A 49541-nucleotide genomic window follows, 5' to 3' on the forward strand; every position below is an offset into this window, starting at 1 on the left:
AAAAAAAAGGATTATTTTTATGCAAAGTTACTAATAATTAACCACTTTCAAGTTAAAAAATGCCAAAAATTCATGTTTATTTTATGCCAGGAATGGCTGCAAGTTCAAGTATTTTTGAACGAATTCAGTTACCGACAGAAACTTTTGAAATGCATTTACTGGAATGGGTTTTACCAAAAGAAAATGAATCGTTAAATGAATACGCCAAGCGAATGGCAGAAAATATAAAGCATGAAAATATTATCCTGGTTGGTGTTTCTTTTGGTGGGATTTTGGTTCAGGAAATGAAACCATTTGTAAATACAAAAAAGGTAATTATCATTTCGAGTGTAAAATCAAATGTTGAAATGCCAAGACGAATGAAAATTGCAAAAACCACAAAAGCTTACAAACTTATACCAACCAAACTCGTTGAAAACATTGAGCTTTTAACCAAATTCACTTTTGGTTCATCCATTTTAAAACAAAGGCTAAAACTGTATGAAAAGTTTCTTTCCGTTCGTGACAAGATATATTTAGATTGGGCAATTGAGCAAATAATCAATTGGGACCGAACAGAAATTGACAATGAAATTATCCATATTCATGGAGAAGCTGATGAAGTTTTTCCGATAAAACATATCGGGAAAAGCATCAGTGTTAAAGGCGGAACACATATTATGATCATAACAAAATACCGCTGGCTTAATGAAAATTTACCTAAAATTATGTTAGATAGTAGGTAATGTTGTATTGATTTTTGTAGTTTTACCAATATAAATAAGAATATTATGAAAACGAATAAAGCCCTATTATCGACATTCGTAATAATTTTGATTTCCGGAATACTAGTATATGGGATATCAGGAGACAACAAAGAAAAATTATTACGTGAAGGCACTCCAATGTATTTTCCAACTGCTGTTGACTTTGCAGGTGAGACTACTCCACTACAAATAAGCGATGTTAAAGAGCGTTTAGACAGAGAATTACTTATAAATGCTAATCTTGATGCAACGACAGTTTTAATAATACGAAGAGCCAACAGAGTTTTCCCTATTATTGAACCAATCCTGCAAAAATATGGTGTGCCGGATGATTTTAAATATCTTGCCGTTATCGAAAGCGCACTGGTGAATGCCAGTTCTCCTTCGGGAGCTAAAGGTGTTTGGCAATTTATGCCGGATACAGCGAGAGAAAGAGGAATGGAAGTAAACGAACTTGTTGATGAGCGTTACCATTTAGAGAAATCTACCGAAGCGGCTTGTAAATATTTATTAGCTGCCAAAGAAAAATTTGGCTCATGGACAATGGCCGCTGCTTCATACAATGGCGGTATGAGTGGCTTAGGAAAAAAAATAGACGAACAGAAAGTTTCTAATTACTACGATTTAGGTTTGACAGAAGAAACTTCACGGTATGTGTTCCGAATTTTAGCACTTAAAGAAATCATGAAGCAACCAGAATTGTACGGATTTAGTATTTATCCAACCGATTTATACCCAACAATTCCAACAAAAAGCGTTGAAGTAGATAGTACAATTACCGACTTAACCGGATTTGCAATCTCTCAGGGAATTAATTACAAGGTTTTGAAAATCCATAATCCTTGGCTGAGAGATAAAAAATTATTGAATCCAAGTAAGAAGAAATACGAAATTAAAATTCCGTTATCTGGATATTAATTTAGATTAGTTAGACTTCTTAGATTAGAATCTAAAATAAAAACCGCTTTCATTTTTCTTGAAAGCGGTTTTTATTTCTAAGTTGTCTAAGTCAGTCTAAGAAGTCTCCTTAAATTTTCTTCATTTGCTCTTTCATCATCTTGATTTGATCATTCAGCATGTTTTGTTTGTCAAGCTTTTTAGCTTCGTTTAACAACGTTGTAGCTTCTAGTTTACGTCTTCTTGACATTGCAATCCCGGCTAAGTTTAATTTGGTAACAGCCATATCCATATCCATGCTCAAGCCTAATTCAACTGCTTTTTTAAAGAATTTCTCCGATTGGTGTAAATTCGTTTGCGACATCATCAATCCGTGAAGGTAATTGTAATATCCTTGTTGCTTTCTAACCAAAGCCGTTTCAGGATTTTTGATTTTATCCAGCCAAACTTTTGCACCTGCAAAGTCTTGTTTTCTCAATTTTAAAAAGGCCAAAAGGATAAATTCGTTTTTGTAATAAAGAAAAATAGGAATAGCCGTCAATAGAATTAAAAAAATTCCGTTTCCAACATTTCCTTCTGTAAACTGCCAAATGGCTGTTGCTACTAATAATGCAGCTATAATTAATTTGATAAATCTGTGAAACATGTGATATATTTTTTGTGGTTGCAAAGGTAATAAAATGAAATGAAAATATTTTTATAAAACTACTTGCCAGAAAAAAAAAGGTTTGTATATTTGCACTCGGTTTTAAAAGAGCCGTATACTATAGAAATTAATACAAGATTTTAAAGATACACAGCAATGAGCAAAAGAACGTTTCAACCATCGAAAAGAAAGAGAAGAAATAAACACGGATTTATGGACAGAATGGCTTCTGCTAATGGAAGAAAAGTCCTTGCGCGTCGTAGAGCAAAAGGAAGACATAAATTGACTGTATCTTCTGAACCAAGACACAAAAAATAATGATTAGCAATAATCAATATAGAGCCGTTACTTTTATTAGTAGCGGCTTTTTTTATACTATGTTCATAAATATTGATAATTTTCAGGAGCTATTTCCCGCTATCCGTTCCAATCTTTTTATTTTTAAAGAAAAATAAAAAGGATTTCCACTGCTATCGGGGCTAAAAAACAAAACCACAACCACAACACACAACAAGTACAGACAAGGCAATGCCTTGTCTCTAACAAAAACAACACACAAAAAATGCCCAAAGACAATTCAATTAAATCGGTTTTAATCATAGGTTCAGGCCCAATAGTAATCGGGCAGGCATGCGAATTTGATTATGCCGGTTCACAATCGGCTCGTTCTATCCGCGAAGAAGGAATTGAAGTTATTCTTATCAACTCCAATCCGGCAACGATTATGACAGATCCAAGTATGGCGGATCACGTTTACTTATTGCCATTAACAACCAAATCAATCATCCAGATCCTGAAAGAACATCCGCAAATCGATGCTGTTTTGCCAACCATGGGCGGACAAACAGCATTAAATTTATGCTTGGAAGCTGACGAAAAAGGAATTTGGGACGATTTTAATGTTCGATTAATTGGCGTAGATGTAAACGCAATCAATGTTACCGAAGACAGAGAACAATTCAAACAATTGTTAGAAAGAATCGGTGTGCCAACAGCACCAGCCAAAACCGCGACTTCATTCCTGCAGGGAAAAGAAATTGCACAGGAATTTGGTTTTCCATTAGTCATCCGACCATCGTTTACGCTTGGCGGAACCGGAGCAGCATTCGTACACAGCAAAGAAGAATTTGACGAAAAACTAAGTTATGGTTTAGAAATGTCACCAATCCACGAAGTCTTGATTGACAAAGCTTTGCTTGGTTGGAAAGAATATGAATTAGAATTACTCCGCGATAAAAATGACAACGTTGTAATCATCTGTTCTATCGAAAATATGGATCCAATGGGAATTCACACCGGAGATTCAATCACTGTTGCGCCAGCAATGACCTTATCGGACACCACTTTCCAGAAAATGCGTGATATGGCGATTCTGATGATGCGTTCTATCGGGAATTTTGCCGGAGGTTGCAACGTGCAATTCGCAGTTTCACCAGATGAAAAAGAAGACATCGTTGCGATTGAAATCAATCCAAGAGTTTCTCGTTCTTCTGCATTAGCATCAAAAGCAACTGGTTATCCAATTGCGAAGATTGCATCGAAATTAGCCTTAGGTTACCATTTGGATGAATTACAAAACCAAATCACAAAATCAACTTCAGCCTTATTCGAACCAACTTTGGATTATGTAATTGTGAAAATTCCACGCTGGAATTTTGACAAATTTGAAGGCGCTGACAGAACGTTAGGACTTCAAATGAAATCGGTTGGAGAAGTAATGGGAATTGGACGTTCGTTCCAGGAAGCACTGCACAAAGCGACACAATCTTTGGAAATCAAAAGAAACGGTTTAGGCGCTGACGGAAAAGGATATAAAGATTACGAACAAATAATAGAGAAACTAACGTTTGCAAGTTGGGACAGGGTTTTTGTGATTTATGATGCGATTGCGTTAGGAATTCCATTGAGCAGAATCCACGAAATCACTAAGATTGACATGTGGTTTTTGAAGCAATACGAAGAATTATACACAATAGAAAAAGAAATTTCAAAATACAATATCGCCAATCTTCCCAAAGAATTATTATTGGAAGCAAAGCAAAAAGGTTACGGCGACAGACAAATTGCGCACATGCTGAAATGTTTGGAAAGTCAGGTTTATAAGTTGCGTGATGATATGAATATCAAACGTGTTTACAAACTGGTTGACACTTGTGCGGCCGAATTTAAAGCATTAACACCATATTATTATTCGACATTTGAAGCTGAAATTGAAACAGCAACAGGCGAACGATATGTTCACAATGAAAGCATTGTTTCTGATAAAAAGAAAGTAGTCGTTTTGGGTTCTGGACCAAATAGGATTGGGCAGGGAATCGAGTTTGATTATTCTTGTGTTCACGGAGTTTTAGCAGCTAAAGAATGTGGTTACGAAACCATCATGATTAACTGCAATCCGGAAACGGTTTCCACTGATTTTGACACAGCGGATAAATTATACTTTGAGCCGGTATTTTGGGAACATATTTATGACATCATTCGTCATGAAAAACCTGAAGGCGTAATCGTTCAGCTTGGCGGACAAACAGCATTGAAACTAGCAGAAAAATTATCTAAATACGGAATCAAAATTCTTGGAACTTCATTTGATGCTTTAGATTTAGCCGAAGATAGAGGAAGATTTTCTGAATTGTTGACCGAATTAAAAATTCCATTTCCACAATTTGGAATTGCTGAAAATGCTGATGATGCATCGAAATTGGCTGATGTTTTAGACTTTCCATTACTAGTTCGTCCTTCTTATGTTTTGGGCGGACAAGGAATGAAGATTGTCATCAACAAACAGGAATTAGAAGAACATGTTATCGATTTGCTGAAAAACATTCCGGGAAATAAATTGCTTTTAGACCATTATTTAGACGGAGCAATTGAAGCCGAAGCCGATGCGATTTGTGATGGTGAAAATGTCTACATCATCGGAATTATGGAGCACATCGAGCCATGCGGAATTCATTCAGGCGATAGTAATGCAACCTTGCCACCGTTTAATTTGGGTGAATTCATAATGCAGCAAATTAAAGATCATACAAAGAAAATAGCATTGGCATTGAGAACAGTTGGATTAATCAACATACAATTTGCGATAAAAGACGATACCGTTTATATTATTGAAGCCAATCCAAGAGCTTCGAGAACGGTGCCTTTTATTGCGAAAGCTTATGGTGAACCTTATGTAAATTATGCCACGAAAGTGATGCTAGGGCAGAATAAAGTAACCGATTTTACATTTACTCCGAAGCTTAAAGGCTTTGCAATTAAGCAACCTGTTTTCTCTTTTTCTAAGTTTCAGAATGTGAATAAGGCACTTGGGCCGGAAATGAAATCAACAGGTGAAAGTATCTTGTTTATTGATGATTTGAAAGACGACCAGTTCTATGAATTGTATTCGAGAAGAAAAATGTACCTAAGCAAGTAGATTTTACGAATTATATAGTTAGCGCCCTTAATAATTTAAGGGCGTTTCTATTTTAAATCCGTTGAATAATAATGATTTATATTTTTTTGGCACAATAAATGAGGTGAGTTTGGATAACTAAAAGCCAAACTTTATGAAAAAAATCATTTCCCTTATTTTCCTTACCAGTCTAGTGCTGAACGCCTGTTCCTCAGATTCGGACTCTCCTTTTACACCAGAAAATGATGCATTGGTAAAAAGGATTACCGTAACAGATGATGGAACCTTTTATACAGATTTCTTTTATAATGGAAAGAAAATTGTTAAGCAAATTCCGCAATCGAGTAATCCCAAATATTACACCTACACAGATGACTTTATTACAAGGATTGACACCTACGATTCTGACGGGATGGAAATAGTAGGATTTGAAACTTTTACCTATGATACCAGCGGACGATTATTGGTGTATTTACAAAACGTTGAGCCCGACAATCCTGTAACTTTCGAACATAAAATTGACTTTACTTACAATACCGACAATACGGTTTCATGTCTATGGCACGGCGGTTTTTCAGGGATTTTTACTGATATATTGGGGGCAGCTGTCATTCACCTGACGGATAATGAAATAAGTAGTGTTGATATTACACCTTATTCGGATGGAACAGATCCTGGTGAGCCCTATACGGTACTATACAATTATGACAACAATAACAATCCGTTTAAGAATATAATCGGTTTCAGCCAACTCAATTTAGTCGATGCAGCAGAAGGAGAAAGCTATGGAGAGGTATTCGGTGTGGATCATAATATTTTGACAAACGGTTGGTTTACTGCTGACTCAAGTGGCACATCCTCAACAACAACTTATACCTACAATAGTTTGAGTTTCCCGGAAACTTCTGTAAAAATAATGGAAGGTGGGCCTTATCCGAGCACTACGACAACGTATATCTATTACTGATTTTCTAATAACCCACCAAAGAACTCCCAAATAAAAGCTTGAGAGTTTTTTGGTTTCGACCTTTGGATATTTTAAAGTATAAAATAAAGTTGTGAAAAATTGTTTCAAAAATAATTCCAACATAAAAAATTGACACAAAACAGCAAGTAAACTATTCCTCAGAGAAAGGTTTATTTTGATTTCAAGTGATTATTTTTTTTCCTCTTCCATCAAATCACTCAAGTGCAAACGCAATGCTGTCACCGAAATGCTGATTTCCCAAAAAGAAATTCCTAGCGAAACCAGCAAAGTTAATAGACTTCCGCCAAAAAGGTAAATACCCATGGTATGTTGTTCAAGAAATAGAGCTAACATCGCAAACACCGAAAGAAACAAACACAACACGCCAAAGAGCTGCATATAACGTATCAGCGAAAGCCTCAGGTTAAGATTTTTGATTTGGAGTAAAATGCTTTTGGTATGATTTTCATCATAATGTTTTTTCAAACTTCGCACGATTTGAGCAATGGTTAAAAACCGATTGGTATATGCTAACAATATCAAAGATGTTGCTGAGAAAAGTAAGGCCGGAGTTTCGATGTGGAGAGTCATTGTAAATTACGAATTGTGAATTACGAAGTTAATGGGATTAATTTATTTTAAAACATTGAAAATTTCAGTTGATTTCTTATAGCTCAATTGAATGGTGTCTGCTGTTTTGTTTTCAATAAAATCAGTCTCAATAGTTGTTATGTCAAAGGTTACGCTCGTGAGCCATCTGTTAGATACATTTGAAAAATCGGATTCAATTTCCTGAGTGTCTGAATTCAGCTTGATTTCCATGTTTTCTCCCAAAAAAGTCAATTCACAACCGTTCATTGTTTTCATATTGCTTTGACCAATGATTATAGCATTTAAAAACTTAAACCCTGCGAGTTCTTGGTATTCTATCCAAATTCCGCCGCTCTTTGAAGAAGCTATTTGAGTTCCTCTCGCAGCAATCATTTTATTTTCTGTAAAAGTATCTACATGATTTTTTTCAGAAACATCAACACCTCCTAATTTTGTAACAATAGCTTTTAGAATTTTAATCATAAGTTTTTATTAAAACTCAAATTTACAAAAAAACCTGCAAGCTTTCACTCACAGGTCTTTTATCTATTCTTTATATTCATTTTCTTATTTGATTAGCTCAAAACTTCTTTTCACAAAAGCAGTCAGCTCTTCACCTTTTAATAATCCCTGAGAGATTTTGGCTAAATCTAATGCTTGTTTTACCAAACCTTCCTGAGCTGATTTATCAGAAGTGTTTAATATCGTTGTTGCCAATTCTGAATTGGTGTTCACAACCAAATTGTACATTTCCGGGAAATTCCCCATTCCGAACATTCCGCCGCCACCAGTTTGGCTCATTTCTTTCATACGACGCATGAATTCAGGTTGCGTGATGATGAATGGCGCAGCTGTACTGTCCATTGCTTGTAACTGAACCGAGTAATTTGTTTTTGGCACAATTTCTTCTAACACCGTTTTCAATTGCGTAGACTCGTCTTCTGATAATTTAGAAATTTGAGTTTCTTCTTTTTGAATTAACTTATCGATATGATCTGAATCTACACGTACAAAACTCATGTTCTCATTGTCACTTTCCAGTTTTTGAATCAAATGTGATACGATTGGAGAATCCAACAATACCACTTCATATCCTTTTTCCTTAGCGATTTCAACGTAACTGTGTTGTGAATCTTTGTTAGAAGCATATAACACTACCAATTTCCCGTTTTTATCGGTTTGGTTTGCGGTAATCGCTTCTTTTAATTCTGCTAAAGTGTAATACTTGTCATCAACGGTTGGATACAAAATAAAATCAGCTGATTTCTCATAGAATTTTGGTTCCGAAAGCATTCCGTATTCCAATACAATTTTGATATCGTTCCATTTTAGCTCGAAATCTTCACGGTTTTCAGTGAATAATGATTTCAATTTATCAGCTACTTTACGTGTGATGTAATTCGAGATTTTTTTCACATTGCTATCTGCCTGCAAACCAGAACGCGAAACATTCAACGGAATATCCGGAGAATCAATCACACCTTTCAACATGCCTAAAAATTCAGGAACAATCCCTTCGACATTATCGGTAACAAAAACCTGGTTTTGATACATTTGGATTTTGTCCTTTTGCATTTGCAAATCGCCGGACATTTTTGGGAAATATAAAATCCCTGTCAAGTTGAACGGATAATCCACATTCAAATGAATATTGAATAATGGATCTTCAAATTGCATTGGATACAATTCGCGATAGAAATCTTTATAATCTTCGTCAGTCAAATCAACCGGTTGCTTTGTCCAGGCCGGATTTGGATTGTTGATGATGTTATCGACTTCCACTTCAGTGAAAATATTGTCTTTGTCTGCTTCGGCAACAGATTCTCCTTTTTTCTGTTCGATTTTTTCTTTACGGGTTCCAAACTTAATTGGAATCGGCATGAACTTGTTGTACTTCGTCAACAATTCACGGATTTTAAATTCTTCCAAAAATTCTAAAGAATCTTCAGCAATATGAAGGATGATTTCGGTTCCTCTTTCGGTTTTGTCAGATGGCTCCAAAGTAAATTCCGGACTTCCATCACATGTCCAGTGCGCAGCTGGTTCGTCTTTGTATGATTTGGTGATAATCTCTACTTTGGAAGCTACCATAAATGCTGAATAAAAACCAAGTCCAAAATGACCAATAATTCCTGAGTCTTTGGCTGAATCTTTATATTTTTCCAGAAACTCTTCAGCACCTGAAAAAGCAATTTGGTTAATGTATTTTTCTACTTCTTCAGCAGTCATTCCCAATCCTTGATCGATGAGGTGCAGTTTTTTGCCTTCTTTGTCGATTTTTACCTCGATAATTGGATTGCCATATTCTACTTTGGCTTCACCAATGCTTGTTAGATGTTTTAATTTTAACGTTGCATCGGTGGCATTCGATACTAATTCACGCAAGAAAATTTCGTGGTCATTGTATAAAAACTTCTTTATCAGCGGAAAGATGTTCTCTACGGATACATTGATTTTTCCTGTTGTCATATTTATATTTTTTAGATTAAACGATTTTGAATTCTGACTAGTCAAAACTGAGACCAATTGCAACGCTTATGACAAATTGACGCAATAAGAATTTTACATTAATTCTGAAACAATTCTGCGATATAATGTAAAGTCAAATGTTAAAATCGTAGTATATTTGTACTAACTAATTTATAAAACTCAAATACGCATGAAAAAATTTATTTTATTTATTGCATTGTCAGTTTTGATTATATCATGTAAATCAAAATCGGCCACCGACACTAAGTTGGATTCTAAAACACAGGTAGCGATGAAAGGAAACTGGACCGTTACATCTGTGACTTATCCTAATTCGAGTGTGTTTAAAGTTAATTCTTTTGAATTGGCAGATTCACAATGTTTTGTTGGTAGTAAATGGAAATTCGTTTCTAACAACAACAAAGGTAATTTCTCGCTGAACAGCCCAAAATGTACAGCTTATAGTACGCCAATTACTTGGTTTGTCAATAAAGACGGGCAATTTGTTATGAAAGTTTTAGATGAATCTAAAGCAAGAAAAGTAAAAGACGGTTACGTTCTGAAAGTTGCCAATATAACAGATAATTCTTTTCAGCTTGTTGACCAAATTGATGTTGCCGGAAAAGCAACCGATGTAGTATACCAATTCAATAGAAATTAAATTTAACCATTATGAAAAATATAAAAACAGTTGCTTTAGCAAGTCTTTTCCTTTTAGGAAGTCTGTTCACAGGTTGTGATGCAGTAAAAAATTCAAATAAAACACAACGTGGAGCAGTAATTGGTGCTGCAGGAGGTGCCGTTATCGGTGGGGTTTTAGGTAATAATATTGGCAAAGGTGGAAATGGAGCACTTGGTGCTGTTCTTGGCGGAGTTATCGGTGGAGTTGCCGGTGGCGTAATTGGTAATAAAATGGATAAGCAAGCCCGTGAAATTGAGACCTCTGTACCTGGTGCAAAAGTTGAAAGAGTAGGAGAAGGGATAAAATTGACACTTGGAGAAAACGCTGTTCGTTTTGATACGGACAAGTCTTCATTGACTACTACAGCAAAAGCTAATTTGGATAAATTAGTTTCAGTATTCGGTCAATATCCAGATACTGATATCCAGATTTATGGATATACTGATAGCACAGGTACTGTGGCGCATAACTTAACATTATCAGAACAAAGAGCTGCTTCTGTTAAAAGTTATTTAAGTGGAAAAGGTATAAGTTCTTCACGTTTTAAAACTACAGGTTTAGGAATTGCTGACCCAATTGCATCAAATGATACTGCAGATGGAAGAAGTCAAAACCGTCGTGTAGAGTTTGCTATTACGGCTAACGAAAAAATGGTTCAGGATGCTCAAAAAGAAGCAGGAAAATAATCCTGTACTTTTAACATATTTAAGAGCGTCCATGTAAATGGGCGCTTTTTTTTGAAGAAAATTTAACAAAACTTTCTGTTTGATAATTTTTATAAACGGTTAAACAGCAGTAACTTTACATATACAAAGATGGCTATAAGAAATAGAGGTAAAAAGGTAAAAACCATCCGAGAAATTTAGGAATGTGGTTAAGTAAACCGAGCCCGTTTTCTCTGAAGGTTTTAGTCAAAGTTCTCGAATGTTAGAAGTCATTTAAAAATAAATATATTTCTTAATTGAAATAGATTTGTTATTGGTTAGGTTGGTAAGAGCGATTCTCAGTAATATGAGTTTCGCTCTTATTTTTTAGAATTATATAAACTATATTTTTTATTTCATTTTAGATTGCTCAATTTTGTATCTCAGGTAAAGTCATGCTAAAAATCGAAAACATTTCATTTTCCTATCAGGAAAAGCCAATCATAAATACTATTTCTTTCGAATTAAAAAAAGGAAGAAATATGGCTGTAATTGGCGAAAGCGGTTGCGGAAAAAGTACCTTACTCAAACTTATTTATGGATTATATGACTTAGATGAAGGGCAACTATTCTGGGATAACATTGAAATTTTGGGACCAAAATACAATCTAATTCCAGGAATGGATTTTATGAAATATCTGGCACAGGATTTTGATTTGATGCCATATATTACCGTTGCCGAAAATGTTGGAAAATACCTTTCAAACTTTTACCCGGAACAAAAAAATGAGCGCATTGCTGAATTATTGGAAATAGTTGAAATGACGGATTATGCCAATATAAAAGCAAAAAACTTAAGCGGCGGACAAATGCAGCGTGTTGCATTGGCAAGAGTTTTGGCACTTGAGCCTGAAGTTTTATTGTTGGATGAACCTTTTAGCCATATAGATAATTTTAGAAAGAACAGCTTACGCAGAAAACTCTTTGGCTATCTGAAAGAAAAACAAATCACAACCATTTTTGCTACACATGACAGTTCGGATGTGCTTTCATTTTCGGATGATGTTTTGGTGTTGAAAGATGGAAAAATCATTGAAGAAGGAAGTCCAAAAAATATCTACGATAATCCCAAAAGCAAATATATAGCTTCTCTTTTCGGTGATGTAAACGAAATAGAAATTGATGGAAAAACAGAACTGATTTATCCAAACCAATTGAGAATTGCTGAAAAATCAAAGCTAAAAGCCGTCGTGACAAATGCTTATTTTCTAGGAAACCATTATCTCATCGAAGCTAAGCATAAAAACAAAACTGTATTTTTTGAAAGTGAAAATGAAGTTTCCATTGGTTCTGAAATTCACTTAGAAAAGAAATCCTAAAATCAGTTGCCGCAATTTTTTAAATCTGAAATAAAATTGTTCCTTTTTAAAAATGTTTAACTTAGCCTTTCGCATATTGATAATTTAATAAACATACGTATGTACCAATCCAAAATATCAGGTTTAGGATTTTATGTTCCCGATAATGTAGTTACCAATGATGATTTATCAAAAATAATAGATACAAATGATGAATGGATTCAGGAACGAACCGGAATTCAGGAAAGAAGGCATATTGTTCGGGGTCAGGATACGACTACATCAATGGGCGTGAAAGCCGCTAAAATTGCCATTGAGCGTTCTGGTCTTTCTAATGATGACATCGATTTTATAGTCTTTGCGACTATTTCACCCGATTATTATTTTCCAGGACCAGGTGTTGCTTTGCAAAAAGAATTGGGCTTGAAAACTGTAGGCGCATTGGATGTCCGCAATCAATGTTCGGGTTTTATATATGCGCTTTCTGTTGCAGATCAATTTATCAAAACCGGAATGTATAAAAACATTTTGGTGGTAGCTTCCGAAGTGCAATCGTTAGGATTAGACATGTCAACACGTGGCCGTAGTGTCTCGGTAATTTTTGGAGATGGAGCAGGAGCAGCGCTTTTGACAAGAAGCGATGATGACAGCGGAATCCTTTCCACACATTTGCATTCAGAAGGTGAACACGCCAAAGAATTAGCCGTTTTAGCGCCAGGAATGGGCGGAAGATGGATAACAGATATTTTGGCAGAAAACAATCCGGATGATGAGAGTTATTTTCCTTATATGAACGGGCAATTTGTTTTCAAACATGCAGTAGTTCGTTTTAGCGAAGTAATTAACGAAGGTTTACAAGCCAATAATTTGCAGGTTTCTGATATTGATATGTTGATTCCACATCAGGCGAATTTGAGAATTTCACAGTTTATTCAAAAGAAATTTGGTTTGAGCGATGATCAGGTTTTTAATAACATTCAGAAATACGGAAATACAACGGCCGCTTCTATTCCAATTGCTTTGACAGAAGCCTGGGAGCAAGGAAAAATAAAGAAAGGCGATACTGTTGTCTTAGCCGCTTTTGGCAGTGGATTTACCTGGGCAAGTGCTATCATTAAATGGTAAAAGCTTAAACTTCAAAATAGAAAAAGCCATCTTTGCACAGACGGCTTTTTCAATAACAACTAACTCAAATTCAATAAAATCTACATCATTCCACCACTACCTTGGGTTTCGTTTTTATCACGCTGTTTTCTTTGCAGCGCAGCATTTTTGCCACCACCAAAGCGGTAATTAAATCCTAAATAAACGCTTCTGCTTTCCCAGTAAAATGCGCCTTCCTGATTATAAGGCAATGTTCCGTCAAAGCTGAAATTCATCGTGTTAAAAATGTCACTTGCTCTGGCGCTGATAGTTCCTTTTCCTTTCAACACATTGTAACTCGCTCCGATATCTGTTTTGTACATGCTTTTTCTTAAAAACTGTAGTCCTTGTTCTTGTCCACGATACATTCCGAAAAGTTGAAAACGCAGGTTTTTGGTAGCTTTGAAAGTATTATTAATCCTTCCATTGAAAACAGAAACATTTTTTTCAACGAATTGAGAAGTTACCGTTCCTCTTATTTTTTTGAAGTAAATATCGGTTCCAACATTCGCACTCCACCATTTGGTAAAATCTAAATTTGCTGAAATTTCAGCTCCATACGAATTATTATCTTTGAAGTTGGCATAAGACAAAATATTTCTGTTGCTGTCATTTGGATCAATCTCTACCAAACGCGTGATTTCATGAGTAATCATTCGGTAAAACACCACACTTGAGATAGAACCAATTTTTGTTTTTCTAGTGTAATTCAATTCAAATGAATTGGTAAACTGTGGTTTTAAATAGGGATTTCCAACCGAAGTAACTGTCGGTGTGCTCCATTCTCTGATTGGATTTACCTGTCCGATGCTTGGTCTGTCAACTCTTCGCGAATAATTGAAATTAAAGCTATTATTATCTGAAAGTTTATAAGACAAATAACCACTTGGATAAACAGTGTTTATTTTATCATCAAAAGTACCTGTGATGATTTCGGTAGTGTTTCCGTTTCCATTGCTATCTTCAGAATCAACCGCATTAAACTTAGCTTCAGCAGTATAATTTTCAAAACGCGCACCTACCTGGTAACCCCATTTTGTCCACTGTTTGCCATAAGTTGCATAAGCTGAATGTATTGTTCTTTTATAATGAAAATCAGAATTATAAGCTAAGTCTTTGTCGAAATCATTATTGGTGTCTTCTATTCGGGTTTCTAAACCTGTTTCTAATTTGGCGTCTTTTCCCAACGGATTGGTATAATCTAAATTAATTTTGGTATTGTTGTTTAGACTGCTAATATCATTTAAATAGTTAATATCACTAGTATTTGTCAAAGTTTCAAACCTTGAATGTTCAGTGCCTTTATTTCGGTTGTAATTGGCTTCTAATTCAATGTTTTCACCTTCTTTTTTGAATTTATGCTTAAAATCTAAATTGTAAGTTCCTGACGGATTTTTGTTATGGCTATTGTTTGTTTGAACAATATCAGAAATAGCATTTGATTGATAATCCACCATCGTAGTACTATTTCCACTTGATAGATAAAGATTTTGATTGGTATAAACAGATAGGGTATTAAAGTCATTCAAATAATAATCGATACCGATTTTATACAAATGGGAAATATTTTTATTGTTAAAATTAAAATCGACTGTTTTTTCAGCACCCGGTTGATGACTATTTACAAAACCATGATTATGTTGAAGACCATGATTGAATCCGTAATTGCCGTAAAAATTGAATTTTCCAACCTTGTAATTCATATCAAATGAGGAATTCACCTTTGGAGTTTTGGCAAATGTTACGCCGTTATTGATACTTCCATTAAACCCTTGGCTAGCATTTTTGTGTAAAACGATATTGATAATTCCGCTCATTCCTTCCGGGTTATATTTTGCTGACGGATTTGTAATCAATTCAATTTGCTTTATAGATGCTGATGGAATTTGTTTTAGCAATTGCGCAGGATCAATGTTTGTTGGCTTTCCGTCAATTAAAACTCTTACATTTTCATTTCCTCTTAAGCTTATAGCGTTGGTTTGTGCATCAACACTAACAGATGGAATGTTGTTTAAAATTTCTCCGGCAGTTGCACCAGCTGAGATTAAATCTTTACCAACATTTATAATTTTTCTGTCAATTTTTTGTTCGTAAGTAGATTTTTCTTTGACAATTTCTACACCTTCCAGTTGCACAGCATCTTCTGCTAATGAAATGGTATTTAGATTAACATTTTTGGTAGCATCATTTAAATCTACAGTAATGATTTGTTTTTTGTAACCCATAAATTGAAATTCAACAACATATTCTTTTAGTTCCAAATTTTTAATGCTGAAACTTCCATTTTCTTGTGTAATTCCTCCAGTTACAATTTTCCCTTCCAGTTTAACACTAACATTAACGTAGGCGAGAGGTTGTTTTGTGGTATTGTCAATTACTTTTCCTGAAATGCTTCCTAATGCGAATGGTGTTTTAGCTGAGGTTTGCGCTTGCAGAAAAGAAATGGTACTAAAAAAGCTAATTAGTAAAATTTTTAACTTCATGATATTTTGATGGTTTTTGTTTTTGATGTATAAGTAGACTTTAAAAGCTTTATTTTGTTACAAGTTTTAACAAAAATAACTCCTGATATTCTCAGGAGTTTTTGCAAACATATTTATTATGTTAGTTATCGTTTCATTGCGAAATGGGCTCTGAATTCCTGAGCAACTTGATTTTCATCAGTATACGAAACGCTAAACCAATAATCATCTGCAGGCATCAAATGGCCATTATACGTTCCGTCCCAACCCATATTGTTTGGTTTTATTTGTGTAAGCATTTTTCCAAAACGGTCATAAATTGCAATACTTGCACTTGGTTGACCTGATAAATCTTTAATGTTCCAGGAATCGTTATATCCGTCACCATTTGGTGTGAAATATTTAGGATAGTTTACAACTAAAGCCTGAATACTCACGCTTCCGCAACCATATTTATCTCTGACAGTTACAATATGAATTCCAGACATAACATGTTCAAAAACATTGCTGTCCTGAAACGGACCATTATCTAATTGATATTCAAAATTATTTCCCTGGCCAGTTGCCGTTACCGTAATTGATTGATTATCTGCAAAATCTTCACTCACTTCATAGGTTACTATAGCAGGCTCAGAAGGTGTAACAGTGACACTAACCGGTGCAGAAACACAACCCGTAGCGTTAGTTGTAGCTACTAAAGTAAATACTCCAGGTACAGTTGCCTGATAATTGCTTGATGTTCCCACAGTTGTCCCAGCTTCATTTCTCCAAACAAAAGAGTCTAAGGAAGAACTTAATCCACTATGCATAGTATAAGCATTTAAGAGTAATCCGGTTTCACTGTCTATACAAATTATTCCATCAACTGGTTTTGGTTCCGGAAGTTTATTCACAATGATTGTTATCGCTCTAACATCATAACAATTTGGTGCTAATGAATTACTAACTCTGGCATAAATGACATTTTGAGTCGATGATGTTACAGGGCTTGTTGCAGTGGTCGCATTTGCCATACTTTCATAATAAGTAACACTAAATTCACCACCTGTTTGAGTTCCCAAAATTGTGGCTGATAAGGTTGACAAATTAAAATTAACTATTCCGTCATTAGTACCATCCAAATCACATGTAGTTCTCATACCTGCAGGAACCGGATTTGCAACAGGCGTATCAATAATCGTTACTGTAAAAAAGCTTTCATCACTACACTTAGGAAGAAATGCTGATGAACCATAAATATAAACAGTCATTGATGTATTAATAACTGCACCAGAAGACAGCATTGTTCCTGTCCCAGCTGGGCCAGTGAAAAATCGGCCAGCAGTTAATGTTGGTAAAGTATAGTTTTCACAAGTAGTAACATTTGGCAAATCATCTACATTATATATGGTAACTGTAAAACGTCTTTCATTTGAACAATCAGGCGAAGTTGCAGTATGCGCATAGATATATAGTGATTGCGTCGAAGTCAAAACATCACCTGCATGCATCAAAGTTCCGGATGCATTTATACCCGTATAATAATCACCAATAGTCAATGCAGGCAAAGTATAAGAGTTACAAGCTGTGGCATTTGCAACAACAGGAATTGTTGGAGTATTATTGATCGTTACTGTAAATGAACTTTCATCAAGACAAGAAAAAGCAGTTCTTATTAATGATTCTTTGAATATATATATTGTCTGATTTGTGGTAATTACAGTACCGGCTAAAATTTCTGTTCCAGTTCCTGTTGATCCGCCTGTCGCAGTATAATAATGGTTGTTGGCTGTTAGAACTGGTAAAGTATAGCTATCACAAGCAGAAATATTTGGTGATGAATCAGCTGTTGTCGAAAATATATTTATCTGAAAACTATTTTGAATACTACAGGCTGGTGTTGTACTTGAAATGGCATAAATATAAATTAACTGAGATGTCGATATAACAGTATTTGGTGCAATCTGTGTTCCGGTTGCATTTGGACCTGTATAATAATCACCCACGGTTAAAGCTGTTAAAACATATTGGTCACAAATATCAATATCTGAACGGGAATCAATAGCCGGTAATGGATTAATCGTAACAGTAAAACTATTTTGATTAAAACAATTTGTATCTAATCTTTTGAAGATATATATAGTTTGTGTTGTAAGGATAACATCTCCAGGGAAAAGCATTGTTCCTGTTCCTTCAACATCAGTAAAATATTCCCCATTTGTTAATGCTGGTAATGTATAAGTTTCGCAAACACTAACATCAGCTATAACATCTATTTGCGGTTGAGCAAAAGTTAAAGTAAAATATAAATTGTCAGTACAATTGCTTGATCCACTTGCTGTTTGTGCATATATATAGATGATTGAATTATCATTTATTTCAGTTCCTGCAGGAATTAGAGTTCCAGTTCCGGCTGGGCCAGTATAATAGTTTCCTATAGGAAGCGCAGGCAAAGTATATCCGTTACATTGAGAGATATTTGGCGGTTGCGACATCCCAATAAAAACATCAAAAATATCTTCATCACTACATGGTGTTGTACCAGTTGTAGCTGCATATACATACACAGTTTGGCTTGTAGTAATACTAGTTCCTACTGCTAATTGAGCTCCAGTGCCACCAGGTCCGGTGAAATAGTTGCCTAAAGACAAAGCTGGCAATGAATAAGAAGTGCATTCAAAAATATCAGGTCTGGTTCCAACTTCAATATTCGGAACAATTGAAACACTGAAACTAGAATCTACAACGCAGATTGGAAGTGTTGTCGTAGTAAAATAATAGTAAACAGTCTGCGAAGCAGATATTACTGTTCCGAAAGGAATTTGTGTACCGGTTCCTCCAGGTGCTGTATAATATTTACCATATAATTGTGAAGGCAAAATATAATCCCCGCAGCTTGTTACATCTGGAGGTGTTAAACTACTTTCATCAACAATCGTAACTTTAAAAGAGCTATTTGCTCCACAAGTGCCTGGTCCATCAGGCTGATTGAATATGTATACGGTTAGGCTTTGTGTAATTGAAGTACCAGCAAATAAAGGCAATCCATTTCCATTTGGGCTTGTGAAATAATCTCCGTTAGTTAAAGGTTGTAAAACATAACTTGAACAAACAATAACATCTTCCAGGTCATCAACAACAGGAATAGGATTAATTATAAGATTAAAACTCGTAATGCTAAAGCAGGAAGGATCACTTACATTTTGTACTCTAACATATATAGTTTCACCAAAAGATTGAAATGAGTTGGTTCCACTTATAGGATTTGTTCCGGTATTCGCATTAGTAAGTGAAGTGTAATAAGTAACAATATTTATAGCCGGAGATTGACCGCTTAAAATTGTTGAGGTTTGTTGTCCTAAATTAAATCGGGCTCTATTTACAAATTGGCTAACTGCACATGATTCTAAATCTGGTACCGCATTAGCAACAGGTCCAGGTGAAACAAGCAACTGAAAAGATTTAACGATAAAACAAGTGCTATTTGGCAATTGAATTCTAACATAAATCGTTTGTCCACTTGGGCTATTATAAACTAAAGGAAGTGGGCTAATATTATTATCAGCATCATTTTGAGAAATATGGTAAGTAATACTAGTCAGCGGATCTAATCCATTTCTTAATACTGGCGTATTCAAATCTAAATTGTAAGCATAAGAAGCAGCGCCAGAATCACATTTATAGATGTTATTCGGATTTGGAGATGTTATTTGAGGATTATACTCTATTATAACTGAATCAACAACCGGCAGACATGAACTGAAAGTATTGACATAGGTAACTTCATAAGTCCCGGCTCCACTCACACTCAAACTTGGACCAGTTTCTCCAGTCATAACCACACCGTCTTTTCTCCAAACAAATGAATAAAGAGAAGGATCTAACCCTGTATCAAGCGTATGATTTGTACCATAACATAAGGCATTGCCACCAGCTATCGTTAAATCTAATCCCAATACATCCTGACCAACATTAAAACTGTTTGAAGAAAGAAAAATAGCTGAATCTGACTGTGGGTCAGATCTATCTGCAATTACTAATTTAATATGATAAGGAACACCAGCTGTTAATACAGATGCCGCAGTTAGGACTCTGGTTTGTCCATTAAAATTTGTAGCTGAATTTGCTGCTCCGGAACCACCATTAAAGCTACCAAAGTAGTTGGCATTTACAGATGGACAGGAAGAATTATATAAAAAATCTCTAATTGTTACTACCGATATAGGTGTAGTTGTACTAGGCACAACAGCCAAATTAGTAGTAACACCAGTCGACACATTAGTTAATAAAAAGGCAAAAGCATCAGAATATAAACATTGGAAATTTCCATATTCTTCAGAAGCAAAAATAAAATCAAAGCTGAAGTTCGGAGAAATTGGTGTAAAATCAAATTCTAAAACCGAAGCATTTTTTGATGCCATTGTGATTCCTGCTGCCGCCAATGTTGCTTCTAAATTTGCATCACCAGGCCAGGTTGCAGCGCCATCATTTAATATGGAAGTATTTGGTCCGGGAGCATTTAATGCGTTTCCGGTACTTAATACAACACCACTTTCCATTGGAAAACCTGGATTTGTGTTTTGAAAAAAACCAATTCCATTCGAAGAACCAAAGTTGGTTCCTGTGCTCCACGTCACATTGGTAGCATTGACGCATGGCGAATTAATTAACACATTGTTTACCAATTGTGGTACTGTGTAGCTCGTTGTACTTACAGAAATTGGCTGTGAAAAACCAATCGTAGTAAGCATGATTGAGGTTAAGAGTAATAACTTTTTCATAATCTGGGGATTTTGACAAGACAAATATTGATATAAATATCGTTTAAATGCAAATAATATCGATAAAAAGCACGATATTTATATTTTAACAAATAAAAAACTTACAAAATACATTTCTTACAAAATAATCAACTATGTTTTTTATAAATTGTTCTGACTATTAAAATTCTGTTGTAATGCTTATCTTTGCCAACTTAAAAGAAATTACCATGAAGCTTTCGCAAATTCTTACACTACCTATTCAAAAAGCAGTACAACAATTATTTGATGTTTCAATTGATAAAGTTGAATTTCAAATTACACGTAAAGAATTTGAAGGCGATATTACTATGGTTATTTTTCCGTTATTGAAGGTTATCAAAGGAAATCCTATAGAAATCGGAACTAAAATCGGTAATTACTTAGTTGAAAATATTGAAGAAGTTATCCGCTTTAATGTGGTTTCAGGTTTTTTGAATATCGTTGTTTCAGACGATTATTATCTTAACTTCTTTAACGAAATAAAAGATAATGAGCGTTTTGGTTTTGCTGCTGTTTCTCTAAATGATAAAGCAGTAATAGTAGAATATTCTTCACCAAATACCAACAAACCCTTACATCTTGGTCACGTTAGAAATAATCTTTTAGGATATGCTGTTGCCGAAATCATCAAAGCATCAGGTAAAAAAGTATACAAAACCCAAATCATTAACGACCGTGGAATTCACATTTGTAAATCGATGTTGGCCTGGCAGAAATTTGGCAAAGGCCAAACACCCGAAAGCGAGTGTTTGAAAGGCGATAAACTGGTTGGAAATTTCTATGTAAAATTTGACCAGGAATATAAAGCACAAATTGCAGAATTAATCGCTAAGGGAAAAACCGAAGACGAAGCAAAAAAACAAGCGCCAATAATTATCGAAGCACAACAAATGCTTTTGGATTGGGAAGCTGGAAAACCGGAAATTATGCAACTGTGGAAAACCATGAACCAATGGGTTTATGATGGTTTTGCGCAAACGTATAATAACCTCGGAGTTGATTTCGATAGTTATTATTATGAAAGCAATACCTATTTGTTAGGAAAAGAAGTCGTGCAATTCGGATTGGAAAAAGGCATTTTCGAAAAAGATGCTGATGGTTCGGTTTGGATTGATTTAACGCCTGATGGTCTGGATAGAAAAATTGTATTGCGTTCAGATGGAACTGCAGTTTATATGACTCAGGATATTGGAACCGCAATTCAGCGTGTGAAAGATTTTCCGGATGTTGGTGGAATGGTTTATACCGTTGGAAACGAACAGGATTACCATTTCAAAGTATTGTTTTTGATTCTGAAAAAACTCGGATTTGATTGGGCAGAAGACTTATACCACTTGTCATACGGAATGGTAGAATTGCCATCAGGGAAAATGAAATCCCGTGAAGGAACTGTCGTTGATGCTGATGATTTGATGGAAGAAATGACTGCAACTGCCGGGAAAATTGCTACCGATTTAGGGAAATTGGAAGGATATACATCAGAAGAAAAAGCCAAACTATTCAAAACGATTGGTCTTGGTGCTTTAAAATATTACATCCTAAAAGTGGATCCAAAGAAACAAATCCTTTTTAATCCTGAAGAATCGGTTGATTTTGCTGGAAATACTGGTCCATTTATTCAATATACTTATGCCCGTATTCAGTCCATTTTGCGAAAAGCAGATTTTGATTTGAATTTTATAGCTAAATTGGAATTGCATCCAAAAGAAAAAGAATTGTTGAAACAAATCGAACTTTTTCCTGAAGTAATACAAAATGCTGCCAACAATCATTCACCAGCTTTAGTTGCCAATTATACTTATGAATTGGTCAAAGAATACAATTCGTTTTATCAATCTGTTTCCATTTTGGGAGAAGAAGATATGACGAAGAAAGTTTTCAGAGTTCATCTTTCCAGAAAAGTTGCTGAAACTATAAAATCAGCATTCAAACTACTGGGAATTGAAGTTCCCGAAAGAATGTAATTAGAAACTCAATTTCACATTCACATTTGGAGTCAATTCAAGAGCATACGTATCGATACTCTCGACAGTATTGTCTGTTGAATTAATTCTGTAAAATTTATTAATGCTGTTTTTAGTGTTGAAAAGATTTAAAACCGAAATATTAGTTTGCAATGTTATTCCTTTATCAAGTTTCCAGTCTTTTGATGCAGAAAAATTGACCTGAAAAAAATCTTTAAGTCTGGCATTATTTGGCGAATTATACACAATCTGATTGTCAGAATCCAAAGTTGTGGATTGTGGTGTTGTTATAGGTTTCCCGGTATGCCATTTTGAACCCAATGCCAATTTGATAGTTTTCCATTCATAGATTCCAGCCCAGGAAATGCAGTGTTTTAATTCAAAATTATTAATAAACTCAGTTGGTTCAAGCGATTTAAAGAAATATTTATTGTCATTGTAACTATAACTTAGCCAAGAATAAAATTTTCCGAAATTCTTCTGAATTAAAAACTCTGAACCCAAAACCTGATATTCACCAGCGGTTTTCACAAACTCAAATTGGTTTTGGAATGCCTGACTACTTGTAGTTATTCCAGTGATTTTTTTGTAAAAATTGTCTAAAGAAATAAGCCAGTTATTGTTTTTAAAGATAAAACCAACAGAGATTTGATTGCTTTTCTGAATCGGATTTGTAGTATCATTTGCCAATGTCCATCTTCGTTTTTCGATTCCTAAAAAATCCTGCTGTAAATCGATTATCTGGGAAAGTGTCTGACTTTTTTGCTCGCCAAGGATTTCTAAACGAATTGATTTGCTCAACATCTGGCTAAATTGAACTCTGGGCTCAATTAAGAACGATTTGAATTTGGTAAAATAATTGGCGCGAATTCCGGTTTTTAAAAATGTTTTTTTATTATCTGTTTCAAATACACCTTCGGCAATTAAAGCATGAGTTCGTAATACTTCTTTAATTTTTCTGGAAAAAAGTGGAGAATTGATTTCGTCAAAATTAGTTACGCCGGTTTCATCAAATTGATAGCCATTGTTGAATGTTATCGTTTTTGAAAGCATGTGTGAGTTTTTGATTTGAAAACCTAAATCCAAGACTTTGTTTCCCTGATTCAAAACCTGGTTGTTAAGAATAGATTCGCTTTTTGAAACCAATGAATAATTAGAAATGTAAATTTGAAATTGGGTGGAATTTTTTAAATTCCAGTTTGTTTTCCAATTGATACTTGCGCCAAAACTTTCCTGGCCTAAATCACTGTTTTTGCTTGCATCATTAGTAAATTGATTTAGGAATAACGAATTTTTAATTACAATAGCATCAACAGCAAACTCATTTTTTAAGCCAATTTTTTGTTGGTATTGCGTCGTAAAATCATAAAAATAAAACTTCTCATTTGAATTAAAGTCAACAGTTTGATTGTTATTCAAATTGGTTACAACCGTATTTTGAAAAACTTTATTTCTGTAATTTTTATACGTTGGCGACTTAAAAAAATCGGTTAAAGAACGCCTGCCGGATATGGTAAAACTGGCTTTCCCAGAAGCTTTAATTTTGGTGTAAAATTCGGCACTAATCAAGTTACTGCTAATACTTGAGTTTGTATTTTCAATCGATTTGGAATGAGATGAGATATCAATTACACTGGAGACACTTTCGTCATAAAAAGCAGAACTTCCATTTTTAGTCACCGTAATAGTTTGTGCCAATGATGGATTAAAAGCGGATATTAAACCAAAAAAATGTCCCGTTTGGAACATTCGGATTCCATTCCAAAGAAATAAATTCTGATCGTGTGTTCCACCTCGGACATTGATATTGGAAACGGTTTCGTCTATTGAATTTATTCCGGGAATTTGCTGCAAAGTCTGAAGCACATCGGGTTCAATCAATCCTGGTAAGATTCCGAATTTGCGTGGTTTTATTTCAACTGCTCCGTCTTGTTTTATATAAATTCCGGTTGTCAAATAACGCTGCGTGATGACTTCATCTAATTTTTGGACTATAGGAAAAAGGCTAATTTTTGGGCAATCTGAAACATATAAGTCCTTTGGTTGGATTATTTTTTTTTCAAAATTCAAATGAGATATTTCAATGGGATCGGGAGAAACAAGAGGTAGTTCAAAATATCCCTTTTTATTAGAAAAAACGGTTATATTATTATTCTGGATTTTGATAGTTCCATTTTCTACAGGAAAGCCTGTTTCTGAATCAAACAAATAGCCACATAATGGTTTGTCAAGCTTCCGGTCATTATAAATGGAATAATAAACATCACTTATTTTTTTAAATTTTAATCCAGTCTGTAATTGGATAGCCTCTATTTGTTCAGTTAAGGTTAAATCAGGTTTTGGGGAAATTATTTTGTAGATGACTAATTCTTCATCAATATAATTGAATTTAATATTGTGTCTTGAACTGATTTCCTCCAAAACTATTTTCAATGGAATACCATCCTTATCCTGCTGCGCATAGCTTAGCATGAAAAAGAAAAAGGATATTACAGAAAAAAGATATTGCTTTGAAAACATTAAAAATCTACTAAGATAATTTTATCAGTATCTAATTTAGAGATTTTTAAATGAAATATAGAAGTAATTACTTCTAAAGCTGCTTTACGGTCATTTGATGGTAAAGTACCGCTAAAAAGCTGAGAATTTTCTCTGCAGTTTAAAACAATTTCAACAGTGTATTGTCTTTCTAACTCATCAACAATAGTTTGAAGTTTTTCTTTTGTGAAAACAATCTGATTGTCTGTCCATTCTGGCTTTGTAGTGGTAATATTTTTTCTTTCGAAGTAGTTTTTATCAAAAGTTACCAAAGTTCCTTTGGTTATAATTACTTCTGTATTGTTATAGTTTACTTTAACTCTTCCTTCGTAGCAAGTCACATCAAACCTATTTTTTCTGGCTTTAACATTGAATTGCGTTCCTAAAACTGTTACAGTTCCAAGATTTGTATTGACTTGAAATTTCTTTCCGTGCGCTACTTTAAAATAGGCTTCACCATCTAAATCTAATTTCCGGTTGTTATCCCAATTCCATTTTTTGTATTGAATTTGAGAGCCACTATTCAAAACAATTTGCGAATCATCAGGCAAAACAAAATTTGTTTTTTGACCGTTTTGCGCAACTTCTGTTGAAGTAATTGTAGTTCTAAAGAAAAAAGTTAAAGATAACAGCACAACAAAAATGGCCGCAATTTTCATCCATTTGGATTGATAAAACGGAATAACTTTAGGTGTAGCTTTTTTATGATTTATAGTGTTTCGGTATAATAAATCAGCATCAAAATCGGGTGCTTTCAATTGACTTGAATAAGCAGCAATTTTGGCGTAAGTAGCATATTCGGGAATTTTTTGAAAAGTTTGTTGTTCCTTTTCAGTCATTTCTCCAGCCAACCATTTGGCTAATTCGTAATTTTCTTCCTTTGCATCCATTTAATTAAAAACATTTTAAATTTAAAAAACCCTACTTGAACTGTTCAATTTCTGTTCGTAGAGAAACTAATGCGCCATGAATTCTTTTTTCTACAGCCTTAACGCTGATATCGAGCATAATTGCAATTTCGTGATATTTTTTGCCTTCAATTCTATTTAAAAGAAAAGCAGTTCTTTGTGCTTCGGTAAGTTTCGCTATTGCTTTTTCCAGTTTTTGTTTGAATTGTTTTTCTTCCAATAAATATTCCGGATTCAAATTAGTTCTATCATTACCGGTATTGCTTTGAACATATTTTAAAACGACTTTTTGATGTGCTATTTCATTTAATGAATTGTTATTAGCAATAGTATATAAGTAGGATTTGGCTTTTTCTAAAGGTACTTTTTTGCAATTTTCCCATAGCTTTATAAATGAATCCTGAGTAACATCATTTGCTTTTTCCTCATTTCCAAATTTGAAATACAAGTAATTTCGTAAAGATTTTACGTTAGCTTTAAAAAAACTTGAAAAAATTAATTCTTCACAAATGCCATTAGAATTGGTTTCTTCCATTTAATTTTCTGAATTATTCGAGAGTTTAAATTTAATTTTTTTTTCTTTAGTAGGGTTTTTTATTGCAACTTTGTTTTGAATATATCAAATCGCACATGATATTATGAAAAATTGTTGCTTATTATTGCTTTATCTGTTTATGTTAGTGTTTTTTTCGTGTCAGGACGAAACGGAAACTATTGCGCTTAATACTCAGAACAGTTTTGCTAAAACTTCACCAATATCGTCATTAATAAGCAGAGTGTCCCAATATGAAACTACAGCCGACAACGTTTTAGACGGAACCAGTAACTGTAGTATAAAACTGCCTGCTCATGTAACAATAGATGGTCAATATGTTTATGTAGTTTCGGAAGCTGATTTTCAAACGGTCCAGGATGTAAAAAATCAAAGCACTACTGACGATGATAAAGTTCACTTTGCTTTTCCTATTACAATGGTATATCCTAATTATTATGAGCATATTGTAGCAACCGAAGCAGAATTTGAAACTATAATGGCAGGTTATGGTGATGATAGCCCTTATCATGACATTTCTTGTATCGATTTTAATTATCCAGTTTCAATTAATATTTATAATACAAACAATCAGATAGCTAGTTCAATAGCAATTCAAAATGATAATCAGCTGTACAATTTTGTAAATAACCTTACAACTGATGAAATAGTTGGTTTTGTATTCCCGATAACATTAACAAATTCAAACAGCGAAACTATTAACATTACTAACAATTCACAACTCGAGTCAGCTATAGAGAATGTTATTGATGATTGTGACAGTACGAGCTCTGGAACTTTGGTCTTATCCGATGTTTTGACCAGTGGTTCTTGGTATGTTTCCTATTTTTATGGAGATGGTTATGACGAAACGAATTATTACAACGGTTATAATTTTAACTTCAATTCTGGCGGTTTTTGTACTGCAATAAAATACAGCGTTACCACTAATGGTGATTGGGACTTACATGATGAAAGTGGCTATCAAAGATTAGACTTACATTATGACGGTTCAGCTTTAGATGAAATGGAAGAAGGCTGGAAAGTGCTTGAGTACACAGAAACCTTTATAAGGTTAAAACATGAAAGTGGCGGTGGAACGGATAATCACTACTTGAATTTCACCAAAAACTAAATCTAGACTAATAATGAAATTCTTTCATAAGAAGTTTTTAAATCAAGAAGAAAACGCTACCGATAACTCAGAAAGCATCACGTCAAACAACAAAACAAAAATTAATTATTTTGTAAATCAGTTTTTGATATGGAGTTTGATAGTTTCAGTAGCACTCTTTATTTTAAAATTTGTTTTATAAGTCGGTAATAATTTTAAAAAACTTTTAAACCAGTCATTGTGCTGGTTTTTTTATGTCTAAAATTTAGCTAATTAATTATTTTTTGTGTTTTTAAGTAGGGTTTTAATATCTCAATTTGTTTAGTTGTTATAAATCAAAAAATAACAATTTCAAATTAACCGCCATGCCAATCAAAATATTTAAAACCCTAGGAATATCAATTGTTATTATCGTCATTTCTTTTTTTTCGGTACGCTATTATATATACAATGCGGGTAAAAGAGACATCCAATCTGAAGATACAGCATTCGCAGTTTCCTCTAAAGCAATTGTAACTGAATTCACTTCAAACACTGCAGCTTCAAACAAAAAATATCTTGAAAAACCTATAGCCGTTTCCGGAATTGTAACTTCAGTAAGTGACAAAGAAGTGATTTTAGATAATTCGGTAAACTGTAATTTTTTAACTGCTTCTAATTCGCTTAAAAAAGATCAAAAAGTAACTATCAAAGGAAGAGTAGTAGGCTATGATGACCTTTTGGGCGAAGTAAGGCTTGACCAATGTAACCTATTCAAATAATCAATAAATTTTAAAATGAAGTTAATCAAAATTGCGCTTTCAGCTTTATTGCTGTTCGCCTTTACCACAGTAAATGCACAAGATGAATTGATGAAAGAACTCGATTCTGTTCCAAAAGGAAATGAAGCAGCATCGGCCGCTTTCAAAGGATTACAGATTTGTAATATGCAGTCAACTAAATTAGCAGCCAAAGGGGAATTTTATTTTTTGGTTTCTCACCGTTTTGGAGACTTAAAAAATGGCATCAATAATTTCTTTGGTTTAGATAATGCCTTAACCAAAATTGGCGGAATTTATGGTGTTACCAATTGGCTCTCAATTGGCGCATCAAGACACACTTATCAAAAAACATATGAACTTGCCATAAAATACAGATTGGCAAACCAACAAGTTGATGGTTTTCCTGTGACTATTGTTGGATATAACACCATGGATATCAATAGCGAATTAGATAAAAAATTATATCCGGGATTAAAATTCAATAACCGTTTAGCATTTACATCTCAAGTATTGGTCTCAAGAAAATTTTCTAATTCCTTTTCTGGTGAATTAGCAGGAATCTTTGTCCACAAAAACTTATACGATGGATTGTTAGACCAGAAAAATATTTATTTAGTTGGTGCAGGAACACGCTATAAAGTAGCAAAAAGATTGAGTGTTAATCTTGAATATGCAGCCCGATTAAATTTGCCGGAAGGTAGCAGTTCGCCATATAAAAACCCGCTAACAGTAGGTTTAGATATTGAAACCGGTGGTCACGTGTTTCAATTGGTTTTCTCAAACAGCCAACCAATGAACGATGTTGCCATATTCTCGAATGCTGGTGGAGATTGGGGAAAAGGAAGTCTTTATTTTGGATTTAATATGTATAGAGTATTTTAATTAAAAAGTTATGAAAAAAATAAAAATAATATTGGTAGCGTTAGTCGGAGTTTTAATAGTTTCCTGCGATTCAACCACGGTACAAGAAATTCAACCTGTAGTTACAAACCCAACATATAACTCAAACATTAAAGCAATAATGAGTGCAAAATGTGTGTCTTGCCATAGTTCAAATGGACAAAATCCAGCGTTGACTAATTATGCCGAAGTTAAAGACGCCATTGAAAACGGAAGTCTGGAATGCAGAATTCAAAATGATTGTGGAGCAATAATGCCACCAAGCGGTAAAATGCCACAAGTATTTATTGATATGATTAACAATTGGAAAGTGCAGGGATATGTTGAATAATAAATTTAAAAATATGAAAAGAATAACCGTTTTATTTGTAGCACTTCTTATAGGAAGTACCGTTTTTTCACAAAAGATGATTACCCGCTCAGGAGAAATCAAATTTGATGCAACAGTACCCGGAGCAATGGATGAAGTTATTGGAACTAACAAAACTGTTTCTGCCATTTTTGATAAATCAACAACCGAATTGGTCATCTTAGGATTGGTAAAATCGTTTAAGTTTAAATCAGCTTTAATGGAAGAACATTTCAATGAAAACTATATGGAAAGCGATAAACTTCCTAAAGCGACTTTTAAAGGAAAAATTTTAAATTATGATGCTAAAGCCGGAAGCTACGATGTAGAAGGCGACTTAACAATTCATGGAATTACCAATAAAGTCAAAACCAAAATAACAACAGTTAATGATTCTGGAAAAATGGTTCTTTCCGGAGTATTCAATATAAAACTTTCTGATTATAAACTTGATGTGCCTTCATTGGCTAAGAAAACTTTGTCAGAAAATGCAAAAATATCATTGAAATTAGCATTGGAAAATAAATAAATTAAGAATATAATTAATTAAAACATGAAAAAAGGATTAGCAATAAACATAGCCATAGCCATTCTATTACTATTTGTGTCACATTCGTATGCACAAACGGCAGGAACTTTAACAATGACTTATAATCAGCCGCAACCAACGTCTCCATCATTAAACCAAGGTGTTAAAAATGTGTATGCAGTTTGGATTGAAAATAGTACAGGAACATTTATCAAAACGAAATACCGTTTTACATCAACATCAACAGATGATCACTTACCCACTTGGGCAAGTAAATGTGGTTGCACAAGTACTTCAGTTGCTACAGGAACAGCATGCAATACTACTGATGCTGTAAGTGCAGCAACCAGAACAGCTACCACTTCACCAACAGCTTTTGGCTCTAAAAATGTTACTTGGGATGGGAAAAATGTTGTTGGTGCCACTAACGGAACAAATGTCGTTGATGGAAGTTATAAGGTTTGGGTAGAAAGTTCATGGAATGATGGTTCCAATAATATCCATAATGAAATCAACAGTTTTGCCTTTACAAAAAGTAATGTTATAACCCATATTACCTATAACGGTGATACTTATTTGAATACAATTGTCATTGATTGGGTTCCAACAGCGTTAGGATTGAACGACATTATTAACAGCGAACCGGCTGTAACTATTTATCCGGTTCCGTCAACTGGAATTTTCAATATCGATTTGAAAAATGAAGTAAATGATATTAAAGTTTATAATTTATTGGGGCAAACAGTTTATTCAAAGAAATTTGAAAACAATAATGCCACAACTACAAAACAAATAGATCTTTCGGGTTTATCTGATGGGAATTATGTATTTAGCTTAACAAATGAGAATGGAATTTCAAATTATGAAGTTATATTGAAGAAATAATGTTTGGTTTTTTTTGAGATGAAAGCATCTGCAGGCAAGCTTGTGGATGCTTTTTTTATTCGGCTTCTTTCAAAATAGATTTTAATCCATTGGTTTCATATTCCTGATAGTTTCCTTTTTCATCAGAATAAATTAAATAGGCTTGTAGTTCTGGATGCGAAGCTAAAAACAGCTTTGCTTTTTCTAAGCCCATAACTAAAACTCCGGTTGCATTAGCATCAGACGAAATACATTCTTTAGCAAATATCGAGGCACTTAATAAATTATTTTTTGTTGGATAACCTGTTTTTGGATCAATATGATGTGCATATTTTACACCGTTTTCAATGATGAACCTTCGATAATTGCCGGAAGTGGCAATCGCTAAATTCTCTAATGAAACCAATGCTTTTAAGTCATTTGTGGTTTCTTTATTGTCAATTGGTTTTTCTATTCCAACAGTCCAATTACTGCCATCCAATTTTTTGCCTTTGGCATAAACTTCACCACCAATTTCAACAATGTAAGCAGTAATTCCTTTTGAATTCAAAAACTCTGAAACAACATCAACCGAATAACCTTGAGCAAAAGCATTAAAATCCAATTGCACTCTTGAATCTTTTTTTACAATATGTTTGCCTTTCAGTTTGATTAAATCAAAACCAACAAATTTTAAAATGCTGTCGATTTTTTTAGGTTCAATTTTTTGTTTTTTTCCTGGGCCAAATCCCCAAGCATTTACCAATGGATAAACTGTTGGGTCAAAAGCACCATTTGTATTTTTCCAAACTTCTTTTGCTTTTTTGAAACAGGCAATAAAGTATTTGTCAACTTCAACATTTTTTTGATTCGAATTTATTCTCGAAATAATCGAATTTTGAATATAAGTAGAAACCGATAAGTCAAAATCTTTTAGAATTTGAACTATTTCTGGTTTGAAATCTCTATTGGCTTTATCAAAATAAATGATGTGATAGGTTGTTCCTTGAGCTTCACCTTCAATTTTCACAGGCTCTTTTTGAGAATATGCAATACAGGAAAGAAGTAAAAAAATAAGGGTTGGTTTGATTTTATTCATTAGTGATAGATTACTTTAATTAGTAAAACAGTCATTTGATAGAAAACCCTATTAACTCTTTTTTTAAAATTGAAGTAGGGTATTCTTATTGTTTTTTGTTTTAATAAAAGAGCTCGCACTCAAACAAAATTTAAAAAACTAAAACCTTAAACGCTATGAAAAAACTAATTTTAATTCCAGCCCTTTTTTGCCTCTTTATGTTAAATGTAGCTTCAATGTGCAGTTCGGATGATAGTTCATCTTCTTCAGCAGATCCAACTCCGGTAATTAATACAGCCACCAGCGGCACATGGAAAGTTACCAGTTATGTAAGTTCAGGAACAGATGAAACTAATCATTTTACAGGCTACAATTTTACATTTGCTTCTGGAAATGTATTGACTGCAACAAATGGAACGAACACTTACACAGGAAATTGGTCAGTAACTTCAGATGATAGCAATGATGATAATCCAAGCAGCGATTTAGATTTTAATATTGCGTTTGCTACTCCAACTGATTTTGCTGATTTAACAGATGATTGGGATGTAGTTAGTCATACTGCTACAACAATTTCTCTAATAGATGTAAGCGGTGGAAATGGAGGTACAGATATTTTGGTCTTTACCAAGAACTAATGAGAACATGAAAAAGAAATAATGTTAAGTTTGTTTCTTTAAGCCATTCCGATATACTGGAATGGCTTTTTTTATTAGTTCAATCATAAAAGTTCGAAATCAAATCCTTAAATTTGCACTTCATTAAAACAAGCTTGCCATTATGTTCAATAATTTAAGTGATAAACTAGATAAAGCTTTCCACATCCTAAAAGGGCACGGAAAAATTACAGAAGTCAACGTAGCAGAAACTTTGAAAGAAGTTCGCCGTGCTTTACTTGACGCCGATGTTAATTTTAAAATCGCCAAAGATTTTACCACAAAAGTTAAAGAAAAAGCTATTGGTGAAAATGTACTAACAACATTACAACCAGGACAGTTATTGGTTAAAATCGTAAAAGACGAATTAACCGAATTAATGGGTGGAGATGCAACTGGAATTAACCTTGGTGGAAATCCAACCGTGATTTTGATGTCGGGTTTACAAGGTTCAGGGAAAACAACTTTCTCCGGAAAATTAGCCAATTATCTTAAAACCAAAAAGAATAAGAAACCACTTTTAGTAGCTTGTGATATTTACCGTCCAGCGGCGATTAATCAGTTGCACATTGTTGGAGAACAAGTTGGTGTTGAAGTGTATTCTGAACCGGAAAATAAAAATCCAGTTGATATTTCGCTTAAAGCAATCGCTTACGCAAAAGCAAATGGTTTCAATGTGGTGATTGTCGATACGGCTGGTCGTTTAGCTATTGATGAGCTGATGATGAACGAAATTGCCAATGTTCATGCTGCGATAAAACCGCAGGAAACTTTGTTTGTGGTGGATGCTATGACTGGGCAGGATGCGGTAAATACGGCTAAAGCGTTCAACGACAGATTGAATTTTGACGGAGTTGTTTTAACAAAATTAGATGGTGATACACGTGGTGGAGCTGCAATTTCTATTAAATCTGTAGTTGATAAACCAATCAAATTTATTGGAACCGGTGAAAAAATGGAAGCTATCGATGTATTCTATCCGGCTCGTATGGCGGAAAGAATTCTCGGAATGGGAGATGTTGTTTCTTTGGTAGAAAGAGCTCAGGAACAATATGATGAAGAAGAAGCCAGAAAAATCCAAAAGAAAATTGCCAAAAACGAGTTTGGTTTTGATGATTTCTTATCCCAAATCCAACAGGTAAAAAAAATGGGTAACATGAAAGACTTAGTCGGAATGATTCCCGGTGCCGGAAAAGCATTGAAAGATGTTGAAATTGAAGATGATGCTTTCAAGCACATTGAAGCCATTATCCATTCAATGACACCAAAAGAAAGAAGCAAGCCTACGATTATCGATATGAAAAGAAAAACCAGAATCGCTAAAGGTTCTGGTAGAAAAATAGAAGAAGTAAATCAGCTGATGAAACAATTCGACCAAATGAGCAAAATGATGAAAATGATGCAGGGTGGCGGCGGAAAGAATCTGATGAAGATGATGGGTGGAATGAAATAAGATGTAAAGGCGCGATGTATCGCGTCTTTTTTTATAAACAACAACGACACAAAATGAAATTATTAGACGGAAAAAAAATCTCTGCAGACATCAAAGCCGAAATCACGGCTGAGGTTAACAAAATGAAAGCCAATAAAGAGAAAGTTCCACATTTGGCGGCAATAATTGTAGGGAATGATGGTGCGAGTCTGACTTATGTTGGAAGTAAAGTTAAAGCCTGTGAATTAGTCGGATTTGAATCGACTCTAGTTAAAATGCCAAGCACGACATCAGAAACAGAACTTTTGAAAAAAATAGAACAGCTTAATCAGGATGACAATATTGATGGCTTCATTGTTCAGTTGCCTTTGCCTGATCAAATTGATACACAAAAAATATTGATGGCAATCGACCCTAGTAAAGATGTTGATGGTTTCCATCCTGAAAACTTTGGTAAAATGGCTTTGGATATGACGACTTTTATTCCGGCAACACCATTCGGAATTTTAGAATTGTTAGAAAGATACAATGTTGAAACCAAAGGAAAACACACTGTCGTCATTGGAAGAAGCCACATTGTGGGCAGACCAATGAGCATCCTGATGGGAAGAAAAGGTTTTCCCGGAAATTCAACAGTTACACTTACACATAGCTATACTAAAAACATTGCCCAAATAACTACACAGGCCGACATTATTATCACGGCACTTGGTGTTCCAAATTATCTGAAAGCCGAAATGATTAAAGATGATGCAGTTATAATCGATGTTGGAATTACACGTGTTGCCGATGAAACTGACCCAAGAGGCTACCGAATTACCGGCGATGTAGATTTTGATGCGGTTTCAAAAAAAGCATCCTATATAACGCCTGTTCCCGGTGGAGTTGGGCCAATGACAATCGCAATGCTACTTAAAAATACGTTATTGGCACGAGAGCAGAAAAGACACAGACTAGAATAAAAAAAATCCTGAGTTAAAGCTCAGGATTTTTTTTTATAAGTTTCTCTATTTTTTATACTTTTAAACCTTCTTAATTGCAATCTATGAAAACGAAAATTAGCCTTTTATTGACAGTTTTATCATTTGTCTATACCCAGGCGCAGGCTCCGGCAATACAATGGCAAAAACCTTTGGGAGGTACCAATAATGAGGGTGCAGCTGCTATTCAAAAAACTCCCGATGGTGGATATGTGACGGCGGGTAGCAATACCTCAAACAATGGAGATGTAACGGGAAATCATGGAGGTTATGATTACTGGATAGTAAAACTCGATGCTATAGGAAATATACAATGGCAGAAATCATTGGGAGGCTCCGGTGACGATGTTGCAGATGCTATTCAAACTACTGCCGATGGAGGCTATATAGTTACAGGTTATAGTAATTCAAACGATGGAGATGTAAGCGGGAATCATGGAAATCAAGATTGCTGGGTGGTAAAACTCGATACTACCGGGAATATACAATGGCAGAAATCATTTGGAAGTTCAAATGGTGATGCAGCATTTTCTATTCAACTTACTTCCGATGGAGGTTATGTAATGGTAGGATATAGTTCTCAAAATGATGGAAATGTAACCGGAAATCATGGTGGCCCCGATTATTGGGTTGTAAAACTCGATGCTGGCGGGAATATGTTATGGCAGAAATCCTTAGGAGGCTCTGCTGATGATGTTGGACAATCTGTTCAAACCACTTCAGATGGTGGTTATATAGTGGCAGGTTATAGTTCTTCAAATAATGGAAATGTAACCGGAAATCATGGGACTACTGATTATTGGGTTGTAAAGCTTGACGCGTCAGGTAATATACAATGGCAGAAATCTTTGGGAGGTTCGAATACTGACTATGCACAAGCTATTCAAACTACATCTGATGGAGGTTATATAGTAGTAGGCAGCAGCTTTTCAAACAATGGAAACGTCACAGGGAATCATGGCGGGATTTCTGATTTCTGGGTGGTAAAACTCAATGCTACAGGAACTTTACTATGGCAAAAATCTTTAGGAGGTTCAGATGCTGACTATGCACAATCTATCCAAACAACATCTGATGGCGGTTGTGTAGTAGCTGGTTATAGTTATTCTAACGATGGAGATATAATTGGAAATCATGGCAGTAGTGATTGCTGGATAATAAAACTAGATATTACAGGAACTAAACAATGGCAGAAACCATTGGGAGGTTCAGGTGAAGAGAGTGCTAACTCTATTCAAAACACTTCAGATGGGGGATATGTAATAACTGGCTTTACTAATTCTAATGATGGAGATATAACCGGAAATCATGGTGGTCTGGATTGCTGGGTAGTAAAACTAGCCCCTGATGCGTTAGCTACGCCTGCTTATGAAAAGCTGGACATGGTTATTTTCCCAAACCCCGTTTGTAATGCATTGCAAATCCAAACCCCTGCTAATAAAACAATTACAGCAGCTAAAATAATAGCTATAAATGGACAAGTTATTCTTGAAACCCAAAATAGTACTACTATAAATGTTGAAAACTTAGCGAAAGGGATTTATATTCTGGAGGCTTACTCGGGTGAAGAAAAATATACCAATAAGTTTGTAAAAGAATAAATATCTACACTTTTAAAAACAAAAAATCCTGAGCTTTAACTCAGGATTTTTTGTTTTTACCGTTTTTATATTGAACCTTTTCGACAACCTGAATTTTTTGTGCAGATTTTTTATCTTTTGGATTGAAAGGTTTAGCTCCGCTCCGTTCGGCTTTGCCTCGGGTCTTGTTAGCGTCTGTCTTAGGTTTAGGTTTGTACTCGGTGTCAGGCTTAAAGGCTGCCTTTGATTTTTCAGCAACATTTTTCTTTACAACTTCCTGATTTTGCCTGATAACATCCATTGCATTCTTTGGATTTTCTTTCGTACCGCGAAGATGAATTACCAATCCGTTAAGGAAATTACGCAATACCTGGTCACCACATTCCATAAAATCGGGATGATCCGCATTGCGAAAAAGATTCCCTATTTCACCTTTCGACATTCTGAAATCTACTAATTCAAGGATTTCTACAATTTGGTCATCACGCAATTGTAGAGCCACACGTAATTTTTTAAATATATCGTTGTTATTCATAATTGTATTTTTTTATTAATCCAAACTTTCAACTTTTCCCTTTTTCATTTAAAACAGCCAAAGGTAAGCCTTTTTAAAACTATGGCGCCACAATTTTTCATTGTGCTGTCCGCCTTTGACGATTACTTCCTTGTTTAGTTTTTTACATTCGCAGCGTTTGGTATTCACCCAACGCTCTACGTTTTTCATATCGCGAATAACATCATCATCGCCTTCATTATCTCCACACAGGAAATAAACTTTGGTATGAAACTCTTTAGTTTGTGCCAGTAAATCATTTATTTCATTTCTGCCAAACCAAAAAGAAGGCGAGAAACAACCAACTTTCCCAAATACTTCAGGATATTTTATCGCAGCGTAAAACGAAACCAATCCGCCAAGCGAGCTTCCCATGATTGCGGTATTTTTTGTGTTAGTCTTAGTCCGGTAAGTTGCATCCACTTTTGGTTTCAGGGTCTTGACAATAAAATTCAAATAATCATCGGCTTTGCCGCCACCGTATTTAGTATTTTTATAAGGAGTCAGTTCATCGATTCGTTTGTCGCCACCATGTTCAATTCCGATGACAATAACCTGAGCATTGATGCTATCCAATGTTTCGTCAACATTCCATTCGCCATAAGCTGAAGTTGTAGCATCAAAGAGATTCTGACCATCGTGCATGTAAATGACTGGGTATTTTTTTGTAGAAGTAGTGTAATTTTTTGGCAGATATACCCAAATCTTTTTTGAAGTATTTAGTTGTGGTGCATCAATCGTAAAGGTAGAAACCTGTTTGCTTGCAGTGCTTTTTTGAGCATTTGTGGTGCAAAGAACAAATAAAAAAAGTAATGTTAAAATCTGTTTCAAAGTGGTAATTGTTAGATTTATTCTTCAGCTGTTTTGTCTTTAGCTTCGCTCTGTTCTCCCGAAGCTTCGGGATTGCCTCGAGTCTTTTTACCTTTTTTGTCTTTTTTACCGCTCTTAGCTTCTGCTATTAAAACTTTATATTTCTCTTTTTGTTCTGCGTTCAAATAAGAATTGATAATAATTTCAGTTCTTTCCGTCAGTGCTTTTATTTCTGTTGTTTTATCCACATCAGAAATTTCTTTTTTGACAACAATATCTATATTCTTAATGCTTGATGCAATTTCATTTTTTATGGCTATAGCCTGAAGTTCATCCAGTGTTAACTCCGTTTTTAAGTTGGCAATAATTCTCTCTACCTGCTTTGCTTTTGCTTTTTGAATATCTTCGGCTGAAGGCTTTGCCGGAGTAGAATGATCTATATCAAGTTCCCTGTTGCTACCGCGGCCATATCGGTTATAATTATAATAATCATTGTTTTGAGAAAAGGCACTAACTGTAGTAAGCAGCAAGGCAAAAAGAGCAATTTTAAAAGTGTTCATGAGCTCAAAAATTTAATGTCGTAAAAGTAACAAAAATAATTCTTTCACCATTTTTAAAATCAATGTTGAAACATAAAAAATACATTTCAAATCAATAATTTATCACTATTCCATAAAAAATTATATTTTAGCTAAAAAATTATAATAACCGCATGAACGATTACAAAGAAAAATTGGCCCTTTTATCCGATATGATTGCTTTTTCTGTTGTTGATGGGAGATTGCATGAAAGAGAATATCTTTTCTTAGCCATGATTGCCGAAGAACTTCAGGTTGATAAAGGCGATTTCAAAAACCTGTTTCATCAGGAAGAATATCCTGCTGTCATTAAATCAGAATTTGAACGTATTCAGCAATTCTATCGTTTGGCTTTGTTGATGCATTGTGATGGCGTTTTGCACGAACGCGAGCATATCAAAATTCACGAAATTGGCATTAATATGGGACTTAATCCACATGCTATCAAACGCGTTTTAAAAGCTATGGAAGCTTCTCCAACCAAATTGATTTCTGCTGAGTTTTTACTGGAAGTATTTCAGGAGCAGTTGAATTAGTTTTCTGGCAATTTTTTCTCAAAAGCTTTACGGATTCCACCTCTAAGCATCACTTCTCCGCAATAGGTATAGCCTAATTTTTCAAAAATTTTCAGCATCGGAATATTGTCGAAATTAGTATCTACTTTGACACTAAAGATATTTTCCTTTAATGCAACTTCTTCCGTTGAAAGCATCATCTTTTGTGCTAGACCTTTGCCAATATAGTTATCCGAAACGGCTAGTCTGTGAACTACAACAAAATCAGAATTAGTCAACCAATTTCCTTCTAGGTTATCATAGGCAGGTTCGTCATTTATTAAAATTGCAGTATAACCTACAATACTATCTTCATCAGTTAAAACATAGCCAAAACCACTTTCAATATCTTCCTTTATAACACTTTCATTTGGATAGCCATCCTGCCATTGCTGGCTTCCATCGTTTTTTCTGCGGACGATTGCCTGCTGAATGATTTCCCATATCTGAGGAATATCTTTTACGGTGGCTTTTCTAAAGTTGTAATTCATATCAAATTTTTTCCTGCAACATCTTAATCTCATCACGCAGTTTGGCAGCCTGCATAAAGTCTAATTCCTTGGCTGCTTTTTCCATAGCTTTTCGGGCATCACGGATTTTCTTTTCTATTTCGGGTTTGGATAAATACAAGCTTTCATGTTCAGCAGCTTTGGCAATTTTGTCTTCAAAATATTTTGTGGATAGCGAGTTATTGCCCAAAGCACTTCCCAGGCTTTTGTTCAACGCTTTTGGTTCTAATCCGTGCAAAGTATTATAAGCAGTTTGTTTTTCGCGACGGTAGTTGGTGTCGTCTATGGTTTTTTGCATGCTGTTGGTAATCTTGTCGGCATACATAATCGCTTTTCCGTTTACGTTTCGAGCGGCACGACCAACTGTCTGCGTAAGCGAACGATGGCTTCTTAAGAAACCTTCTTTATCAGCGTCTAAAATTGCTACAAGTGATACTTCTGGTAAATCCAAACCTTCACGCAATAAGTTCACGCCAATCAACACATCAAACAAACCTTTACGTAAATCCTGCATGATTTCCACACGCTCCAATGTGTCGACATCGGAATGAATATAACGGCAACGAATCGAAACTTTGGTTAAATATTTGGTCAATTCTTCCGCCATACGTTTGGTTAAGGTTGTCACCAAAACACGTTCATCGGCTTCACAACGCACTTGTATTTCTTCAATCAAATCATCAATCTGATTCAGGCTTGGACGCACTTCTATAATTGGATCCAATAGTCCTGTTGGACGAATAACCTGTTCAACATATATTCCTTCCGATTTTTCCAATTCATAATCGGCAGGTGTTGCCGAAACATAAATAACCTGGTTCTGCATGCTTTCAAATTCCTCAAATTTCAACGGACGATTGTCCATTGCAGCAGGCAATCGAAAACCATATTCGACTAAGTTTTCCTTCCTACTTCTATCGCCGCCATACATAGCATGAACCTGCGAAATCGTAACGTGACTTTCGTCGACAACCATCAGATAATCTTTTGGAAAATAATCCAACAAACAGAATGGTCGGGTTCCCGGAAGACGTCGGTCTAAATAGCGGGAATAATTCTCAATTCCGGAGCAATAGCCCAATTCGCGAATCATTTCTAAATCGAAATTAGTACGTTCTTCCAAACGTTTTGCTTCGAGATGCTTTCCTATTTCCTTGAAATAATCGACTTGTTTTACCAAATCCTGTTGTATTTCCCAAATGGCAGATTGCAAAACATCGGGCGAAGTCACAAACATATTAGCCGGGTAAACATTCAGATTGTTGAATTTTTCTAAAACCTTTGAAGTCTTGGAATCGAATGATTCTATTTCTTCAATTTCATCTCCAAAGAAATGCACACGATAAGGCTCGTCGCCATAACTTGGATAGATATCAACCGTGTCGCCTTTAATTCTGAAATTTCCCGGAGTAAAATCGGCTTCAGTTCTTGAGTATAAACTTTGAACTAATTTGTGTAATAGTTTGGTACGCGAAATGATTTCTCCTTTAGCAATCGAAACGACATTCTTTTGAAATTCTACCGGATTTCCAATTCCGTATAAACACGAAACAGAAGAAACAACAATAATATCACGACGTCCGGAAAGCAGGGCAGAAGTGGTGCTCAAACGCAGCTTTTCTAATTCTTCGTTTATAGATAAGTCTTTTTCGATATAAGTTCCTGTAACCGGAATAAAGGCTTCAGGTTGGTAATAATCATAATACGAAACAAAATACTGAACTGAATTCTCTGGGAAAAACTGCTTGAACTCAGAATATAATTGAGCCGCCAAGGTTTTATTATGCGCCAAAACCAAAGTCGGTTTATCAATGTTTTGTATCACATTGGCAACGGTAAATGTTTTACCCGAACCGGTAACTCCGAGTAAAGTTTGGTATTTATCACCATTGACAATTCCAGCAGAAAGTTTCTCAATAGCTTGAGGTTGATCGCCGGTTGGTTTGTAATCGGATACGACTTGGAATTTCATTGGAAGTACGAGGTTAGAAGTGCGAGGTACGAAGTTATGAAGAATAACGTTTAAATCAAACCATTGATTTTTGCGTGTTGTAAAAGCATAATTGTCTTAGCATCTTTGATTTCTCCTGATGCAATCATGTTGTAAGCGGTATCAAAATTAAACTCCAGCACTTCGATATTTTCCTGTTCGTCTGCAACGCCACCGCCATCATTTATTTTCATGTCTTTGGTATATTCAGCAGCAAAAAAATGAACAATTTCAGTAACTGAACCTGGCGACATATAGACTTCGAATAGTTTTTGAACCGCCGAAATTTTATATCCTGTTTCTTCTTCGGTTTCTCTGCGAATGCATTCTTCGGCGTTGTCTTTGTCCAATAATCCGGCGCAGGCTTCAATCAGCATTCCGGTTTCATTGCCGTTCAAATAGGTTGGCAATCTGAACTGACGCGTCAGGATTACGGTTTTAGAGTTTTTATTGTACAACAAAATCGTAGCGCCATTTCCGCGGTCATAAGCTTCACGGGATTGTGTTTCCCAATTGCCATCTTTTTTGAGATAGTTATAGGTTACTTTTCGAAGAGTATACCAATTATCAGAAAGAACTTTGGTTTCTGTGATTTCTATTTTTGGGTTTTTCATAATCACTTAAAATTTCCAGTTTTTTTGTTGTGTTTCCGATAGAAATGTCCAGGCTACAATTCGGCTTATCTTTTGGCCTTGAGCCATGTCGATTGTTTTGATTTCTACCGCGCCAACTTTATTCAATATTTTATAAATGCTTTTCAGATTGTCTTTTTTGGACACTAAAGTCGTAAACCAAAGACATTGCATTGGATATTTGGCACTTTCATAAATCATTTGGGTGAGAAAACCAATTTCGCCACCATTACACCAAAGTTCTGCATTTTGTCCGCCAAAATTTAAAATTGCTTTTTCGTTTTTGGTATTCGTTAAAGTATTCACTTTTCGCAACGCACTTTTCGCAGCTTCTTCAGCTGAATTGTGAAACGGTGGATTGCAAATCGTGAAAGCGAATTTGTCTTCGGGTAAAATGATATTCTTAAAAATAAATCGAGATTCAATTTGTGATTGCAGACTGATTGCATCAATTAATTTTGGATTGTCACCAATGATTTTTTTGCAGTTCTGCAAGGCGCTTTCGTCAATATCTGTTCCGACAAAACTCCAGCCATAAGCTGAATTTCCGATAATTGGATAAATACAATTGGCACCAATGCCAATATCTAAGCCAACTACAGTTTCGCCTTCGGGAATAATGCCGTTATTAGAAGTTGCCAGCAAATCGGCGATGTAATGAATATAATCAGCGCGTCCCGGAATTGGTGGACAAAGATAATTCGCCGGAATGTCCCAGTTTTGAATGTCATAATTCGAAATCAATAAGGCTTTGTTCAAAACTTTTACCGCTTCAGGATTACTAAAATCAATCGTCTCTACTTTATGTTCGTTGATAAAAACAAAACTTTTTAATTCCGGACAAACTGAAATCAGTTGTTCAAAATCATAGCGAAACCTGTGTGGATTTCTAGGATGCAAAGTTGTTTTTTCGGTGGTATTTTTTTCTTTCATTTTATTTAATCCCAGCATTCCATTAATAATAAATCGCCTTCTTTGTGTGTGATTGAAACAATTCCGTCTTCTGTAACATGATTGCTGCTTCCGGTCCGGTAGCCAATGGTTAAATCTCCATTATCCAATGAATAAAAAAGATTTTTTGTAGAAATTCCGGTTACTTTTCCAATTGGAATTAACGACAGAATTGTATTGGCAGGATACCATTTTTCAAAATTTGTTGGAAGCAAATAAACTTTTGAATGATCGTCGAGAATGACAATTTTCAAAAGATTTCTGTAAGCAACGATATTGGTAAGATTGGTAATTGTATGATCAGCGCGTCTTCCGGTTGCCCAAATAACATTGGCTGCTTTGTGGCCTTTTTCGATAAGATAATCAAAAGCTTTTTCCAAATCGGTTTTGTCCTGATTGGGAGCGTGCACAATTTCTATTGGATATTGTTTTTCTTTGTAATGATTCGCATCAAAACCTCGGTCAAAATCACCTAACAAGACATCGACTTTGATTCCTAATTCTAAAACTCTTTCAATAGCAGAATCCAAAACGATTACTATAGGCGACCATTCGAGCAATTGCCCTAATAATTCGGAACTGCAGGCTTCACCATTTGCAATGATTAAAGCTGGTTCCTGGTCGTCGCGAACGATATGGTGTGAAGACATTTAGATTTAGGATTTCCGATTTAGTATTTAGGATTTATAAATCTAAAAACAAATCAATTATTCATCAAAGATACATTATTGCACTAAATATTGCGTTTTGACCACTTCGCATAATCTGAAATAGCCCAAGCAATAATTATCTTCATTGTTTTGATTGACCATATTTCCTCTAACGGTTGCTGGCGGAGTTTGAAACGGACTTCCTCCATTAGTTCCGGCAATACTCAGTAGAATATTCATATAATTGTAATATTGAGTTGAAATACCAAAAAGTGTGTAGTCAATTGTATCTCCAGGATTTAAATCGGAGTTGGAATACAAGCCAAATAATTGATTTCCTTGTTGGAAACGGTCGTCAAAAACTTGCAATTCCGGAAAAGCATTTATAGTCGTTACAAATCGCGACATATAAGAATTGTCCTCAAGACCATTATCCTGAAAATTGAATTTGACTTCAATGTCATTACCGTTAAAACCTGCATCATCTCTTTGCGTTATGTTTGTTATTTCGGGAACAGCTATCATTTTTTCTGAAGCAATATAAGTTTGTCCGGCATAATTTACGGTCAACACATAATTCTCTCCGATAACCGGAACAAAATTATTGCAAATGTATTCACCCGTATTTGGCACTTCTTCAATAAAGTTAAAAATAGTACCTGAACTGTTAGTAACAAAAACAACCGCCCCAGAAACACTTGGAATTACATTACTGTAAAAACCTGTTGTGGTGGATAATTTGACAAGTTGTTGATTTCCTGTAGTTCCTTTTTCCCAGTCAATGGAAGCATCTACAACTAATCTTGGTGCTGCAGTATCTAAATCAACCTTTACGACTTCTTCGCAACTATTTAAAACCAAAACCAATACTATAAAAAGTAGCTTTTTCATATTTAAAATTTAAAATTATAACTAACACTTGGCACAATTCCGAAAATCGAAAGTTTAACCGCTTCATTTGTTGCTGTATCCTCGTTTTGTCTAAAACTTATTGAGGCTGCATTTTTTCGACCATACGCGTTGTAAACACTAAAGACCCACTCGCTTTGCCATCCTTTTTTCTTTTCGGGCTTTGGTATGTAAGTTGCAGAAATGTCTAAATGATGATAGGTTGGAAGATGATTTTCATTTCGCAGTCCGTAGCTTGGAATAAGAATTCCCTGATATTCATATTTTCCGTTTGGATAGGTGACAGGCTGCCCGGATTGTAATGTAAATATTGAGCCAAACTTCCATTTTTTGTTCAATTCATAATTAGAAACAACAGCAAGATTGTGTGTTTTGTCAAAACCTGTTTTATACCAGTTTCCGTTATTAATTCCCAATTCCTGCGCTGTTCTTCCTGGTGTTTGTTGTTCGGTTCTTGCTAAAGTATAGGATATCCAACCTGTAAGCTTACCTTGATTTTTTCTAAACAAAATCTCTAATCCATATGCTCTGGCTTTTCCGTTAAGCACTACTTGTTCTATCGCTTCATTAGCAATCAAATCAGCACCATCAATATAATCAAGGCGATTTTTTATTTTTTTGTAAAAAGTTTCTACTTCCAAAGAATATTTATCCTGATTAAAATTCTGGAAATAACCCAGAGCTATTTGGTCTAGGGTTTGCGGTTTTAAGAAATTATCGCTTGGTGCCCAAATATCTAGTGGCGTTGGCGATTGCGTATTGGAAATTAAATGTAAGTACTGCGCCATTCGATTATAACTCGCTTTTATAGATTGATTGTCGTTAAACGAATAAGACATGGCAACTCTTGGTTCAAGATTATCAAAACTGGCAATCACATCATTACTTCCATAATATTTTGTTCCTGTTGGTGTGGCTTTCTCATAAATTTTGAAATCATTATTCCAAGTTACGGCTTGATTATTTGCATAGGTATTGATAGTTTGCTGACCTAATCTATAGAACAAGCTGTAACGCAAGCCATAATTTATTGAGAAATTTGGAGTTATTTTTTGTTCAATATCAAAATATAAATCTGGTTCAAACGCAAACTTTTTGGCTAATTGTCTTTCGTTGATGCTTGAATTATCGTTTATGGGTACAATTTTGCCTGGATTAAAATTATAATATTGCGCATTTACACCATAACTCAACTTTATTTTATCAGTCAAATAATGTTTAAAATCGTATTTGATGTTGAAGTTCTGTATGCCCGTATCAAAATTAAAACCTACAAAATCAAGCTTTAATCCATAGTAATAATCATTATATATTAAAGAAAGATTAGAAAATAATTTGTCCGAAAACAAATGATTCCATCTTAAATTAACGATAGTATTTCCATAGGTATTTACAAAATCTTTACTGATGCTAAAAACATCCCGACCAAAATAACCGGATAAAAGCAAGTTGTTTTTTTGATTGAGTTCATAACTCAATTTCGTGTTTAAATCATAAAAATAAGCCTTGTTTTGATTGTCAGCTAGTTTCAGGAAGATGTGAGCATAAGAGGCTCTCCCAGCAAGAAGAAAGGAGCCTTTTCCATTATCAATTGGCCCTTCTGCAAGCAATCGACTAGAAATTAAACCAATTCCACCACTCATGTGAAAACCGTTTTTATTTCCTTCTTTTTGATAAATATCCAAAACTGATGATAATCGACCACCAAAACGAGCGGGAATTCCACCTTTATACAATTTCAAATCTTTGATAGCATCCGCATTAAAAATAGAAAATAAACCAAAAAGATGTGACGAATTATATATGGTTGCCTCATCTAACAGCACAAGGTTTTGGTCAGCACTTCCACCACGTACGTTAAAACCGGATTGGCCTTCACCAGCATTGGTAACTCCCGGCAAGGTTAAAATTGATTTAAGAATATCAACTTCGCCTAAAACAACAGGCATTTGTTTTATGGTTTGAATAGAAAGTTTGTTGACACTCATTTCTGGTTTTCGGATTTCGGCACGTTTTTTATTTTCAGAAATGATGACTTCATCCAGTTGTTGTGAACTACCAGAAAGAAAAAAATTCTTTTTTATGTTTTGCGAAAGTTTAATTTTTTCTTCCATCTGCTCATATCCCAAATAGCTTATCAAAACAGTATATTCGCGATTTGGTAAAGTAATGGAATAAAAACCATATTCATTGGTTGTCAAGCTGGCTTTAGCCTCAACAATATATAGGTTCACACCGATAAGCGTTTCTTTATTATTACTATCGGAAATAGTTCCGCTAAGAGTAAATTTTTCTTGTGAAAAGGAAGTTAAAGTTCCAATAAGGAGTAGGAATAGGAGAATGATTTTTTTAAGCATGAAAATTAATTATGAAATTGAAATGCAAATTTAGCGTTCCTAATCCTTATTAGTTGCATAACATTTGTTAATCAATGGTTAATTTGGAACAATTTTTGACAGGAATTTGAATACTTTTACGACTTAAATAAACCCTATATGAAAGCAGCTTTTGCTTTTTTATTTTTAATCTTATTCTCCTTCAAAGGTTTCTCTCAATTTGAGCTGCCTAAGAAAACAATTAATATCGCTCCGGTTTCAAATCCTAAGGGAGCAGTTTCACCTACTTCTTCTAAAGCGATTACGTATCCCAGCATTTTTGATAAAAAAGATAAATTAGCAGAAAGTGTTTCATTGCTCAAGAAAAAGCCTGAGGATGAAAAAAGCATTTTTGAGAATAAGCAATTTGCGAGTCCGGCCATAGTGTATACGGATAAGATGAACAAGCAGGTTACCGATGGTAAAATTTACGATTACTATAAAAAAGATTACCTGTTGGCAACGTATAAATGTACAACAGCTATTGCCAAATTTGCCCTTAAGGACTTTGGTGATCCCGATGGCGATGTTGTTCGTATTTGGCTTAATGGAGAAATTGTTATCAACGCTATTACTTTAGAAAGTGGTTTTAGAGAAATCAAACTGGATCTTAGAGACGGACAAAATCTTTTAGTTATTGAAGCACTAAATGAAGGTACAGTTTCCCCAAATACAGCACAGTTTACAATTTTTAACGATAAAGGTGAAGTGATAGGCAATAATCTTTCCGGATTACTAACCAATGTAAAAGCCACGATTATCATTAATAAAGTTGATATTTTAGGGCAATAAAAAAGACGACTGATAAGTCGTCTTTTTAAATATTTCAGAACTAAATCTTATCCCAATTTAGCATCCAGATTTTCTTTAATTGCAGCTAGGAAACCTTCCGTAGTTAAATAATCAGCTTCTGTCAAACCTTCAGGTTTTACTAACATAGCTAAGTCTTTAGTCATTTTCCCGCTTTCAACAGTTTCCACACAAACTTGTTCCAATTTTAAACAGAAATCTATTAAAGCCTGGTTTCCATCTAATTTTCCTCTATGTTCTAATCCACGTGTCCATGCAAAGATTGATGCAATTGGATTAGTAGAAGTTGCTTTTCCTTGTTGGTGCATTCTGTAGTGACGTGTTACTGTTCCGTGCGCTGCTTCCGCTTCAACTGTTTTTCCATCAGGAGTTACCAAAACAGAAGTCATTAATCCTAATGAACCAAATCCTTGTGCAACAGTATCCGATTGTACATCTCCATCATAGTTTTTACACGCCCAAACAAATCCACCGCTCCATTTCATTGCCGAAGCAACCATGTCATCAATCAATCTGTGTTCGTATGTAATTCCGTCAGCATCAAATTGTGCTTTGTAATGTTGTTGGTAAACTTCTTCGAAGATGTCTTTAAATCTTCCATCATAAGCTTTCAGAATAGTGTTTTTGGTAGAAAGATATAATGGCCATTTTTTTGTCAGTGCCATTTGGAAAGAGGAATGAGCAAATCCGTAGATGCTTTCGTCTGTATTGTACATTGACATTGCAACTCCGTCACCTTTAAAATCATAAACATTCCATGTTGTCGTTTCGCCGGCTTCATTAGTAAACGCCATTGTCAAAGTTCCTTTTCCTTTGATTACCTTATCAGTAGCTTTGTATTGATCTCCAAAAGCATGACGCCCAATAACGATTGGTTTCGTCCAACCCTGAACATAACGCGGAACGTTTTTCATGATAATTGGCTCACGGAAGACCGTTCCGCCAACAATGTTACGGATTGTTCCGTTTGGTGATTTCCACATTTCAGAAAGATTGAATTCTTTAACTCTTTCTTCGTCCGGTGTAATTGTGGCACATTTGATACCTACGTTATATTTTTTGATTGCTTCTGCTGAGTCGATAGTGACCTGGTCTTTGGTAGCGTCACGGTGCTCTATGCCTAAGTCGTAATATTTGATATCTAAGTCTAGATAAGGAAGGATTAGTTGTTCTTTAATAAAGCTCCAAATAATTCGTGTCATTTCATCGCCATCCAATTCTACTACTGGGTTAGCTACTTTAATTTTTGCCATATTGTTGAGGTTGTTTTAATTTT

At 34.8% G+C, this 49541-nt stretch carries 43 protein-coding genes; 22 read left to right on the top strand and 21 right to left on the bottom strand.

Translation table 11 applies throughout. The features are described 5' to 3' along the window. Positions 1 to 59 precede the first annotated feature (59 nt). Positions 60 to 725 carry an alpha/beta hydrolase gene (locus ABIQ27_RS04230; protein ID WP_348032348.1) on the top strand — a complete coding sequence of 222 codons (666 nt, stop codon included), beginning with the start codon at positions 60 to 62 and terminating at the stop codon, positions 723 to 725. A gap of 45 nt (positions 726 to 770) precedes the next feature. Then, entirely contained in the window at positions 771 to 1664 is an 894-nt protein-coding gene (locus ABIQ27_RS04235; RefSeq protein WP_348032350.1) for a lytic transglycosylase domain-containing protein, read from the top strand. Positions 1665 to 1773: 109 nt separating this feature from the next. On the opposite strand, the gene ABIQ27_RS04240 is transcribed toward ABIQ27_RS04235, so the two are convergent. Continuing rightward, positions 1774 to 2289 carry a DUF2892 domain-containing protein gene (locus ABIQ27_RS04240; protein WP_348032351.1) on the bottom strand — a complete coding sequence of 172 codons (516 nt, stop codon included), beginning with the start codon at positions 2287 to 2289 and terminating at the stop codon, positions 1774 to 1776. 156 nt (positions 2290 to 2445) lie between these two features. Here ABIQ27_RS04240 and rpmH point away from each other — a divergent pair, with 156 nt between their 5' ends. The 3 genes from rpmH to ABIQ27_RS04255 all read left to right on the top strand — a co-directional run bounded on the left by rpmH (position 2446) and on the right by ABIQ27_RS04255 (position 6650). Continuing rightward, positions 2446 to 2607: a 50S ribosomal protein L34 gene (gene rpmH, locus ABIQ27_RS04245; RefSeq protein ID WP_008464848.1), complete on the top strand. Its 162-nt coding sequence runs from the start codon at positions 2446 to 2448 to the stop codon at positions 2605 to 2607. A 244-nt stretch (positions 2608 to 2851) separates the two neighbouring features. After that, positions 2852 to 5704, top strand: a complete 2853-nt coding sequence (carB, locus tag ABIQ27_RS04250) for a carbamoyl-phosphate synthase large subunit (protein ID WP_348032355.1) — start codon at positions 2852 to 2854, stop codon at positions 5702 to 5704. Positions 5705 to 5837: 133 nt separating this feature from the next. Next, positions 5838 to 6650, top strand: a complete 813-nt coding sequence (locus ABIQ27_RS04255; RefSeq protein WP_348032357.1) for a hypothetical protein — start codon at positions 5838 to 5840, stop codon at positions 6648 to 6650. A gap of 189 nt (positions 6651 to 6839) precedes the next feature. Here ABIQ27_RS04255 and ABIQ27_RS04260 read toward each other — a convergent pair whose 3' ends face one another. From ABIQ27_RS04260 to htpG, 3 genes are all read right to left on the bottom strand, one after another. Beyond that, the gene (locus ABIQ27_RS04260) at positions 6840 to 7241 is read right to left on the bottom strand and encodes a DUF2721 domain-containing protein (protein ID WP_348032358.1); all 402 of its coding nucleotides are present in this window, start codon (positions 7239 to 7241) and stop codon (positions 6840 to 6842) included. A 42-nt stretch (positions 7242 to 7283) separates the two neighbouring features. Then, positions 7284 to 7724, bottom strand: a complete 441-nt coding sequence (locus ABIQ27_RS04265; protein ID WP_348032359.1) for a hypothetical protein — start codon at positions 7722 to 7724, stop codon at positions 7284 to 7286. A gap of 84 nt (positions 7725 to 7808) precedes the next feature. Continuing rightward, complete coding sequence (htpG, locus tag ABIQ27_RS04270; RefSeq protein ID WP_348032360.1) at positions 7809 to 9710, bottom strand: molecular chaperone HtpG; 1902 nt, start codon at positions 9708 to 9710, stop codon at positions 7809 to 7811. A gap of 190 nt (positions 9711 to 9900) precedes the next feature. On the opposite strand from htpG, the gene ABIQ27_RS04275 reads away from it, so the two are divergent. From ABIQ27_RS04275 to ABIQ27_RS04290, 4 genes are all read left to right on the top strand, one after another. Further along, positions 9901 to 10371: a lipocalin family protein gene (locus ABIQ27_RS04275; protein WP_348032362.1), complete on the top strand. Its 471-nt coding sequence runs from the start codon at positions 9901 to 9903 to the stop codon at positions 10369 to 10371. 11 nt (positions 10372 to 10382) lie between these two features. Beyond that, positions 10383 to 11078 (top strand): OmpA family protein, encoded by a 696-nt coding sequence (locus ABIQ27_RS04280; protein ID WP_348032364.1) that lies wholly within the window; start codon positions 10383 to 10385, stop codon positions 11076 to 11078. A gap of 413 nt (positions 11079 to 11491) precedes the next feature. Beyond that, complete coding sequence (locus tag ABIQ27_RS04285; RefSeq protein ID WP_348032366.1) at positions 11492 to 12415, top strand: ABC transporter ATP-binding protein; 924 nt, start codon at positions 11492 to 11494, stop codon at positions 12413 to 12415. 99 nt (positions 12416 to 12514) lie between these two features. After that, the gene (locus ABIQ27_RS04290; protein WP_348032367.1) at positions 12515 to 13519 is read left to right on the top strand and encodes a beta-ketoacyl-ACP synthase III; all 1005 of its coding nucleotides are present in this window, start codon (positions 12515 to 12517) and stop codon (positions 13517 to 13519) included. Positions 13520 to 13599: 80 nt separating this feature from the next. Here ABIQ27_RS04290 and ABIQ27_RS04295 read toward each other — a convergent pair whose 3' ends face one another. Both ABIQ27_RS04295 and ABIQ27_RS04300 read right to left on the bottom strand, forming a co-directional pair. Continuing rightward, positions 13600 to 16020, bottom strand: coding sequence for an outer membrane beta-barrel family protein (locus tag ABIQ27_RS04295; protein ID WP_348032369.1), 2421 nt, complete (start codon positions 16018 to 16020; stop codon positions 13600 to 13602). Between the two features lie 125 nt (positions 16021 to 16145). Continuing rightward, positions 16146 to 20759, bottom strand: a complete 4614-nt coding sequence (locus tag ABIQ27_RS04300; RefSeq protein WP_348032370.1) for a choice-of-anchor L domain-containing protein — start codon at positions 20757 to 20759, stop codon at positions 16146 to 16148. A gap of 209 nt (positions 20760 to 20968) precedes the next feature. Here ABIQ27_RS04300 and argS point away from each other — a divergent pair, with 209 nt between their 5' ends. Then, complete coding sequence (gene argS, locus ABIQ27_RS04305; protein ID WP_348032419.1) at positions 20969 to 22744, top strand: arginine--tRNA ligase; 1776 nt, start codon at positions 20969 to 20971, stop codon at positions 22742 to 22744. Here the strand turns inward: argS and ABIQ27_RS04310 are convergent, their stop codons facing one another. From ABIQ27_RS04310 to ABIQ27_RS04320, 3 genes are read right to left on the bottom strand one after another with little or no spacing between them, the layout of a single operon-like run. Beyond that, complete coding sequence (locus tag ABIQ27_RS04310) at positions 22745 to 25264, bottom strand: TonB-dependent receptor (protein ID WP_348032372.1); 2520 nt, start codon at positions 25262 to 25264, stop codon at positions 22745 to 22747. After that, positions 25264 to 26172 carry a FecR family protein gene (locus ABIQ27_RS04315; protein WP_348032374.1) on the bottom strand — a complete coding sequence of 303 codons (909 nt, stop codon included), beginning with the start codon at positions 26170 to 26172 and terminating at the stop codon, positions 25264 to 25266. The genes ABIQ27_RS04310 and ABIQ27_RS04315 overlap by 1 nt, the downstream gene beginning before the upstream one ends. 31 nt (positions 26173 to 26203) lie before the next feature. Then, positions 26204 to 26725: a sigma-70 family RNA polymerase sigma factor gene (locus ABIQ27_RS04320; RefSeq protein WP_348032376.1), complete on the bottom strand. Its 522-nt coding sequence runs from the start codon at positions 26723 to 26725 to the stop codon at positions 26204 to 26206. Between the two features lie 103 nt (positions 26726 to 26828). Here ABIQ27_RS04320 and ABIQ27_RS04325 point away from each other — a divergent pair, with 103 nt between their 5' ends. The 6 genes from ABIQ27_RS04325 (at position 26829) to ABIQ27_RS04350 (ending at position 31260) form a co-directional block, all read left to right on the top strand. Next, a complete protein-coding gene (locus ABIQ27_RS04325; RefSeq protein ID WP_348032377.1) occupies positions 26829 to 27857 on the top strand; it encodes a hypothetical protein in 1029 nt (342 codons plus the stop codon). A 344-nt stretch (positions 27858 to 28201) separates the two neighbouring features. Beyond that, on the top strand, positions 28202 to 28597 hold the full coding sequence (locus tag ABIQ27_RS04330) for a hypothetical protein (protein WP_348032378.1): 396 nt from the start codon (positions 28202 to 28204) through the stop codon (positions 28595 to 28597). A 15-nt stretch (positions 28598 to 28612) separates the two neighbouring features. Beyond that, positions 28613 to 29479: a DUF5777 family beta-barrel protein gene (locus ABIQ27_RS04335; RefSeq protein WP_348032380.1), complete on the top strand. Its 867-nt coding sequence runs from the start codon at positions 28613 to 28615 to the stop codon at positions 29477 to 29479. A 10-nt stretch (positions 29480 to 29489) separates the two neighbouring features. Further along, complete coding sequence (locus ABIQ27_RS04340) at positions 29490 to 29828, top strand: cytochrome c (RefSeq protein ID WP_348032382.1); 339 nt, start codon at positions 29490 to 29492, stop codon at positions 29826 to 29828. A gap of 13 nt (positions 29829 to 29841) precedes the next feature. Next, the gene (locus ABIQ27_RS04345; protein WP_348032384.1) at positions 29842 to 30375 is read left to right on the top strand and encodes a YceI family protein; all 534 of its coding nucleotides are present in this window, start codon (positions 29842 to 29844) and stop codon (positions 30373 to 30375) included. A 24-nt stretch (positions 30376 to 30399) separates the two neighbouring features. Then, entirely contained in the window at positions 30400 to 31260 is an 861-nt protein-coding gene (locus ABIQ27_RS04350) for a T9SS type A sorting domain-containing protein (protein WP_348032386.1), read from the top strand. A 55-nt stretch (positions 31261 to 31315) separates the two neighbouring features. Here the strand turns inward: ABIQ27_RS04350 and ABIQ27_RS04355 are convergent, their stop codons facing one another. Further along, positions 31316 to 32317 carry an FAD:protein FMN transferase gene (locus tag ABIQ27_RS04355; RefSeq protein WP_348032388.1) on the bottom strand — a complete coding sequence of 334 codons (1002 nt, stop codon included), beginning with the start codon at positions 32315 to 32317 and terminating at the stop codon, positions 31316 to 31318. 155 nt (positions 32318 to 32472) lie between these two features. Here ABIQ27_RS04355 and ABIQ27_RS04360 point away from each other — a divergent pair, with 155 nt between their 5' ends. The 4 genes from ABIQ27_RS04360 (at position 32473) to ABIQ27_RS04375 (ending at position 36965) form a co-directional block, all read left to right on the top strand. Then, positions 32473 to 32934 (top strand): hypothetical protein, encoded by a 462-nt coding sequence (locus tag ABIQ27_RS04360; protein WP_348032389.1) that lies wholly within the window; start codon positions 32473 to 32475, stop codon positions 32932 to 32934. 142 nt (positions 32935 to 33076) lie between these two features. Continuing rightward, positions 33077 to 34405, top strand: a complete 1329-nt coding sequence (ffh, locus tag ABIQ27_RS04365; RefSeq protein ID WP_348032391.1) for a signal recognition particle protein — start codon at positions 33077 to 33079, stop codon at positions 34403 to 34405. Between the two features lie 53 nt (positions 34406 to 34458). Next, positions 34459 to 35346, top strand: coding sequence for a tetrahydrofolate dehydrogenase/cyclohydrolase catalytic domain-containing protein (locus tag ABIQ27_RS04370; protein WP_348032392.1), 888 nt, complete (start codon positions 34459 to 34461; stop codon positions 35344 to 35346). Positions 35347 to 35429: 83 nt separating this feature from the next. After that, positions 35430 to 36965: a T9SS type A sorting domain-containing protein gene (locus ABIQ27_RS04375; RefSeq protein ID WP_348032394.1), complete on the top strand. Its 1536-nt coding sequence runs from the start codon at positions 35430 to 35432 to the stop codon at positions 36963 to 36965. A gap of 40 nt (positions 36966 to 37005) precedes the next feature. Here ABIQ27_RS04375 and ABIQ27_RS04380 read toward each other — a convergent pair whose 3' ends face one another. Genes ABIQ27_RS04380 through ABIQ27_RS04390 form a run of 3 tightly spaced genes read right to left on the bottom strand, consistent with a single transcriptional unit; the run spans position 37006 to position 38867 of the window. Beyond that, a complete protein-coding gene (locus ABIQ27_RS04380; RefSeq protein ID WP_348032396.1) occupies positions 37006 to 37479 on the bottom strand; it encodes a DUF1456 family protein in 474 nt (157 codons plus the stop codon). A 48-nt stretch (positions 37480 to 37527) separates the two neighbouring features. Beyond that, positions 37528 to 38328 carry an alpha/beta hydrolase-fold protein gene (locus ABIQ27_RS04385; RefSeq protein WP_348032398.1) on the bottom strand — a complete coding sequence of 267 codons (801 nt, stop codon included), beginning with the start codon at positions 38326 to 38328 and terminating at the stop codon, positions 37528 to 37530. Positions 38329 to 38345: 17 nt separating this feature from the next. Next, on the bottom strand, positions 38346 to 38867 hold the full coding sequence (locus ABIQ27_RS04390) for a hypothetical protein (protein ID WP_348032399.1): 522 nt from the start codon (positions 38865 to 38867) through the stop codon (positions 38346 to 38348). Between the two features lie 152 nt (positions 38868 to 39019). Between ABIQ27_RS04390 and ABIQ27_RS04395 the strand changes: the two genes are divergently transcribed. After that, complete coding sequence (locus ABIQ27_RS04395) at positions 39020 to 39421, top strand: excinuclease ABC subunit B (protein ID WP_348032401.1); 402 nt, start codon at positions 39020 to 39022, stop codon at positions 39419 to 39421. On the opposite strand, the gene ABIQ27_RS04400 is transcribed toward ABIQ27_RS04395, so the two are convergent. The 7 genes from ABIQ27_RS04400 to ABIQ27_RS04430 all read right to left on the bottom strand — a co-directional run bounded on the left by ABIQ27_RS04400 (position 39418) and on the right by ABIQ27_RS04430 (position 47437). Continuing rightward, positions 39418 to 39930 (bottom strand): GNAT family N-acetyltransferase, encoded by a 513-nt coding sequence (locus ABIQ27_RS04400; RefSeq protein WP_348032403.1) that lies wholly within the window; start codon positions 39928 to 39930, stop codon positions 39418 to 39420. The genes ABIQ27_RS04395 and ABIQ27_RS04400 overlap by 4 nt on opposite strands. 1 nt (position 39931) lies before the next feature. Then, the gene (uvrB, locus tag ABIQ27_RS04405) at positions 39932 to 41920 is read right to left on the bottom strand and encodes an excinuclease ABC subunit UvrB (protein WP_348032405.1); all 1989 of its coding nucleotides are present in this window, start codon (positions 41918 to 41920) and stop codon (positions 39932 to 39934) included. A gap of 50 nt (positions 41921 to 41970) precedes the next feature. Beyond that, the gene (gene nudK / locus ABIQ27_RS04410) at positions 41971 to 42552 is read right to left on the bottom strand and encodes a GDP-mannose pyrophosphatase NudK (RefSeq protein WP_348032406.1); all 582 of its coding nucleotides are present in this window, start codon (positions 42550 to 42552) and stop codon (positions 41971 to 41973) included. A gap of 6 nt (positions 42553 to 42558) precedes the next feature. Next, positions 42559 to 43503: a 23S rRNA (adenine(1618)-N(6))-methyltransferase RlmF gene (gene rlmF, locus ABIQ27_RS04415; RefSeq protein ID WP_348032408.1), complete on the bottom strand. Its 945-nt coding sequence runs from the start codon at positions 43501 to 43503 to the stop codon at positions 42559 to 42561. Between the two features lie 5 nt (positions 43504 to 43508). After that, positions 43509 to 44171: a thiamine diphosphokinase gene (locus ABIQ27_RS04420; RefSeq protein ID WP_348032410.1), complete on the bottom strand. Its 663-nt coding sequence runs from the start codon at positions 44169 to 44171 to the stop codon at positions 43509 to 43511. Positions 44172 to 44246: 75 nt separating this feature from the next. Further along, positions 44247 to 45062, bottom strand: coding sequence for a DUF4249 family protein (locus tag ABIQ27_RS04425; RefSeq protein WP_348032412.1), 816 nt, complete (start codon positions 45060 to 45062; stop codon positions 44247 to 44249). 2 nt (positions 45063 to 45064) lie between these two features. Beyond that, positions 45065 to 47437, bottom strand: coding sequence for a TonB-dependent receptor (locus ABIQ27_RS04430; protein ID WP_348032414.1), 2373 nt, complete (start codon positions 47435 to 47437; stop codon positions 45065 to 45067). A gap of 138 nt (positions 47438 to 47575) precedes the next feature. On the opposite strand from ABIQ27_RS04430, the gene ABIQ27_RS04435 reads away from it, so the two are divergent. Next, positions 47576 to 48247, top strand: coding sequence for a hypothetical protein (locus ABIQ27_RS04435; RefSeq protein ID WP_348032415.1), 672 nt, complete (start codon positions 47576 to 47578; stop codon positions 48245 to 48247). Positions 48248 to 48294: 47 nt separating this feature from the next. On the opposite strand, the gene ABIQ27_RS04440 is transcribed toward ABIQ27_RS04435, so the two are convergent. Then, the gene (locus ABIQ27_RS04440) at positions 48295 to 49518 is read right to left on the bottom strand and encodes an NADP-dependent isocitrate dehydrogenase (protein WP_348032417.1); all 1224 of its coding nucleotides are present in this window, start codon (positions 49516 to 49518) and stop codon (positions 48295 to 48297) included. Between the last annotated feature and the right edge of the window lie 23 nt (positions 49519 to 49541).

Origin of the sequence: Flavobacterium sp., assembly GCF_039916025.1 — a bacterium.
GTDB lineage: Bacteria > Bacteroidota > Bacteroidia > Flavobacteriales > Flavobacteriaceae > Flavobacterium.

What these genes read in the sequence shown, in the direction of transcription:
- ABIQ27_RS04350 (WP_348032386.1), top strand. Translation starts at nt 30,400, where the DNA reads ATGAAAAAAGGATTAGCAATAAACATAGCCATAGCCATTCTATTACTA.
- rlmF (WP_348032408.1), bottom strand. Translation starts at nt 43,503, where the DNA reads ATGAAAGAAAAAAATACCACCGAAAAAACAACTTTGCATCCTAGAAAT.
- ABIQ27_RS04325 (WP_348032377.1), top strand. Translation starts at nt 26,829, where the DNA reads ATGAAAAATTGTTGCTTATTATTGCTTTATCTGTTTATGTTAGTGTTT.
- htpG (WP_348032360.1), bottom strand. Translation starts at nt 9,710, where the DNA reads ATGACAACAGGAAAAATCAATGTATCCGTAGAGAACATCTTTCCGCTG.
- ABIQ27_RS04275 (WP_348032362.1), top strand. Translation starts at nt 9,901, where the DNA reads ATGAAAAAATTTATTTTATTTATTGCATTGTCAGTTTTGATTATATCA.
- ABIQ27_RS04285 (WP_348032366.1), top strand. Translation starts at nt 11,492, where the DNA reads ATGCTAAAAATCGAAAACATTTCATTTTCCTATCAGGAAAAGCCAATC.
- ABIQ27_RS04290 (WP_348032367.1), top strand. Translation starts at nt 12,515, where the DNA reads ATGTACCAATCCAAAATATCAGGTTTAGGATTTTATGTTCCCGATAAT.
- ABIQ27_RS04370 (WP_348032392.1), top strand. Translation starts at nt 34,459, where the DNA reads ATGAAATTATTAGACGGAAAAAAAATCTCTGCAGACATCAAAGCCGAA.
- ffh (WP_348032391.1), top strand. Translation starts at nt 33,077, where the DNA reads ATGTTCAATAATTTAAGTGATAAACTAGATAAAGCTTTCCACATCCTA.
- ABIQ27_RS04260 (WP_348032358.1), bottom strand. Translation starts at nt 7,241, where the DNA reads ATGACTCTCCACATCGAAACTCCGGCCTTACTTTTCTCAGCAACATCT.
- ABIQ27_RS04295 (WP_348032369.1), bottom strand. Translation starts at nt 16,020, where the DNA reads ATGAAGTTAAAAATTTTACTAATTAGCTTTTTTAGTACCATTTCTTTT.
- ABIQ27_RS04265 (WP_348032359.1), bottom strand. Translation starts at nt 7,724, where the DNA reads ATGATTAAAATTCTAAAAGCTATTGTTACAAAATTAGGAGGTGTTGAT.
- ABIQ27_RS04430 (WP_348032414.1), bottom strand. Translation starts at nt 47,437, where the DNA reads ATGCTTAAAAAAATCATTCTCCTATTCCTACTCCTTATTGGAACTTTA.
- ABIQ27_RS04440 (WP_348032417.1), bottom strand. Translation starts at nt 49,518, where the DNA reads ATGGCAAAAATTAAAGTAGCTAACCCAGTAGTAGAATTGGATGGCGAT.
- ABIQ27_RS04355 (WP_348032388.1), bottom strand. Translation starts at nt 32,317, where the DNA reads ATGAATAAAATCAAACCAACCCTTATTTTTTTACTTCTTTCCTGTATT.
- ABIQ27_RS04335 (WP_348032380.1), top strand. Translation starts at nt 28,613, where the DNA reads ATGAAGTTAATCAAAATTGCGCTTTCAGCTTTATTGCTGTTCGCCTTT.
- ABIQ27_RS04310 (WP_348032372.1), bottom strand. Translation starts at nt 25,264, where the DNA reads ATGTTTTCAAAGCAATATCTTTTTTCTGTAATATCCTTTTTCTTTTTC.
- nudK (WP_348032406.1), bottom strand. Translation starts at nt 42,552, where the DNA reads ATGAAAAACCCAAAAATAGAAATCACAGAAACCAAAGTTCTTTCTGAT.
- ABIQ27_RS04425 (WP_348032412.1), bottom strand. Translation starts at nt 45,062, where the DNA reads ATGAAAAAGCTACTTTTTATAGTATTGGTTTTGGTTTTAAATAGTTGC.
- ABIQ27_RS04380 (WP_348032396.1), bottom strand. Translation starts at nt 37,479, where the DNA reads ATGAATAACAACGATATATTTAAAAAATTACGTGTGGCTCTACAATTG.
- carB (WP_348032355.1), top strand. Translation starts at nt 2,852, where the DNA reads ATGCCCAAAGACAATTCAATTAAATCGGTTTTAATCATAGGTTCAGGC.
- ABIQ27_RS04390 (WP_348032399.1), bottom strand. Translation starts at nt 38,867, where the DNA reads ATGAACACTTTTAAAATTGCTCTTTTTGCCTTGCTGCTTACTACAGTT.
- ABIQ27_RS04255 (WP_348032357.1), top strand. Translation starts at nt 5,838, where the DNA reads ATGAAAAAAATCATTTCCCTTATTTTCCTTACCAGTCTAGTGCTGAAC.
- ABIQ27_RS04420 (WP_348032410.1), bottom strand. Translation starts at nt 44,171, where the DNA reads ATGTCTTCACACCATATCGTTCGCGACGACCAGGAACCAGCTTTAATC.
- argS (WP_348032419.1), top strand. Translation starts at nt 20,969, where the DNA reads ATGAAGCTTTCGCAAATTCTTACACTACCTATTCAAAAAGCAGTACAA.
- ABIQ27_RS04395 (WP_348032401.1), top strand. Translation starts at nt 39,020, where the DNA reads ATGAACGATTACAAAGAAAAATTGGCCCTTTTATCCGATATGATTGCT.
- ABIQ27_RS04345 (WP_348032384.1), top strand. Translation starts at nt 29,842, where the DNA reads ATGAAAAGAATAACCGTTTTATTTGTAGCACTTCTTATAGGAAGTACC.
- ABIQ27_RS04230 (WP_348032348.1), top strand. Translation starts at nt 60, where the DNA reads ATGCCAAAAATTCATGTTTATTTTATGCCAGGAATGGCTGCAAGTTCA.
- ABIQ27_RS04375 (WP_348032394.1), top strand. Translation starts at nt 35,430, where the DNA reads ATGAAAACGAAAATTAGCCTTTTATTGACAGTTTTATCATTTGTCTAT.
- ABIQ27_RS04360 (WP_348032389.1), top strand. Translation starts at nt 32,473, where the DNA reads ATGAAAAAACTAATTTTAATTCCAGCCCTTTTTTGCCTCTTTATGTTA.
- ABIQ27_RS04400 (WP_348032403.1), bottom strand. Translation starts at nt 39,930, where the DNA reads ATGAATTACAACTTTAGAAAAGCCACCGTAAAAGATATTCCTCAGATA.
- rpmH (WP_008464848.1), top strand. Translation starts at nt 2,446, where the DNA reads ATGAGCAAAAGAACGTTTCAACCATCGAAAAGAAAGAGAAGAAATAAA.
- ABIQ27_RS04300 (WP_348032370.1), bottom strand. Translation starts at nt 20,759, where the DNA reads ATGAAAAAGTTATTACTCTTAACCTCAATCATGCTTACTACGATTGGT.
- ABIQ27_RS04330 (WP_348032378.1), top strand. Translation starts at nt 28,202, where the DNA reads ATGCCAATCAAAATATTTAAAACCCTAGGAATATCAATTGTTATTATC.
- ABIQ27_RS04235 (WP_348032350.1), top strand. Translation starts at nt 771, where the DNA reads ATGAAAACGAATAAAGCCCTATTATCGACATTCGTAATAATTTTGATT.
- ABIQ27_RS04320 (WP_348032376.1), bottom strand. Translation starts at nt 26,725, where the DNA reads ATGGAAGAAACCAATTCTAATGGCATTTGTGAAGAATTAATTTTTTCA.
- ABIQ27_RS04240 (WP_348032351.1), bottom strand. Translation starts at nt 2,289, where the DNA reads ATGTTTCACAGATTTATCAAATTAATTATAGCTGCATTATTAGTAGCA.
- ABIQ27_RS04435 (WP_348032415.1), top strand. Translation starts at nt 47,576, where the DNA reads ATGAAAGCAGCTTTTGCTTTTTTATTTTTAATCTTATTCTCCTTCAAA.
- uvrB (WP_348032405.1), bottom strand. Translation starts at nt 41,920, where the DNA reads ATGAAATTCCAAGTCGTATCCGATTACAAACCAACCGGCGATCAACCT.
- ABIQ27_RS04280 (WP_348032364.1), top strand. Translation starts at nt 10,383, where the DNA reads ATGAAAAATATAAAAACAGTTGCTTTAGCAAGTCTTTTCCTTTTAGGA.
- ABIQ27_RS04315 (WP_348032374.1), bottom strand. Translation starts at nt 26,172, where the DNA reads ATGGATGCAAAGGAAGAAAATTACGAATTAGCCAAATGGTTGGCTGGA.
- ABIQ27_RS04340 (WP_348032382.1), top strand. Translation starts at nt 29,490, where the DNA reads ATGAAAAAAATAAAAATAATATTGGTAGCGTTAGTCGGAGTTTTAATA.